This is a genomic window from Thermodesulfobium narugense DSM 14796, from assembly GCF_000212395.1.
Taxonomy (GTDB): domain Bacteria; phylum Thermodesulfobiota; class Thermodesulfobiia; order Thermodesulfobiales; family Thermodesulfobiaceae; genus Thermodesulfobium; species Thermodesulfobium narugense.
This window is the reverse complement of sequence record NC_015499.1, coordinates 856168-913838: the sequence shown is the minus strand read 5'-3', so window position 1 is coordinate 913838 and position 57671 is coordinate 856168. Positions and strand designations below refer to the sequence as shown.

Annotated in this window: 56 protein-coding genes, 1 tRNA gene and 1 riboswitch (2 of these 58 only partly in view); of the genes, 12 read left to right on the top strand and 45 right to left on the bottom strand. The window is 32.2% G+C overall.

The features are described 5' to 3' along the window. The 6 genes from THENA_RS04650 to THENA_RS04625 form a co-directional block, all read right to left on the bottom strand. Positions 1-111, bottom strand: the 5' portion of a protein-coding gene (locus THENA_RS04650; RefSeq protein ID WP_013756266.1) for an SIMPL domain-containing protein. 633 nt of this gene lie to the left of the window's left edge; only the first 111 of its 744 coding nucleotides appear in the window; the start codon lies at positions 109-111; its stop codon lies off the left edge, out of view. After that, positions 104-583 carry a BCAM0308 family protein gene (locus THENA_RS04645; protein ID WP_013756265.1) on the bottom strand — a complete coding sequence of 160 codons (480 nt, stop codon included), beginning with the start codon at positions 581-583 and terminating at the stop codon, positions 104-106. Before THENA_RS04645 ends, THENA_RS04650 begins: the two co-directional genes overlap by 8 nt. 31 nt (positions 584-614) lie before the next feature. Beyond that, on the bottom strand, positions 615-2084 hold the full coding sequence (locus THENA_RS04640) for a sodium:solute symporter family protein (RefSeq protein WP_013756264.1): 1470 nt from the start codon (positions 2082-2084) through the stop codon (positions 615-617). 11 nt (positions 2085-2095) lie between these two features. After that, on the bottom strand, positions 2096-2290 hold the full coding sequence (locus THENA_RS04635) for a DUF3311 domain-containing protein (RefSeq protein WP_013756263.1): 195 nt from the start codon (positions 2288-2290) through the stop codon (positions 2096-2098). A gap of 26 nt (positions 2291-2316) precedes the next feature. After that, positions 2317-3483, bottom strand: a complete 1167-nt coding sequence (locus tag THENA_RS04630) for a M20 metallopeptidase family protein (RefSeq protein WP_013756262.1) — start codon at positions 3481-3483, stop codon at positions 2317-2319. 84 nt (positions 3484-3567) lie between these two features. After that, complete coding sequence (locus tag THENA_RS04625; protein ID WP_013756261.1) at positions 3568-4548, bottom strand: asparaginase; 981 nt, start codon at positions 4546-4548, stop codon at positions 3568-3570. Positions 4549-4673: 125 nt separating this feature from the next. Between THENA_RS04625 and THENA_RS09640 the strand changes: the two genes are divergently transcribed. Then, positions 4674-7367: a sensor domain-containing diguanylate cyclase gene (locus tag THENA_RS09640; RefSeq protein WP_013756260.1), complete on the top strand. Its 2694-nt coding sequence runs from the start codon at positions 4674-4676 to the stop codon at positions 7365-7367. A 15-nt stretch (positions 7368-7382) separates the two neighbouring features. Here THENA_RS09640 and THENA_RS04615 read toward each other — a convergent pair. The 11 genes from THENA_RS04615 to trxB form a co-directional block, all read right to left on the bottom strand. Further along, positions 7383-7458, bottom strand: a tRNA-Thr gene (locus tag THENA_RS04615). 25 nt (positions 7459-7483) lie between these two features. Beyond that, a complete protein-coding gene (gene thrC / locus THENA_RS04610) occupies positions 7484-8980 on the bottom strand; it encodes a threonine synthase (RefSeq protein ID WP_013756259.1) in 1497 nt (498 codons plus the stop codon). A gap of 14 nt (positions 8981-8994) precedes the next feature. Next, entirely contained in the window at positions 8995-9714 is a 720-nt protein-coding gene (locus THENA_RS04605; RefSeq protein WP_013756258.1) for a biotin--[acetyl-CoA-carboxylase] ligase, read from the bottom strand. Further along, positions 9711-10283 (bottom strand): 5-formyltetrahydrofolate cyclo-ligase, encoded by a 573-nt coding sequence (locus tag THENA_RS04600; protein ID WP_013756257.1) that lies wholly within the window; start codon positions 10281-10283, stop codon positions 9711-9713. The genes THENA_RS04605 and THENA_RS04600 overlap by 4 nt, the downstream gene beginning before the upstream one ends. 16 nt (positions 10284-10299) lie before the next feature. Next, positions 10300-11607, bottom strand: a complete 1308-nt coding sequence (locus THENA_RS04595) for an adenylosuccinate synthase (protein WP_013756256.1) — start codon at positions 11605-11607, stop codon at positions 10300-10302. A gap of 21 nt (positions 11608-11628) precedes the next feature. Continuing rightward, positions 11629-12954, bottom strand: a complete 1326-nt coding sequence (gene dnaB, locus THENA_RS04590; RefSeq protein ID WP_013756255.1) for a replicative DNA helicase — start codon at positions 12952-12954, stop codon at positions 11629-11631. Between the two features lie 69 nt (positions 12955-13023). Continuing rightward, a complete protein-coding gene (locus tag THENA_RS04585) occupies positions 13024-13758 on the bottom strand; it encodes a GltB/FmdC/FwdC-like GXGXG domain-containing protein (protein ID WP_013756254.1) in 735 nt (244 codons plus the stop codon). 2 nt (positions 13759-13760) lie between these two features. Then, entirely contained in the window at positions 13761-15275 is a 1515-nt protein-coding gene (locus THENA_RS04580) for a glutamate synthase-related protein (RefSeq protein ID WP_013756253.1), read from the bottom strand. Next, positions 15262-16353: a class II glutamine amidotransferase gene (locus tag THENA_RS04575; protein WP_013756252.1), complete on the bottom strand. Its 1092-nt coding sequence runs from the start codon at positions 16351-16353 to the stop codon at positions 15262-15264. The genes THENA_RS04580 and THENA_RS04575 overlap by 14 nt, the downstream gene beginning before the upstream one ends. 144 nt (positions 16354-16497) lie before the next feature. After that, entirely contained in the window at positions 16498-17391 is an 894-nt protein-coding gene (locus THENA_RS09635) for a GGDEF domain-containing protein (protein WP_013756251.1), read from the bottom strand. A gap of 106 nt (positions 17392-17497) precedes the next feature. Beyond that, entirely contained in the window at positions 17498-19087 is a 1590-nt protein-coding gene (gene trxB / locus THENA_RS04565) for a thioredoxin-disulfide reductase (RefSeq protein WP_013756250.1), read from the bottom strand. Between the two features lie 100 nt (positions 19088-19187). Between trxB and THENA_RS09910 the strand changes: the two genes are divergently transcribed. Next, positions 19188-19352 carry a hypothetical protein gene (locus THENA_RS09910; protein WP_013756249.1) on the top strand — a complete coding sequence of 55 codons (165 nt, stop codon included), beginning with the start codon at positions 19188-19190 and terminating at the stop codon, positions 19350-19352. Position 19353: 1 nt separating this feature from the next. On the opposite strand, the gene THENA_RS04560 is transcribed toward THENA_RS09910, so the two are convergent. The 11 genes from THENA_RS04560 to tyrS all read right to left on the bottom strand — a co-directional run bounded on the left by THENA_RS04560 (position 19354) and on the right by tyrS (position 29564). Further along, entirely contained in the window at positions 19354-20415 is a 1062-nt protein-coding gene (locus THENA_RS04560; protein ID WP_013756248.1) for a radical SAM protein, read from the bottom strand. A 123-nt stretch (positions 20416-20538) separates the two neighbouring features. Then, complete coding sequence (locus THENA_RS04555) at positions 20539-21573, bottom strand: radical SAM/SPASM domain-containing protein (RefSeq protein WP_013756246.1); 1035 nt, start codon at positions 21571-21573, stop codon at positions 20539-20541. Beyond that, entirely contained in the window at positions 21567-22409 is an 843-nt protein-coding gene (locus THENA_RS04550) for a 2-oxoacid:ferredoxin oxidoreductase subunit beta (protein WP_013756245.1), read from the bottom strand. Before THENA_RS04550 ends, THENA_RS04555 begins: the two co-directional genes overlap by 7 nt. After that, entirely contained in the window at positions 22396-24108 is a 1713-nt protein-coding gene (locus tag THENA_RS04545) for a 2-oxoacid:acceptor oxidoreductase subunit alpha (protein WP_013756244.1), read from the bottom strand. The genes THENA_RS04550 and THENA_RS04545 overlap by 14 nt, the downstream gene beginning before the upstream one ends. A 114-nt stretch (positions 24109-24222) precedes the next feature. Continuing rightward, positions 24223-25113 carry a 5'-3' exonuclease gene (locus THENA_RS04540; protein WP_013756243.1) on the bottom strand — a complete coding sequence of 297 codons (891 nt, stop codon included), beginning with the start codon at positions 25111-25113 and terminating at the stop codon, positions 24223-24225. Continuing rightward, the gene (gene ruvB / locus THENA_RS04535; protein ID WP_013756242.1) at positions 25097-26056 is read right to left on the bottom strand and encodes a Holliday junction branch migration DNA helicase RuvB; all 960 of its coding nucleotides are present in this window, start codon (positions 26054-26056) and stop codon (positions 25097-25099) included. Before ruvB ends, THENA_RS04540 begins: the two co-directional genes overlap by 17 nt. Continuing rightward, a complete protein-coding gene (gene ruvA / locus THENA_RS04530) occupies positions 26053-26637 on the bottom strand; it encodes a Holliday junction branch migration protein RuvA (RefSeq protein WP_013756241.1) in 585 nt (194 codons plus the stop codon). Before ruvA ends, ruvB begins: the two co-directional genes overlap by 4 nt. Next, positions 26615-27091: a crossover junction endodeoxyribonuclease RuvC gene (gene ruvC / locus THENA_RS04525; protein ID WP_013756240.1), complete on the bottom strand. Its 477-nt coding sequence runs from the start codon at positions 27089-27091 to the stop codon at positions 26615-26617. The genes ruvA and ruvC overlap by 23 nt, the downstream gene beginning before the upstream one ends. Before the next feature lie 24 nt (positions 27092-27115). Continuing rightward, positions 27116-27877, bottom strand: a complete 762-nt coding sequence (locus THENA_RS04520) for a YebC/PmpR family DNA-binding transcriptional regulator (protein ID WP_013756239.1) — start codon at positions 27875-27877, stop codon at positions 27116-27118. Positions 27878-27954: 77 nt separating this feature from the next. Further along, positions 27955-28380, bottom strand: coding sequence for a dUTP diphosphatase (gene dut / locus THENA_RS04515; protein WP_407635123.1), 426 nt, complete (start codon positions 28378-28380; stop codon positions 27955-27957). 2 nt (positions 28381-28382) lie between these two features. Then, positions 28383-29564: a tyrosine--tRNA ligase gene (gene tyrS / locus THENA_RS04510; RefSeq protein ID WP_013756237.1), complete on the bottom strand. Its 1182-nt coding sequence runs from the start codon at positions 29562-29564 to the stop codon at positions 28383-28385. Between the two features lie 120 nt (positions 29565-29684). Between tyrS and rpsT the strand changes: the two genes are divergently transcribed. Next, positions 29685-29978 (top strand): 30S ribosomal protein S20, encoded by a 294-nt coding sequence (rpsT, locus tag THENA_RS04505; RefSeq protein ID WP_013756236.1) that lies wholly within the window; start codon positions 29685-29687, stop codon positions 29976-29978. Here the strand turns inward: rpsT and THENA_RS04500 are convergent. The 4 genes from THENA_RS04500 to leuS form a co-directional block, all read right to left on the bottom strand. After that, the gene (locus THENA_RS04500) at positions 29944-30810 is read right to left on the bottom strand and encodes a hypothetical protein (RefSeq protein ID WP_013756235.1); all 867 of its coding nucleotides are present in this window, start codon (positions 30808-30810) and stop codon (positions 29944-29946) included. The genes rpsT and THENA_RS04500 overlap by 35 nt on opposite strands. Positions 30811-30812: 2 nt before the next feature. Beyond that, positions 30813-32285 (bottom strand): ComEC/Rec2 family competence protein, encoded by a 1473-nt coding sequence (locus tag THENA_RS04495; RefSeq protein ID WP_154645314.1) that lies wholly within the window; start codon positions 32283-32285, stop codon positions 30813-30815. Between the two features lie 155 nt (positions 32286-32440). Then, positions 32441-33022, bottom strand: coding sequence for a ComEA family DNA-binding protein (locus tag THENA_RS09630; protein WP_013756233.1), 582 nt, complete (start codon positions 33020-33022; stop codon positions 32441-32443). A gap of 7 nt (positions 33023-33029) precedes the next feature. Next, positions 33030-35510 carry a leucine--tRNA ligase gene (leuS, locus tag THENA_RS04485; protein ID WP_013756232.1) on the bottom strand — a complete coding sequence of 827 codons (2481 nt, stop codon included), beginning with the start codon at positions 35508-35510 and terminating at the stop codon, positions 33030-33032. 229 nt (positions 35511-35739) lie between these two features. Between leuS and THENA_RS04480 the strand changes: the two genes are divergently transcribed. Further along, complete coding sequence (locus THENA_RS04480; protein WP_013756231.1) at positions 35740-36201, top strand: universal stress protein; 462 nt, start codon at positions 35740-35742, stop codon at positions 36199-36201. A gap of 106 nt (positions 36202-36307) precedes the next feature. Here the strand turns inward: THENA_RS04480 and THENA_RS09625 are convergent, their stop codons facing one another. Continuing rightward, a complete protein-coding gene (locus THENA_RS09625; protein WP_013756230.1) occupies positions 36308-38992 on the bottom strand; it encodes a sensor domain-containing phosphodiesterase in 2685 nt (894 codons plus the stop codon). 657 nt (positions 38993-39649) lie between these two features. After that, a riboswitch (molybdenum cofactor riboswitch) is annotated at positions 39650-39768 on the top strand. Between the two features lie 117 nt (positions 39769-39885). On the opposite strand from THENA_RS09625, the gene THENA_RS04470 reads away from it, so the two are divergent. From THENA_RS04470 to THENA_RS04460, 3 genes are all read left to right on the top strand, one after another. Further along, complete coding sequence (locus THENA_RS04470) at positions 39886-41367, top strand: aldehyde dehydrogenase family protein (RefSeq protein ID WP_013756229.1); 1482 nt, start codon at positions 39886-39888, stop codon at positions 41365-41367. Between the two features lie 24 nt (positions 41368-41391). After that, complete coding sequence (locus tag THENA_RS04465; protein WP_013756228.1) at positions 41392-41607, top strand: hypothetical protein; 216 nt, start codon at positions 41392-41394, stop codon at positions 41605-41607. A 68-nt stretch (positions 41608-41675) separates the two neighbouring features. After that, on the top strand, positions 41676-43316 hold the full coding sequence (locus tag THENA_RS04460) for an NADP-dependent glyceraldehyde-3-phosphate dehydrogenase (protein WP_013756227.1): 1641 nt from the start codon (positions 41676-41678) through the stop codon (positions 43314-43316). Positions 43317-43435: 119 nt separating this feature from the next. On the opposite strand, the gene THENA_RS04455 is transcribed toward THENA_RS04460, so the two are convergent. The 3 genes from THENA_RS04455 to THENA_RS04445 form a co-directional block, all read right to left on the bottom strand. Next, a complete protein-coding gene (locus THENA_RS04455; protein WP_013756226.1) occupies positions 43436-43831 on the bottom strand; it encodes a MerR family transcriptional regulator in 396 nt (131 codons plus the stop codon). A 161-nt stretch (positions 43832-43992) separates the two neighbouring features. Beyond that, positions 43993-44976 carry an aldo/keto reductase gene (locus THENA_RS04450; RefSeq protein WP_013756225.1) on the bottom strand — a complete coding sequence of 328 codons (984 nt, stop codon included), beginning with the start codon at positions 44974-44976 and terminating at the stop codon, positions 43993-43995. 121 nt (positions 44977-45097) lie between these two features. Further along, a complete protein-coding gene (locus THENA_RS04445; protein WP_281054587.1) occupies positions 45098-45352 on the bottom strand; it encodes a cupin domain-containing protein in 255 nt (84 codons plus the stop codon). A gap of 85 nt (positions 45353-45437) precedes the next feature. On the opposite strand from THENA_RS04445, the gene THENA_RS04440 reads away from it, so the two are divergent. Then, positions 45438-45902 (top strand): hypothetical protein, encoded by a 465-nt coding sequence (locus tag THENA_RS04440; protein WP_154645313.1) that lies wholly within the window; start codon positions 45438-45440, stop codon positions 45900-45902. Between the two features lie 54 nt (positions 45903-45956). Here THENA_RS04440 and THENA_RS04435 read toward each other — a convergent pair whose 3' ends face one another. The 7 genes from THENA_RS04435 to THENA_RS04405 form a co-directional block, all read right to left on the bottom strand. Beyond that, positions 45957-46262, bottom strand: a complete 306-nt coding sequence (locus THENA_RS04435) for a hypothetical protein (RefSeq protein ID WP_013756223.1) — start codon at positions 46260-46262, stop codon at positions 45957-45959. Positions 46263-46342: 80 nt separating this feature from the next. Then, complete coding sequence (locus THENA_RS04430) at positions 46343-47062, bottom strand: 3'-5' exonuclease family protein (protein ID WP_013756222.1); 720 nt, start codon at positions 47060-47062, stop codon at positions 46343-46345. Between the two features lie 45 nt (positions 47063-47107). Further along, the gene (locus THENA_RS04425) at positions 47108-48004 is read right to left on the bottom strand and encodes a dihydrodipicolinate synthase family protein (protein WP_013756221.1); all 897 of its coding nucleotides are present in this window, start codon (positions 48002-48004) and stop codon (positions 47108-47110) included. 44 nt (positions 48005-48048) lie between these two features. Further along, complete coding sequence (locus THENA_RS04420; RefSeq protein ID WP_013756220.1) at positions 48049-48510, bottom strand: hypothetical protein; 462 nt, start codon at positions 48508-48510, stop codon at positions 48049-48051. 46 nt (positions 48511-48556) lie between these two features. Then, complete coding sequence (locus THENA_RS04415; RefSeq protein ID WP_013756219.1) at positions 48557-49462, bottom strand: class I SAM-dependent methyltransferase; 906 nt, start codon at positions 49460-49462, stop codon at positions 48557-48559. A gap of 24 nt (positions 49463-49486) precedes the next feature. Continuing rightward, entirely contained in the window at positions 49487-50500 is a 1014-nt protein-coding gene (locus tag THENA_RS04410) for a zinc-dependent alcohol dehydrogenase family protein (RefSeq protein ID WP_013756218.1), read from the bottom strand. A 24-nt stretch (positions 50501-50524) separates the two neighbouring features. After that, positions 50525-51052, bottom strand: coding sequence for a hypothetical protein (locus tag THENA_RS04405; protein WP_013756217.1), 528 nt, complete (start codon positions 51050-51052; stop codon positions 50525-50527). Positions 51053-51149: 97 nt separating this feature from the next. Between THENA_RS04405 and THENA_RS04400 the strand changes: the two genes are divergently transcribed. Next, positions 51150-51434 carry a hypothetical protein gene (locus tag THENA_RS04400; protein ID WP_013756216.1) on the top strand — a complete coding sequence of 95 codons (285 nt, stop codon included), beginning with the start codon at positions 51150-51152 and terminating at the stop codon, positions 51432-51434. A 47-nt stretch (positions 51435-51481) separates the two neighbouring features. Here the strand turns inward: THENA_RS04400 and THENA_RS04395 are convergent, their stop codons facing one another. Both THENA_RS04395 and THENA_RS04390 read right to left on the bottom strand, forming a co-directional pair. Continuing rightward, complete coding sequence (locus tag THENA_RS04395; RefSeq protein ID WP_013756215.1) at positions 51482-54229, bottom strand: bifunctional YncE family protein/alkaline phosphatase family protein; 2748 nt, start codon at positions 54227-54229, stop codon at positions 51482-51484. Positions 54230-54619: 390 nt separating this feature from the next. Beyond that, on the bottom strand, positions 54620-55912 hold the full coding sequence (locus tag THENA_RS04390) for an acetamidase/formamidase family protein (protein ID WP_013756214.1): 1293 nt from the start codon (positions 55910-55912) through the stop codon (positions 54620-54622). Positions 55913-56146: 234 nt separating this feature from the next. On the opposite strand from THENA_RS04390, the gene THENA_RS04385 reads away from it, so the two are divergent. From THENA_RS04385 to THENA_RS04375, 3 genes are all read left to right on the top strand, one after another. Next, the gene (locus THENA_RS04385; RefSeq protein WP_013756213.1) at positions 56147-57178 is read left to right on the top strand and encodes an aldo/keto reductase; all 1032 of its coding nucleotides are present in this window, start codon (positions 56147-56149) and stop codon (positions 57176-57178) included. A 194-nt stretch (positions 57179-57372) separates the two neighbouring features. Beyond that, a complete protein-coding gene (locus tag THENA_RS04380; RefSeq protein ID WP_013756212.1) occupies positions 57373-57558 on the top strand; it encodes a type II toxin-antitoxin system Phd/YefM family antitoxin in 186 nt (61 codons plus the stop codon). A gap of 25 nt (positions 57559-57583) precedes the next feature. Beyond that, a protein-coding gene (locus THENA_RS04375) for a PIN domain-containing protein (protein ID WP_013756211.1) crosses the window boundary here: on the top strand, positions 57584-57671 show its start. 98 nt of this gene lie beyond the right edge of the window; 88 of the gene's 186 nt are visible here — the first part of the coding sequence; its start codon is at positions 57584-57586; the stop codon falls past the right edge of the window.

Genomic DNA, 57671 nt, shown 5'->3' with positions numbered 1-57671 from the left:
GTTAATTTTTAAATCATATGTGTTTTCTGAACCGAAAGATGGAATAGTTGAAATTATTAGGAAACAAACTGCAGAAACAAATACTAAAAATGAATAATAAATTTTATTCATCTCTAAACCACTTCACTCTAACATATTTTTCACCTTCAGGATAGGTTATTTTAAGCTCGCCTTTAAAAGCGTTGTTTATTGCTTCTCCAATTCTTCTAGCAAGATGTTCGTATGTTGTTTTTATCTCTATACCATTTTCATCTTCAATAATAGACATTATTCTTTCAAGTGGTCTTTTCTCAATTTTATAAGTTTCAACATTTTTTACTATGTTAATAATTTCTTCTTTATGATTTTTTAAAAATTTCCCAGTAAGTAAAACTATACCACCCTCACATTTATCTTCTAGCCTTCTACAAGCAGGACAAATCATTTTTGGAAATTCTTTTGGTACAGGCTTTACCCAGCTAAATATTCCTTCATTAAACACTACTCCACATCTTTCACAAACTGATGGTTCGGGATATTTTTCTTTAACGAAATAAGGATCGTGAAGATAATCTTTCAAAAGTCTATCCTTTCTACCATTCATCTAGACCGCCTCCCAAATTTTTCAGATTGCTTTATGTGATTAATCTTTGCTCCTTTCTAGCTATATTTTCTTTACTAGAGGTCAAAAAGCTTACTACTACAAATATTATCATATTCACAGTTAAAGCAAAAAAACCTGCATTTAAATGAAATCCTAATATCGATATTGGATCTAGTTTGTTAAATATTAAATAAACTACTAAAATTTCCCCAACAATTAATCCACAAAAAGATGCAACTTTAGTAGCTTTTTTCCAAAAAAGTCCAAGTACAATCATAGGAAAAAATTGAGTAACTCCAGAATACCCAACTAAAAGAAGGTTAACCAAAAGGTTTGGAGCAAAAATTGCCAAACAAAGAGCTGTAGCAGTAATTATAAAAACTACTATTCTTGCAACAAATTTCTGATGTGCGTGATCGGCCTTGGGATTAAAGCCTCTACAATAAATATTTCTGGTAAAGATCATCGATGTATTTAATATCAAATCAGAGGCAGGAATCATACAAGCCAGTGCACCTGCTCCTCCAACAAGACCTAGAGCCCAGCCTGGAAACACCTTTTGAACCATTAACATAAAAGACATATCAGGGTTGCTTAAGCCAGGTATGATCAATAATGCTGTAAAACCAATAAGCATTGGAAAGAGCAAACAAATTTGATATAGAGGAAGAAAAACTGCATTGTGTCTTAACACTTCAGGACCCTTCGCACTAAAACTATTAGCTGAAAAGTGTGGCCACATATAAAAGCCGAGGCTTGTAAGAACAAGAGTAGACATTACCCAGCTTGAATCAAGAACCTTGGTCGGACCAGGAAGTGTCAAAAATCCTGGTTTTGCAGCATCTAATGCCTCAAACATATTTCCAACATTACCAAAAAAATGAAAAGGCAAATATAAACCAAAAAAAACTACAGCAACTATCATTACTACATCTTTTATAACTGCAGTCGAAGCAACACCTTTAAGCCCACTAAGATATACAAAAATAGCTACAAGAGTAAATGCTATTAACATAGCCGGCACTTTAGTAAATAAACCATAAGAACACGTTTGAATTATTATGCCAAGACCTGTTAGTTGAAGTTGAAGATATGGCAAAAGAAAGAGCACACCAATTATAGCTGTCAAAATTCCTAATAGTTTACTATCATAAATATGTTGAACTAAATCGGGTTGAGTCATTAGGCCAAATTTTTTGCCAATAGGCGAAATTTTTGGAAGCAGATAATATCCTACCACATAAGCTAGAGCGCCATATCCTAATATGTAAAAAGTAGGTCCACCTCTTGCATATGCCCATCCACTTGCGCCAAGAAAGGCAAAAGCAGTATAAATCTCGCCAGCCAAGATAAACCAGCTAAGCCATCTACCAAATCCTCTACCTCCAATAGCCCAACCTTCTAAGTTAAGTTTTTCTCTCATTCCTGGAAGCATACCAACTATAGTAGTTATAAAAATAAACGCAAAAATAATTCCTAACGCTAAGAATTCATTTGACATAGTTCAACCCCCTATTGATTAGGATTTTTCGTATCTATTTTGTAAATTATGCTTAGACATATAAATGCTACAAATATTCCAGCTACCAACCAAAAGGCTAAAAATGGAAGTCCCAGAACAATTGGTTTGACTCTATTAACAAATGGAATCATTAAAATTGTCCAACAAAACGGTATTAAAGTTAAAACTAGTTTTAAAGTCTTCATAGAATATACCCCCAAATTTTTTAAATTTATTTTAAAATCTTAATAGTTGAATTAATAAAAACTTTAAGCCCTATCTTAAGAGCATTTTCATCAATATCGAAATGAGGGTGATGATGGGGATAGATTATGCCCTTTGAAACATTACCTGCTCCTATGAAAAAGAAGGCACCTTTTATTTTCTGTAAGTAATAAGAAAAATCTTCAGCTCCCATAACTGGTTTTATGTGCTGAACATTTTCTTCTCCTAAAACTTCAATAGCAGAACTTTCAATTATTTTGGCAATATCCTTATGATTTATTAGAGAAGGATAACCAAAAATTGGTTCCAAATCAAATTTTGCACCATTCGATGCACAAATTCCTTCACAAACTTCTCTGATACGCCTAAACATTGTTTCTCTAACTTCTTGAGAAAACGTTCTTACTGTCCCCTTTATAACTGAACTATCAGGAATTATGTTAAAAGCAGAACCTGCATTAAAAAGACCTATTGATAAAACTGCATTTTCAAGTGGATCTATATTGGTTGATGTAATCATTTTAAGCGCAAGAATTATTTGAGAACCTGTAATTATTGGGTCAATAGTTTGATGTGGCATTGACCCATGTCCACCTCGACCGCTAATTTTGATAACAAATTCATCAGCACAAGCCATCATCCTATCATAACTAATACCTATTTTCCCACATTCTATTGGTTGCCATAAATGTGCACCAATAATAATATCTACATCGTTTAACACACCTTCTTCAATTAATCTTTTAGCACCGCCAATAGGGACTTTTTCTTCATTGGGCTGAAATATTAGTCTCAACTTGCCAGAAAGTAAAATAATGTTTTCTGAAAAAAATCTTGCCAACCCTAAGAGCATTGCGATATGACCGTCGTGTCCACATGCATGACATACATTAGGAACTCTTGATCTATAAGGTTTATCAATTTGATCATCTATTGGAAGAGCATCAATATCCGCTCTTATGGCAAGTCTTTTTGAACCATTCCCCTCAATATCACAAACTACCCCAGTTTTACCTATTTTTTGAGGGTTTAGTCCCAAATTTTCTAATTCTGATATTATTTTTTTCTGAGTGTTAAACTCTTCTAATCCTAGTTCTGGATTCATATGAAAATATCTTCTCATCTCGATTACATAATCAAAAATGCTTTGTAAAGAGTTTAATTCGTTGAACATAAGTACCCCCAATCAGTCGTGTATCTAAATATTATACGTTAAATCTTAAAATATATGAATAAATAAGTCTTATTCTAAAATAAACTAACATAAAATATTAGTAAAAATATCCTGTATTTCAGAACTATCATCTGTTTGAGTAAGTGCAAGACCTAAAAGTAGTCTTGATTTTGCAGTAGAAAGACCCTCAGAAAATATACATCCAAAGTCTTTAAGTCTACTTGAACCGCCTTTATATGAATATACTGGCAATACTCTGCCATTATAACATCTTGACGTGATTACTACAGGAATTTTTTTCTCACGAGCAAACAATATTCCATCCTCTAATTCTGGCGGCACATTTCCCCGACCAAATGCTTCTATTACTATTCCTCTTGCACCACTTCTTACACAAAACTCTATCAAGTTTGAATCCATTCCTGTAAAGGCCATGATTGGAATTACAACCGGAAAGTTTTCAGGAATTTTGAATTTTATTTTAGATTTTTGGAAATTATAAAAGCAGATTTTGTCTATATCAACATAGCCAATCATACCCATCTCACCAGAACTAAATGTTTTAATGTTGCTTGTGTGGGTTTTTTGAACATATAAAGCCCCAAAAATTTCTTCGTTTAAAGAAACCATTACACCTCTATTTTTCGCACGCTCATCAGTAGCTATTCTTGCTGCATTTTTAATATTTCTTGGACCATCTGAATCAATTTCTGAAGCATCTCTTTGAGCAGCAGTAAAAATTATAGGTCTCTCGTCATCAATGGTTAGTTCCAAAAAAAAGGCGCTCTCTTCAACAGTATCAGTACCATGAGTAATAACTATCCCATTTATATCTTTATTTTTTAATATATCTTCAACTTTTTTAGCTAATCTTATCAAATTTTCTGGACTCATATTGCAACTTGCAAAATTACTAAAGTTTACAATTTCAAAATCTGCAATTTCTCTAATACAAGGAACACTTTCAATAAGTTTTTCGCCAAAAATAGCTGGAGATGACTTACCTGAATTGTTTTTTTTCATTGCAATTGTACCACCAGTTGCTATAATTACTACTTTTTTCATTGAATTCCTCCTAAAATTTTTTTATATCGTTAATATTGCTTAAAGAAATATTTTAAATTATTTTTGAATTACAATTTAAGCTATAATTAACTATATTAAAATATTTTGGAGCTAAATTTTTTTAAATGATTTTAAATATTTTAAAAAGAATAAGACAATACAAAATACTTACAGTTTTTTTACTATTTCTACCTACAATATTTGTTATTTTTTGGATAGTTAATAGTGAGGTTCTTGATTTTTTTAATGCTCAACTAATAGTCGAAAATGATGCAAGAAATTTAGCTTCTTTGTACGCAGCTGAAATATCAAAAAAACTTGATTCAAAGTTTGAAACTCTTAAATTCATTGGAAGTTTGTTGTTGAGCAACCAGTCATCTGATAATGTAGTTGATAAAGAAACTGCTAATTTTATAAGATATCTAACTAAATTTTATTCTGACACACCTGCTTTTAGCATATATTCTAAAGAAGATAAAATTATTTTTACCACTCTTCCAAAAATCAATGACGTACCTAAAATAAAATTTTTTCCAGTAAGTAAAAATCCAGACTATCAGCTTGGTTTAGTTCACATAGGTTTGTTTCATACTGAAGTGTTAAATGAAAGATATATATTAAGAGATTCCCTTGGCAAACCACTTTATTACATTCGTACAGCATATTTTTTAGATAATTTACTTTCTAGTGATATAAAGAGTAAAAAATTCAATTTGATAGTAAAAGATTTAAGAAACAATGAACTATTAGGAAGATTATCGGATGGGATTTTTATAAAAAACGCATCAATTATTAGTGGAAATGAAATAATAGTTATAGTCCCTGGATACCCTTTTGAAATAAAAGCGGTTTATCCCAAAAAACTAATTTGGGAAACCTATATAAACACATCTTTAAAAAGACTATTTGTTGAAGGATTTGTTTTATTTTTAATGATTCTTGTAAATGTTTTTATATTTTTTTACATAAATAAGAAAGAAAGAGAAAAGAAAAATCTTCAAAGAATCGTCGATTTTGGAACTGTTTTAACGCAAATAAATCAATTGATCTCAAATGTACAAGATGAACTAACTTTGTATCAATCAATATGTGATATAGCTGTGAATTATGGTCATCTAAAACTTGCATTCGTTGCCAAACCAGATAAAGATGGTGTATTTAGAATCTTGGCTGCAACTGGTGAAACCGATTACGCTTATTCTGCTTTTATCTCTATTAAACCTGAAATACCTGAAGGCCAGGGATCATCTGGAAAAACGTGGAGAAATAAAATCCCTAATTATGTCCAATCATTCGAAAAGGAAAATTTTACAGCCCCATGGAGAAATTTAGCTAAAAAATATGGTATAAAGTCAAGCGCTACTATTCCAATATTTAAAAAGGATGATATATGGGCTACTTTATCAGTCTATCACTCTGAAGAAAACGTTTTTACAGGTGATTTAAAAAAATTGTTAGAAGAACTCTCAAAAGATATTTCAATTGGCTTAGATAGATTAGACTTTAGAAAAAGAGAAAATGAGATATCAAAAATTAGAAAGAGTATTATTGAAAATGCTCTAATTGGTATAGCACTTGTAAAAAATAGGATTTTTTTACAGGTTAATCCCAAATTTGCTCAAATATTCGGCTACTCTGATCTAGAAGAACTTATCGGAAAACCAACGAAAATATTGTTTTTTGATGAAGAAGAATATAAGAGAGTTGATATGATATATAACAATTTATTTGCTAATAAAAAAGTTGAACTTATAGAGCTCCATCAAAAAAGGAAGGATAATCAGTTAATTATTTGTGAAGCTACAGTAAATGTTATCGACGAGGATGAAAAAGTTACTATCTGGACCGTCCAAGATATCACTGAAAGAAAAAAGGCTCAACTTGAATTAGAAAGAGCATATTTTCTTTTAAATAATATTATAGAAAACTTACCTGATGCCACCTTTGTTATAAATTATGAAGGGAAAATCATATCATGGAATAAAGCTTTGGAAGCTTTGACAGGCAAAACAAAAGAAAAGATGATAGGAAAAAACTATATAGATTATTCTGTATTGTTTTATGATGAGCCAAGACCATTATTAGCTAACTTAATCTTAAACAAAAATGAAAAGTTTTTAAAAGAAAACTACAAAGTGATTTATAAATCAGAAAATATAATTTATGCAGAAACTTTTACTCCAAAAATATACAACAACACAGGAGCATATGTATTTGTTGCGGTATCTAAGTTGACGGATAGAGAAGGAAACGTAATTGGAGCAATAGAATCGATAAGAGACATTACAGAAAACAAAAAAATGGAGGAAGAATTGTATGAACTATCTGTCAAAGATTCGCTAACTGACTCTTACAACAGAAGATATTTTGAAAAAAGATTAGAAGAAGAGATTGAGAGAACAAAACGAAGCAACATACCTTTTTCGCTTATAATGCTTGATATTGATGATTTTAAAGTTGTTAATGATAACTACGGACACGAAATCGGCGATAAAGTGCTTATAAATATAGTAAAGTTAGTAAAGAATAGAATCAGAAAAACTGATTTTATAGCTAGATGGGGCGGAGAAGAGTTTATGATACTTCTTACCAATACCAATTTACACTTTGCAAAAAAGTTAGCTTTAGAGCTAAAAGGTGGAATGTATAAGTTAGATATTCCAGAAATTGAATTTGTTACTGCAAGCTTTGGAGTCACAACATATCACGAATCTGATACTGTTAATTCAATAGTTAAAAGAGTTGATAAGCTGATGTATGCAGCAAAAGCAGCTGGTAAAGATTGTGTAATGTGTGATTTTGACGTTCAAAATTTATAATATTTGACTTTTAAGTGGAGCCAACGGGCGGATTCGAACCGCCGACCTACTGATTACGAATCAGTTGCTCTGCCAGCTGAGCTACGTTGGCCTAGATTTAATATTATATCAAAAAATTATGACTTTATACCTAAGATTTTCAGTATTTCATCTACCATATGTTCTTTATTTATTATACTTTTATGAATTATGTCTTTCTCTTTTAGAGACCTTAGTGGTGCTGGAATTAGAACCTTTGTTTTTTCTTCTATTTCAAACATTAAATCAAATTCACTTTTATCATATTCTGGCTTACCAAATAGGGCTTCGTAGATACTTATAGAAAATTTATAAGGGTTTGCGGTAGACAATATAAATGTCGGTGTAAAGTCTTTCGTTTGACTGATATATTTTAGGTAAACTGTTCTTCCTACTGCAGTATGCGTATCTAAAAGATAATTATTTTCTTTAAAATCTTTATAAATTTGCTCCTTTGTCTCCACGTCATCAGCCCAATCAGCCCAAAACAGATCTTTTATCTTGGAGTGTAAATCATTATTTATCTTGTATTCACCTTTTTCTTTTAGTTGGTTCATTAGCTTTGAAATATAGCCTGCATCTGAATCAGACAAATCATATAATAATCTTTCTAAATTGCTAGAAATCAAAATGTCCATTGAAGGCGAAATAGTTTTATAAAATTTCCTTTTTCTATTGTATATTCCTGTATTTATAAAGTCTGTAAGGACGTTGTTGCTGTTTGAAGCACAAATAAGTTTTTTAACCGGTAGACCCATCTTCTTCGCATAGTAGCCAGCCAATATATTACCAAAGTTGCCAGTAGGAACAACAAAATTTATTTCTGAATTTATATCAAACAAATTATTTTTCAAACCTTGGATATAAGAATAAAAATAATACACTATTTGGGGAACTAGTCTCCCCCAATTTATCGAATTTGCAGAAGAAAGTTCAAAACCGTTTTGCAAGAGCTTTTTGTTTAAAATTATGTCGTTAAAAATTGATTTTACGCTGTTTTGAACATCATCAAAATTTCCTTTCACTGCGAAAGAAAATGTGTTTGTTCCTTCCTGAGTAACCATTTGCAATCTTTGAATTTCACTCACTCCGTTGTGAGGGAAAAAAACAATAATTTTAGTACCCTTTACATCCCTATACCCTTCAAGAGCTGCCTTGCCTGTATCACCAGATGTTGCCACCAAAATAACAATTTCATTTTTTACATTATTTTTATCCTTCGCAATAGATAATAAAAGCGGCATAATTTGAAGAGCAATATCCTTAAACGCTTGTGTTGGACCATGCCATAATTCAGTTATTGAACAGTTTTTATTAAGAATAAAAATAGGAGCAACAAATTTACTATCAAATTTATCAAAATTATAGGCTCTTTCTATACAATAGCTTATCTCATCGTCAGTATAATCCGTTAAAAAATTTTTTAGTATTAAAAAAGCAACATCTTGATACCTTTCCAATTTCGAAACTTCTTTTATATTAATCGTTGGTATTTGTTCAGGAACAAAAAGTCCTCCATCTTCTGATAAGCCTTCTAGAATAGTCTCAGAAGCTAAGAGTTTTTTATCACTTCCTCTAGTGCTTTTATAAAACATTCCCTCACCTCATATTAAAAAGTAATTCTTCCAGAATACAAAGAATGATACTCGCCGTTCAAAATGTAAATTAATTCTCCTTGAGATCCAATAGAATCTAAAATTGCATTATAAACAATTTCATTTTGTTTCTCAATTTTTACAAATTCATTTTTTAAAAAAAGCTTATTATTAATATCTTTTAATATCATATCAAAAAAATTGTCAGAAAAATTCTCTAAAACTTTTTCAAAAGTTTCTAAAATACTAAATAAAAGTATATTAATATTTATTTCTTTTTTAATGATCGACTTCAAATTAATTGCAGGATATCTAATATCTGCAATATTTATCTCATTATTAACGTTTATTCCAAATCCACAAATATAATATATTGAACCATTAAAACTAAATTTTTCTACAAGTATACCTGCAACCTTTTTGTGCAATAAAACTACGTCGTTTGGCCACTTGATCATTGGCTGTAAAACTAAATTTTCAATAGCTTTTAATACTGCGTAAGAACACATTAAAGGTAAAAGTGTATCTTTAAATGTAGAAAAATTTTTTAACGAAAGAGAAAACCACAAACCACCCTTGTTGGATTGCCAATAAGAATTTCGTTGTCCCCTTCCTTTAGTTTGTTCAGATGCAACTATAACAGGTGAAAAATCATATTTTCTTATCCAATCTCTTGATACATCCTGTGTACTCTCAACCCTTTTTAAGAATAATATTTTTTCAAATTCTTTCAAGATTCCTCTCTACAAAGAAAGCCCTTTTCAGTAACAAGTAAGTCCATTTTAATGTCCCAAGGATCTGAGTTAATGTTTTCAACTATTTGAATATCAAACGCTACGCCAATTTTCAAAGTCGTTTTTGGTAATTTTTTCAAAAATTTATCGTAAAAACCCTTACCAAAGCCTATTCTATTAAAGTTGCGATCAAAAGCAACTCCTGGAACAAAAACAAGATCAAAATCCTTTTGCTTTATTTTGTTAGGTTTACATAAAGGTTCAAAAATGCCATACGGTCCTTTTTCCCATATAGTATCTACAAAACATTGAATTGGGTTAATCTTAATGCTTTTTAGAGAAACAGTTGGCAAAAACACTTTTTTATGTCTTTTTAAAGCATCGGTGTACAAAGCTTTAAGATCAACCTCGCCTCTTATGGAAGAATATAACATCAAGCTATTAGACTCCAAATAAAAAAAACTTTTTATAATCAGGGAACAAATAACCTGACTCATAGATTTTTGGAAATCTAAACCAAGACTTTCTCTTTTTCTGAGGATTTTTTCTCTTATTAATATTTTCTCCATAAAAATTTAAAGTATATTAAATTCCCAGCTTCTTAAGAACTGAATCATCTGCTATAAGCGTTTGAGATCGCTTGGCGCCAATACTTACAAATAAAACAGGTGTTTTTGATAATTCTTCAATCTTTTTTATGTACTTTATGGCATTCTCAGGTAAATCCTCAAATTTTCTAACATTTGTGGTATCAGTTTTCCAACCAGGCATTTCTTCATAAAGCAATTCGACGTTATAAAGATCAGACATGCATGAAGGCATTCTATCTACAACCTTACCAGATCTTAATTTATAAGCATATGCAATTTTTAAGGTATCTAAATCATCCAACACATCTAGTTTTGTTAATGCAAAACCGTCAAGAGAGTTTACAATTGAACTGTAGTGTAAAACTACTGCATCAAGCCAGCCAGTTCTTCTGGGTCTACCTGTAGTAGTGCCGAATTCATGTCCTTTTTGTCTAATCCTTTCGCCTATATCATCAAATAATTCTGTAGGGAATGGTCCCTCACCAACTCTTGTAGTATATGCCTTTGCTATACCTATTATACCGTTTATAAATTTTGGGCCCACACCTGAACCCATACAAGCACCTCCAGCAGTTGGATGTGAAGAGGTTACAAACGGATATGTTCCGTGGTCTAGATCAAGCAATGTTCCCTGTGCTCCCTCGAATAGAACCTTTTGTCCATTTTTTAATGCATCGTTAATTTCGTAAACTGAATCAATAACGTGATCTGCAAAGTATTCCTTGAATCTAAGCAACTCTTTAAAAATCGAATCAACGTTTATAGAACTTAAATCTACAAAATTACTATAAAGCTTTACCTTTTCTTCATAAGATTTATACAACAAATCCTTTAAATCAGACTCAGAACAATACAGATCACCCATTCTTATGCCGACTCTACCGTACTTATCCATATATGTCGGACCAATACCTCTGCCCGTAGTACCTATTACCTTTCCATTAGGAGTTTGATCTTTCCACTTATCTATAATTGGATGAAACGGTAAAATTAAGTGAGTCCTTGTGCTTATAAAAAGATTTTTACATTGATGTCCTCTTTCCCTTAAACTTTCAACTTCTTTGTGTAACATCCAAAGATTTAAAACTGCACCGTTGCCAATTATGCATTTTTTATCAGAATATAAAATTCCTGATGGTATGTTATGAAACTTATATTCTTTATCGTCAACTACTACTGTATGACCAGCATTATCTCCACCTTGATATCTTACAATCAGATTCATCCTTTGCGCAAGCCAATCAGTTATTTTGCCTTTTCCTTCATCTCCCCACTGTGCTCCTACAATAACAACTCCTGGCATTAAACTACACCTCCAAAATTTTTACTCATTGCTATAAAAATCCTCTTTATTAACAAACTTTGCTTGCTCTTTTAAAAAGACTAATTCTACTTTGCCCAAAGGACCATTTCTTTGTTTTGCAATAATAATTTCAGCAATTCTTTTCTTGTCTGACTTTGGATTATAGTACTCATCTCTATATATGAATGCTACAACATCAGCTATTTGTTCAATTTCACCTGACTCTCTAAGATCAGAAAGTACTGGCCTTTTTTCGTTTCTAGTTTCAACTGCTCTCGATAGTTGTGAAAGAGCAATTATTGGAACTTCTATTTCTCTAGCCAATGCCTTGAGTGATCTTGCAATTTCAGCCACTTCTTGTACTCTGTTTTCACTTTTTCTGCCCTGCATAAGCTGCAAATAATCGACTATTATTAAAGATAATGGAGTCTCACTTTTCAATTTTCTTGATTTCGCTCTCATTTCCAAAGCAGATATGTTTGGAGTATCATCAATATAAAGGTTGCATTCAGAAAGCTTAGATATTGCCCTACTTAATCTAGGCCATTCATGTTCCTGAATATTTCCCGTTCTAAGATTATGAATATCTATCATACTCTCAGCACATATTAGTCTTTGGGATAGTTGTTCCTTAGACATTTCAAGTGAAAAAATTCCTACAGCCTTTCCAGGTTGCCCAGATAAGTACCTTGCAAGATTCAAACAGAATGCAGTTTTACCCATTGATGGCCTTGCTGCAATAATAATGAGATCTGAAGGTTGAAATCCTGCTGTCAAAAAATCAAAATCTTTAAAGCCACTAGGCTCTCCCGTTATACCTGTTTTGTTTTGAAATGATTTATCAATCATTTCAAAAGTAGAGGTGAGAGCATCTGATATATGAACGAAACCTTTTCTAGATCTTTTTTGTGTAATTTCAAAAACTAGTTTTTCTGCTCTATCAAGAGCATCTTCAATATTTTCTCTGGAAAAACCTATTTCTACAATTTCTGTCCCAACTTCTATTAACTTTCTAAATAATGCTGCCTCCTCAACTAATTTTGCATAGTATTGAACATTAGCTGGGGTTAATAAATTTGAAACGAGGTCAGCTAAATAGCTTGGTCCACCTATTTCGTCCAATAGATTTTTTGTAGACAATTTTTCAGACAAAGTAACTATATCTACAGGATCTCCCTTGTCAAATAGCTCTACAATAGATGAGTATATATGTCTATGAGCAGTTTTATAGAAATATTCTGGTTTAACAGTTTCAATACACATTGCAATTGCTTCTCTACTAAGCAACATAGAACCCAAAAGGGCTTGTTCTGCTTCTAAATTATATGGGGGAGTTCTATCTAACATAGTATCTATTCATAAAAAATTTAATTATATCAAACATAGTAAAATTGAAAGTTTTCTAAAAAAATAATACTAATATGCATAGAGATTTCCATATGGCCTGTGAGATATTGCTTTAAGCTTAATAAACCTATCTTTTAAAAGTTCTACAGCATTAAAATTAAATTTATTGCCATAATCACTCAAAATATTTTTTAATATTTCATAATCATTATCATCTATATCAAGTATCACAACCTCTTTGCCTATATTGTTTACATTTACGTCACCACGTATATATATTTTCCCACCGTGCATTCCTGTGCCAATTGCATCTGCTTTCATTATTTTAGGTGAATCAATATTCAAAACTACTAAAATGCCTCCTGCCATGTATTCTCCCAAAAAACTTCCTGCGCTACCTCCAACTACAATAATAGGCACGTTCTCTTCGTACTCTTTCATGTGAATACCTACTCTATACCCTACATTTTTTTCGATAAATATCTTACCGCCTCTAGCAGCATATCCTACTACGTCACCAGCATTTCCATGAACACATATTGTGCCACTGTTTAAAGTATTTCCTACGCCGTCTTGTGCATTGCCAAAAAGCTCTATATCCACGCCATCCATAAACATGCCAAGATCATTTCCTGCAGTGCCGTGTATGGTAATTTTTAAACCACCATTTTGTATTCCATTACCAATAAACCTTTGTCCAAGTACATTTATAATGTTAATTTCTTTGTGACCTTGTCGAATAGACTCCTTAATTTTTTCATTTAATTGTCTTGAATCCATATTTGTAGCATCTATTGTAATCATACTTACCTCCCGGCAGGCTTCACGCCAAGAACATCTAGAGTTTCTCTTGAAAGTTCCAGCGCTCTCAATCTTTCTCTGTTTCCAACCAAGCTTTCTATCGCATTAATTCCTAACGCACCCATTATCTCCTTTAATTCTAGACTCCAACCTCTAATTAAGTTTACAAGTTTTTTGGATGCTTCATCAGGATTAAGCCTTTCAACTAGATCTGGCCTTTGAGTGGCAATTCCCCACGAACAATTTCCTGTATAACATTTTTGACATAATGTACAACCCATAGCTATTAATGCAACAGTTCCAATAGTAACAAAATCTGCACCAAGAGCCAGAGCTTTTGCCATATCAGCAGCATGCCTGATACCACCAGCAGCTACAATAGAAACTTTATTTCTAATTTTCTCTTTTCTTAACCTGTCATCAACTGCAGCAATAGCAAGTTCAATAGGTATTCCAATATGATCTCTTATCATAGTTGGTGCTGCGCCTGTACCGCCTCTAAAGCCATCAATTACAATATAATCTGCATCAGCTCTTGCTACTCCAGAAGCTATTGCTGCAATATTGTGAACTGCTGCAATTTTCACTCCAACAGGTTTAGAATAATCTGTAGCCTCTTTCAAAGAGGCAATTAGTTGGGCTAAGTCTTCAATTGAATATATATCATGATGTGGGGCAGGCGAGAGTGCATCAGTTCCCTTTGGAATCATTCTGGTAGACGAAACTTCATCATCAACCTTATATCCTGGCAAATGCCCTCCTATTCCTGGTTTTGCTCCTTGTCCAACTTTAATCTCAATTGCAGCAGATCTTTTAAGATACTCTGGACTTACACCAAATCTACCGGAAGCCACTTGAACTATTATATTATCTGAATACTCGTAGAGGTCTCTGTGTAATCCACCTTCACCAGTATTCATCAGAATACCACATTCCCTTGCAGCTTTTGCAAGCGCTTTATGCGCATTTAGCGATATTGCTCCATATGACATTGCTGCAAATATAATGGGAGAATTTAGTTTTATATTGGGTTTAAGTTTATCTTTTAAAACATATTTGTTATCCCTAAATTCTATAGATATGTCAATTGGCTTTTCTCCTAAATAACTTATTATTTCCATTGGCTCTCTTAATGGATCAATTGATGGATTTGTAACCTGACATGCATCTAACAAAAGTCTATCAAAAATTACAGGATATGGTTTGTCATTACCTGCAGCTGTTAACAATATTCCACCACTATTGGCCTGTTTTTTTATATTCTTAATATATTCAGGTTTCCAATATTCATTGTTCTTTTGTGTGCCTGGAAAATTAATTACCTGAATAGCTTTTGTAGGACAAACGTACATACATCTTTGACAGGCAACACATTTCTCATGAATTGGCTTTACATTCTTATCTTTATCCTGCATAAGAGCTGAAAAGCCACAATTCTTAACACATTGCCCACACTTTATACAAAGTTCTCTATCAACTTTTATAAAAAATTCAGGAAGAAGCTTATCAAGCACAGACATCTTTATTTACCTCAACTTTCAAGGGTTTACCAGCAACAAGTGAATGTACTTCTTCAAGATTGTTTTCTATTTTTCTAATTGAAGATTCTTCGCTTGCTATATAAGAAAAGTCACCCTTTTTACCATAAACAAGAGGCCTTAACTTTATTCTATCATTTAACCCCATCATATAATTATTTGTAGCAACAATTATTGCAAATGGACCATTTAAAAGCAAATTTCCATAAGTCATCCTTAAAGCGGTATGAAGTTTTCTCTCTTCTTCAGACATAAGTTCTATGTCCTTCCAAAACTTTGAAGCAACTACGTTACAAGCAATTTCAAGAGGCAAACCATGTTTTCTAACAAGAAGGTCAAAAGTATATGCAATTACTTCTGTATCAGTCAAAAGCACACACTCATAACCGTAGGTTTCTAAAAATCTTTTATTAATACCATATGAAGAAATTTCTCCGTTATGAACTACAGTCCAATCAAGAATAGAAAATGGATGAGCGCCTGCCCACCAACCAGGAGTATTTGTGGGAAATCTTCCGTGAGCAGTCCAAATATATGCACTATATTTTTCTATCATAAAAAAACGACCAATATCCTCAGGATAACCTACACCTTTAAAAACTCCCATGTTTTTCCCTGAAGAATTTACATAGCATCCAGGAATTCTAGTATTTATAAGCATTACCAACCTTACCACAAAGTCGTTGGCATCCATATTTTTAGCTACCAACTTATCAGGCTTGGGCAATACAAAATATCTCCACAAAAGGGGTGGATCTTTAATCTCTTTAATATTTCTAGTTGGAATCTTTTCTTGACGTTCTGTTATAAAGTTTTCTTCAATTAGGGAATCCACTTCTCTTTTTGCCGAGTCATTATCAAACATAATGTGTAGACAATAATAATCTGGAATTTCTGGATAAATACCATAGGCAGCAAAACCACCACCTAAACCATTAGATCTAGAATGCATAACAGACATCATGTCCATAATTGCATCACCAGATATGCAAACACCAGATTTGTTCATGATTCCCGCTGCTGCACATCCAGATGGTATATGTTCCAATGCAGGTATCATGAAAACCTCCTAAAATGTAATTATTGAACTATTTATTTTACAATAGATATTGTATAGTTAGCAAATTAATTTATTTTGTGAAATATAAAAAATTATGAAAGCAGTATAAAGGTATACATTTTAGTAGTTAAATAAAGTTATATCTTATTCGCACCATATAAATGTATCTTTTCCTAAGCTTTTCGCTTTTAACATAGCGTTATCAACTTTTTCAACTAATAAATCTAAATCTATATTGTTATTATCAAAAGTACCAATACCCATAGACAATGTAATTACTTCACTAATACCAAAATCTATTTCAGAAACTTTATTTCTAATTTTTTTTGCTATCTTTAAGAGATCCTCTTTTGAAACGCCCATCAGGATTAATAAGAACTCGTCGCCACCCCATCTTACAAAGATATCTGTTTCCCTAAGAGAAGACTTTATCTTTTCAGCAATTTTTTTAAGTATTTCATCTCCCTTGCTATGCCCATAAGTATCATTAAAAAACTTAAAATTATCTATATCAAACATTATTAATCCAAAAGAATTGCTTGATTGTGAAAGTCTAGTTAATTTTTCTTCCATCGAAAACCTATTGTATATCCCTGTAAGGAAATCTGTCTGAGCCTTGTTGTCAAGATTTTTTATTTTTTTAACAAGACTTGTAACATTTGAAGCACTAATTAACAAAAAAGGCTTATTGTTTTGTTCAAATTTGAGTATTCTAAATTTTGTATGCACAATAGTAGAGTTTTTTAATCTTCTAAGTTTCACATATTTTTTAGTGTAATTACTTTCATCTAAATCATTTATTTTAATATTCATATATTCTTTAACATAAGCAACTTTGTTTTCTGGAAATAGAATAAAGGGATTATCTAAACTCAAAATATCATCCAATTCTAAATTAACTAACTTCATGAAATATTTATTGGCATATACTATTTTATTTAAACCGACATCATAAACACAAAACCCTACTTCAACGTTTTCTAAAATAAATTTAAGAGTGTTTAAACTCAAATCAAGGCTATTTTCTGTCTTACACACCAAACTCCCCTAATTAAATTAATTTAAGTATTAAAAAAAACAATTGTTGACATTATATCACAATATGGGCACTTTATTCTTTCAATATCATTGTCTTAAATAATTTTTATTTTTTAACCCAATAAGGCGACAATATATCCTCAAATGCAGATGTAGCAGCTATAGCTCCCCTTGAGACTGCTACTACAATTTGCTTTTCACCTCCTACTATATCGCCAGCTGCATATACTCTGTGAACGTTGGTTCTCATGTTCTTATCAACTTTTATATATCCCTCTTCATCAAGCTCAACCCCTAAGTCTTTTGCAAGCGAATTGTTTGGTAGGTATCCAATTGCTATAAAGAGCCCATCAAGAGCTTGAGTTTGTTCTTCTCCTGTAAGGTTATTAACAATTTTAATAAACTCAACTGACTCTTTCCCTAAAATTTCTTTTACTTCACTATTCCACATTACCTCAATTCCAAGTTTGAAAAATGAATCTTGAAGGTATTTTTCAGCTCTTAGAGCATCTCTCCTGTGAATAAGCGTTACATCAGCACCAACGTTTTTAAGATATATTGCATCAGTTAAAGCCGTGTTTCCACCACCTACGATAAATACCTCCTTGCCTTTATAAAAATATCCATCACATAGCGCGCAGTAACTTACTCCTTTGCCATAAAAAGAGGCTTCACCAGGAACTTTTAACTTTCTCTTAGAAGCCCCAGTTGCCAAAAGAACAGCTTTAGATCTATACGAATCATCAGATGTGATTACCTTAAAATAATCTTCAACTCTATTTATCTTTTTTACTTCTTCTCCAATACTTATACTTACATAATTGAGTACATGCTGGGTTAAAATATCAACCAAAGATTTTCCCGAAATACTAATAAAGCCAGGATAGTTTTCAACCTGAGGAGTAGTAAGTACCTGCCCTCCAACCATTTCAGCCTCAAAAATACCCACTGAAAGTCCTGATCTTCTCGCGTATATTGCAGCTGATAATCCTGCAGGACCAGCTCCTACTATTGTTAGGTCAAACTCTTTTAACTTATCTTTTTCATTATGGAGCAATTTCTGCACTTCTTTACCAATTAGTGACAATACAAATTCTTCATTTGATTGAAGACCTACTGCTACCTGCTCATTATCTACATAAGTAACAGGAACTGACCTAATAGATTTTTTTTGAGCAATCTCTTTATTTTCAAAAATTTCAATAATTTTTGTCTTGATGTTTCTATTAATCATACTAGCATTTATAGCCATAATAGCCTGTTGAGGACAATAGGGACACGTAGGGCTCACATAAACTTCTACAACTGTTTCTTTTTTCACGTCGCTAATTATAGATAAATCTTTATCATTTAGAAATTGTTTTGCTCCAGAAATAAGTAAAATAGCGTTTACCAATGTGTGGGCCTCTTCACCAATAGGCGTTCCAACGAATATTGCATCAAGCTTTTCGTCGTCAAATATAACTATTGGGCACTTTATCTCTTCATCAATAAGCTTTGAGAGTACGTCACTTTTTGATATAAATTGAACCGAAATCTTATCTGAAACTTCTGGCAAAACCTCAAATATTTCTTTAGTGTATTCGTAGAATTGATCTTTTTCTTCGGGAAGTACAACCTTTATATTTACTTTATCTTTAAGTATCAAAAAATTCTCTTTTAAAGAACTTTTAATTTTTTCATCAATAATACTCATATTCTCCCTCCTAAACAATATTGTTAATTAACTTTTTTCAATTTTGCCCTCTTAATGTTAAAATTTAAATAATAAAAATTATTCTCAAAGGAGTAAAATTTTGCCAAAATTAATAAGATTCATAATGTTAGCTGCAGTAACAATCTTATTATTAGTAGTTTTTGTATTTCCTTTCAATTTACATGTCAGAATCATAAGCACTATGTTCTCAATTTTCTTTATTTATGTAGCACTTTTTAAACCAAATATTTTTGAAAAATTCTAAATCAAAAAATACACTGAGGGTCTTCATCTAGATATTTATACTCTTCTCTGGAAGATAGAGCAAAACAAATTGCTCTACAACCTCTACACCTCATAAATTTAGAACACTTCCTGCACTTTCCAAAATAATTTTCTTGAATTCTGAGATTGTTTAATACTTCAGAATTTGACCATATTTCTCTAAAAGAATCTCTTCTCAAATTGCCTAAAGAAATTTTTAGCCTCCTACAGGGAACCAAAGTTGCATTGCTTAAAATAGTTATTCCAGCAAATCCCGCAGCACATCCACCAAAACCGTAAGAAGTATTGCAATCAATATACAAAGAAGCAATTGGATCGCCAGTGTTTATCTTAAAATCTGAATTTTCGTTATTCTCTTTAACAAGATCATAAAGCGATTTTAACTCATATTTTGTAAGTATCAACTCTTTAATGTTTTGTGAATGCCCAGTAGGGACTAGTCTTGAAAATACCAGTCCATGTACATGTAAATCTTTTGCAACCTGAATAAGATCTTGAAAAAATTCATAATTAATTTTTGATATTGTAGCATTTAGAGTGACGTGAATATCATTTTTTATAAGATTTTGAATACCGGCAACAGCTTTTTTAAATGAATCCTGACCCCTAATGTAATCATGAATTTTTTCAGGACCATCCAGACTAACCTGTACTCCAGATACCTGAAAATTTTTAAGTTTTTTTGCAACAAACTCGTCTATCAGAGTTGCATTGGTTAATATATAGTACTCTATATTTTCTCTGGATAAAAAATTTAATATCTCTTCCCAATCATTTCTTAAAAAAACTTCTCCCCCCAATAAATTTATATTGGGCAGAAAAGCAATTTCCGACTTCTCTGCCCAATCGTAAACTACTTCAAGTATTTCTTGTATATAGTCTTTAATTTCTTCAAGACTCATTTCTTCTGTTATTTCATTTTCCTGATAACAGTGTCTGCAGTTCAAATTGCATCTTTCAGTAATGTGGATTTGAACTGTAAAAGGTACACTCTTATTAGTTGTCAAACTGACAACTGAAGGATCTTCTATCAGCTCTTTCACTTGCGACAAACTTTTCCGGAACCTTTTTTAAGACTGTCTTTGATCTTGTTCCAGAAGTCTGTCTCTTTTTCAAGAGTCTTTTTGTCAAGTTCTTTTTTCATTCTTTTCACCTCCTTTGAATTTTCATTTTATCAAAGACTCAGTTAAAAAGCACTGAGGATCTTTGTTTAGCCAACTTTGTTTTTCTTTTGACAAAGAATAAGCAATAGCCCTACAGCCTCTACATACATTCCAATAAAGACAACTACTACATCCATTTTTATATTTGTTTTTATCTCTTAAAGAGAGCAATACCTCGTTTTCAGACCAAATCTTTCTCAAATCATCTTTTAATATATTACCCAAAGAAATTGGCATCCTCCTACAGGGAACTATCTCACCATCGGACAAAACTGTTATGCTTGAGAATCCTGCCGAACAACCGCCAATAGAATTAATTTTGTCTTTTAATTCGTCATCTAGAACACAAACTCCAAGGGGATCTTCTATCAATAATTCAAATGATGTTATATTTTTTGCTTTCAGGTTCAAATAGAAATCTTTCAACTCTGAACTTGAAAGCATGTAATCGTGCAGCTTTGAGCCATTGCCAATGGGAACCAATCTTGAAAACCCTAGGCCATCCACCCCCCACTTATTTGAAATATCTATCAAATCATTTAAATCCTTATAATTAAGTCTAGATAAGGTAGTTTTCAAAAACACCCTAAAATTCTCTTCTTTCAAAAGTTTTATTGCATCTTTAACTTTATAAAATGTGCCTTGTCCTCTAATATTATCATGAGTATCTTTGCTACCTTCTATACTTATCTGAAATCCATTAAATCTAAATTTTTTTAAATCAGACAACATTTTTTTGTCAATGAGAGTGCCATTTGTTAAAATATAAGGTTCAATATCAATTTCATTTAAAAACTTTACAATTTCAAAAAAGTCTTCTCTTAAAAAAGGTTCACCACCAGTTAGTTTTATTAAAAATGGAATTTCAATATCATATTTTATCTCCCACTCCCTTATTAAATCTTTACTATAGGAGAAAAAATTCTCCCAATCGTCAAACTTTAATTCAGTCTTTTGATTTTCTTGATAACAATGTCTGCACCTAAGATTACATCTCTCTGTTAAATGAACCTGAATAAAAAAGTCAAACTTTAACATATTAGAGAAGTTATATCAGGAAAATTTTGCATTGAAACAAGGGTTTTATCCTTTATTACAGGTATATTTTTTTCAAAGGTTGGTCTTGAGTTGGAATAAAACACTCCTAAAGGGATTCTTTCGTCAAATTCTTGAGATTTTTCAAAAGCTTTTAATTTGTCAGAAAGATCGTAATCAGCATTGAATTCATAAATTCTCTTTTTGTACCATTCAAAATTGTTGACTTTATTAAAGCTTACACATATTTGAAGAATATCTACCAGTGCAAAGCCTTCGTGATTTATGGCCATTTTCATAATATTCTTAAGGTGTTCAGGACTACCAGAAAAACTTCGTGCCACAAATGAACAATTCATTGCAATAGCAAACGCTATAGGGTTTAAAGGCTCAGAAAGAGAACCAAAAGGTTGAGCCTTTGTTCGTCTTCCAAATTCTGTAGTAGGAGAAGCCTGCCCTTTTGTTAGCCCATAAACAGCATTGTTATGAACAAAAAGCTTTATATTTGGATTTCTCCTAAATGCATGTAAGAGATGATTTCCACCTTCACCGTAAGTATCACCGTCTCCCCCAAAAATAATTACTTTTTGTTTATGATTGGCTACACTAATACCGGTAGCCACAGGCAAAGACCTGCCGTGAAGACCGTTAAAGCCATTACATTTTAAGTAGTGTGGCAATTTGCTTGATTGACCTATTCCCGAAACTAGCGTAATTTCATATGGCTCAATTCCCAACTCAAGTAATGCCTTTTTAAAAGCATCTAGAATAGCAAAATTCCCACAACCAGGACACCAAGCAGGAACAGTGCCGTTGTCAAAATCTTTATAAGATAGCATAAATATCCTCCAGAACTTCATCGTAATTAAAAGGCCTACCATCATATTTTCTTAAATTATGTGAAAATTTGAAACCATATTCTGACTCAACAAGTTTTTGAAACTGTCCAGAAGCGTTATTTTCGATACAAATAGTTAAATTAGACCTTGATATTATCTTTAGAAACTCATTAGAATTTTCTTTTAGTGGAAGCGGAAACAACTCGCTAAAGTGAATTGCACATACTGATATTTCCTTATTATTTGCAATTTCTTTAAGTACCCCAAGATTTGACCCAAATCCAATTAATACAATTTTCGAGTCACTATTGCCATAAATTTTTGGCAAAGATATCTCATTTCTAATATTTTCAATTTTCCAAAAATATCTTCTCTCAACCATCCTTTTTCTTACTTCGCCATCTTCAGTTATATGACCATATTCATCATGTTCATCACTATCTGTAAATACCAACTGCCTACTATTTCCCGGAACAGCTAAAGGGATAAGAGGGATTTTTTTAGTAAAATCCAAAAATTTATGTCTTTTATAATCTTGATAGTTTTCAAAATCTGCTGATCTTAGTCTATAATCTTTGTTTTTTAACTTTAATTTGAGATCTTTTTTATAAGAGTATAAAGAGTCCACAAGATGCTGATCTGTTAAAACAATGGCTGGAATTTGATATTTTTCTGCTATGTCGAAAGCTTTGTTTGTAAGATATACACATTCAAGGGGATCACCAGGAGCAAAAACAACTCTTGGAAAATCTCCATGCCCAGCATGAATAGCATAAAGCAACTCTCCTTGTTCAGTCCTGGTAGGAAATCCTGTTGCTGGACCAGGACGTTGAGATAGCAAAATCACTATTGGAGTTTCTGTCATTCCAGAAAGAGATAAAGCTTCATTCATAAGAGCAAAACCTCCACCCGAAGTTCCAGTCATAGCCCTAACTCCCGCGAAGGATGCCCCAATTGCCATATTAATAGCGCTTAATTCATCTTCTGCTTGTTCTACTACAATATTGAACTTTTCAGCGTGCGTTCCAATATATTGAAATACACCAGTAGAAGGTGTCATAGGATATGCTGAATAAAATTTACAACCTGATCCTATAGCACCTATGCCAACTCCTTTTACGCCATCTAATAAGATTTTTTCTTCACTGTCTGAAGCTGGTAAATTTACTTTTCTTTTAACATCAAAGTCATATCCGATATCAACTGCTTTAATATTTTGTTCTATTATGTCCTCTGGTTTACCAGCAAAAATGTCATAAATAACTTTATAAACGTATTTTCTATCAATAGAAAGTATATTTGCAACCAATGCAAAAGAAACGACGTTTTCAAATATACTTTTTAGTCTAGCGTTATTCAACAATTGTCTAAAAGGACAGTTTATAAATTTTTCGTCATGTTCACTTTTTTTGAGGTAATCAGCGTCATAAATAGCAATACCATCATCTCGAAGTAAGTTCTTATATTCTAAACCCTTTTTGTCAAAGGTAAGAAGTAAATCTAAAAATTTTTTAGGCGCATAAATTTCATCTGTTCCAAAAGTTATCTGATAAAAGTTATGACCACCTCTTATTCTGGACTCATAATCTTGAAATGAAAATACATTATAACCAAGTAGGCTAAATAACCTTGAAAAGCCCTCACCAGTGGTTTGAATTCCTTGCCCTGCTTCACCGCATATTCTTATAGTATAATTCACATAAACCCTCCCAAAAAGTCTATATTACTAATAATAATCCTTTACAAACAAATAATCAAGTTAGTTACTAAATAATTTTGACTAAATAAGCCGTTACTTTGAAAAAAAAGAGATTTAACTGAAGAGTTTTTTTTGTATACTTTTCAAATCTAGTGATTCAAGAAATCTTTTTAGAGATTCTCTTTGTTCATAAGACAAATTTTCCCAGGGTTTTTCTTCAATTTCAATTTCCAAAGAAACATCTGTATCGAGTAAAGTTATTGATTTATAAAAAAGAATTTTTTCTTTGTTTTCGTAAATTAATTCTCTGTACCGTTTATTCTTAAATCTATCAATATTTTTCAATAACTCTTCTACAGTATTAAACTGCCTTAATATTTCTATAGCAGTTTTCTTTCCTATTCCTTTTACACCAGGTATCTCATCGGAAGAATCGCCCGATAACGCCTTCATGTCAGCTATTTGATTTGGCCTAATTCCAAACTTTGTTAAAAATTTGTCCAAATCATATTTCTCAACATCGCTGATACCCTTTTTCATAATTAAAACTTTTACTCTTTCACTTACAAGCTGCAATAAGTCAAAGTCACCAGTAAGTATCAAAACATCATAATCTTTCTTTTCAATTTGCTTAGCCATACTAGCAACCAGATCATCGCTCTCATAGCCAGGAACTTCATAAAATCTAATATTCATAAGCTTTAAAAACTCTTTTATCAACAGAACTTGAGAAATTAGAGATTCTGGCATCTTTGGTCTTGATGCCTTATATTCTTTAAAACTCTCATGTCTAAAGGTCTTTTCTGGAGAATCAAAGGCTACAAAAATTGTATAAGGATCTTCTTCTTTTATTAGTTTCAAAAGTATATTTATAAAACCATAAAGAGCATTTGTAGGTATCCCTGCTGAAGAAGTCAACTCAGGAAGTGCATAGTAAGCCCTATAAATAACAGAATGTGCGTCAATTAAACAAATTGTTTTTTCTAAATCAAAGAGATTTTTCATAATTTTTGCTTTCTAAATAATTTAACGCGTTTTCAGTTAATATTCTTCCTCTTGGAGTTCTTTGGATAAAATCAATCTTTAAAAGATATGGTTCGCAAAGATCTTCAATTGTCTCAGGACTCTCTCCTAAAAATTGAGAAATATTGTCAATTCCTACAGGCCCACCTTTAAAAATATCTTTTAATGCTCTTAAATATTTTCTATCAAGGTCATTCAAGCCCAAATCATCAATATTTATAATTTCTAAGGATTTTCTTGCAGCCTCAACGTCAATTAACTTGATTTTATTTACTTGAACGTAGTCTCTTACTCTTCTTAGAAGTTTGTTTGCTACCCTTGGGGTAAATCTAGATCTTTTAGCCAAAAATTCAGATGCCTCTTCTTCAATATCCAACTCAAGAAACTGAGCAGATCTTTTAATAATAGCAGTTAATTCTTCTACCTGATAAAATTCAAAATATCCATGAATTCCAAACCTATCAATTAAGGGTGAAGAAAGTAAACCAGGTTTTGTAGTAGCACAAATTAAAGTAAACGGAGGAAGATTTAATCTAATGCTTTGTGCTCCCACTCCTTTTGACACGCTTATATCTACAATATAATCTTCCATAGAAATATATAAAATTTCTTCTAAATTTTTCGGTAATCTATGAATTTCGTCAATAAATAAAACAGATCCTTCTTTATCTATTGACGTTAAGAGCCCCACAAGATCTATTGGTTTTTGCAACGCAGACGCTATAGCGAATTTAAAGTTTTTTCCCATTTCATATGCAAGTATAGAAGCAAGCGTTGTCTTACCAAGACCTGGAGGGCCAGACAATAAAATGTGATCTAGCATTTCATTTCTTTTCTTTGCAGCATCTACAGAAATTTTCAATAGTCTTTTTATGGTTTCCTGCCCTATATACTCATCAAAAGATTTTGGTCTTAATATGTTCATCTTATCCTTTGAATTGCCATAGTAATAATATCCTCACTCTTAATAATATTTAAATCCTGAACATCTTTAAGTGTGTCAATTACAACTTCTTTAGCCTTTTGAAAGGAAACACCTAGTGAAACCAAAGCATCTACAGCCAATTTTGCCCTATCATCAAACTTTACTTCAGAAAACTCTGGAAAACATCCTTTTAGCTCTTCAAATATTCTTTTGGCAGTTTTTTCTCCAACTCCAGGAATTGATTTAAGAGAACTTATGTGATCATTTTTCAAATCTAAAATTAAAGTTGGGTTTGTTTTAAATGAAGATATAATTTGCAATGCTAGTTTAACTCCAACTCCATGTATTTTTAAAAGTTTTTGAAAGCTTTCAAGGTCTGAAATTGACTCAAAACCAAATAGTTGTTGAGATTCACCAATAAATTGGTGGCTTATATAAAGCTCAATAATATCGCCCTTTTTGTTCTTGTTCTTTTCTAAAAGATAAGGAGGCAACTTTATTAAATATCCTAAACCATTATTTTCAACAATTATGCTATTTTCTATAAACCCGATCAAATTACCTACTATATATGCTATCATCGTCTGAGTATATAAGAGCCAACGCTATAGCGTCAGTCACGTCATCTTGTAAATTATTGAAATTTGAACCTAAAATATATTCTACTGACCTTCTAACCTGATCTTTATTTGCAAGGCCATTTCCTGATATCAAACGCTTTACTTCTTTAGGAGTATATTCTCTATACTGAATATTTTTTCTACTTAAAACTAATTTTATTACTCCTCTACCTTCTGATACGTCCATAACTGTTTTTTGATTTTTAAAATAAAAGATTTTCTCGATTGAACATGCATCTGGATTATATTTGTCAATAATAAAACTTAACTCTTCAAATATCCTACAAAGCCTTTGATTCTGACTGCAACCATGAACCTGTATTAAGCCACAACTTTCTAATTTAATTTTATTATCCTTTTTTACAATAGCATAACCGATATCAGCTACTCCCGGGTCAATACCTAGAATAATCATAATTAATCTAATTCTCTCGAAGTGCTAATTTTCTTTCTCAACCTCTTTCATAATTTCATCAGGAATATCAAAATTGGAATACACATTTTGAATATCGTCGTGATCTTCCAGTTGTTCAAGAAAACTCAAAACCTTTTTTGCATCTGAAACGTTGTTAATCTGGACGTAAGTTGATGGAACCATTACTAACTCACAGCTAATAATATTGAAATTATGTTCTTTAAGTTTACTTTGAACTTGGTAAAGGTTTTCTGGTTCTGTTGTTATTTTTGTCTCTCCCTCATCTTGTTCTACGTCATCAACAAAAAGATCTTCTTCAAGGGCTAGCTCCATAATTTTCTCTTCATTTTCACCATCAATAATAATTTCACCTTTTCTGGAAAACATCCAGGCAACTGCTCCAGCTTCAGCCATACTACCACCATATTTAGAAAAAATCTTTCTAATTTCAGGAGCAGTTCTATTTTTGTTATCAGTAGTCACCTGCATCAATACTGCAATGCCAAACGGCCCATATCCTTCATACATAAGTTCTTCATAGTTCGTACCATCATTAAGCTCACCAGTACCTTTTTGGATAGCTCTTTTGATGTTATCAGAAGGCATATTAACGCTCTTTGCCTTTTCAATTGCTATTCTTAGCCTTGGGTTAGCTTCAGGATTTCCGCCGCCAGTTCTTGCGGCAACTGTTAATTCTCTTGCAAGTTTTGTAAAGATCCTTCCCCTTATAGCATCTTCTTTTGACTTCTTATGCTTAATATTCGCCCATTTAGAATGACCAGAAATGTTTACACCTCCAAAAAACTAAAAATTTTTTATAAAATACAAAGAAAGAGAAATTCTAATAAATTATAACAAAAATTTCAAAGTCCTGTATGACCAAACCCCCCGCTGTTTCTTTTTGTTTTGTCTAATTTAGAAAAAACAAATTGAGCATCGTAAACTCTCTGAAAGACCATCTGTGCAATTCTATCAAAAGGATTAATAGTTAAAGTTTTTTCTCCTAGATTAATCAAAATAACCTTTATCTCTCCTCTATAATCAGAATCTATTGTACCTGGACTATTTAGGACAAACACTCCTTTTAATGCAAGGCCGCTTCTTGACCTTATTTGAGCTTCATATCCTGATGGTATTTGAACTCTTATTCCAGTAGGAATTAATTTTATCTCTCCTTTTAAAAGTTCTACAGGACTATCAATATATGCTTTTATGTCATATCCACTGCTGCCCTCAGTTTTTCTTTCTGGCATGCAATTTTCGTTCCTTACTTCTATGCTTACCTTTATCATTAATAAATCCTTAAAAACATTTTTCTTCCAACTTTTAATCTGTGATCTCCCTTTTTGACAACAAATTTTTCATCAGTTACAGTTTCTTCATCAACTTCTATTGCGCCCTGAGAAATAAGTCTTTTGCCCTCGCTTGAACTCTTTAATAGTCCTAAATCTACCAAAAGTTTTGGCAACCAAACTTCGTTTTCATTTTCATATGGCCATTTATAAACTGGAGCATCCTTAGGAAAAGTTCTTTTTTCAAAAGCAGTCTCAAAGCTCTCTTTAGCTTTTAGAGCTTCTTCTTCGGAAGAATACATTTTAGTTATCTCAAAAGCAAGAATTTTTTTAATATCTTTTGGATTTTTATATCTTTCAAAAAAACCAGAAATTTCATCTTCCTTAAAATCTGTTAGTAAGATAAAGTATTGCCTTAGAAGTTCATCTGGTATAGACATCAACTTGCCAAATATATCTTTAGGATCTTCAGCAATACCTACATAATTTCCAAGACTCTTACTCATTTTTTGTTTCCCATCAAGACCAGCAATAATTGGCATAGTCAAACACACTTGAGGTTCCATACCCATTTTCTCCATCAAATCTCTGCCTATCAATAGATTAAAGGTTTGATCCGTTCCTCCAAGTTCAACATCAGCTTTGATCGCTACAGAATCATATGCCTGTAAAAGTGGGTATAAAATCTCGTGCAAACTTATTGCTTCGTTTGTTTTCAATCTTTGCGAAAACGTCTCTCTTTCAAGAATCCTAGCCACAGTAAACTTTGCACTAATTTTAATTAGCTCTTCCAGACTAATTTTAGACAACCATTCAGAATTATATTTTATAATTGTCTTTTTTTCATCTAAAATTTTAAAAGCTTGTGTTTTATAAGTTTGGGCATTCTTTTTTATCTCATCGGCACTTAGAGCCGGTCTAGTTTTTGACTTGCCAGTAGGGTCTCCTATCAAAGTAGTAAAATCACCAATGATCAAGATAACGTTATGACCAAGATCCTGAAAATTTTTCAGCTTTCTAAGTACAACTGTATGGCCCAGGTGTAAATCTGGCGCTGTGGGATCTATCCCCAATTTAATGTTTAACTTCCTACCTGACTTAATCTTTTTTTCAAGATCCTCAAGAGGTATTATTTCTTCTGTTCCTCTTGTAATTAACTTAATCGATTCTTCAAAGTTCAAAAAAAACCCTCCTTTCAAAGTTACATAAGGAATGATATCATATACAAGACAGACTTTGAATATCATGTTATAATTTACTTTCGTTTAAAATTTATAGAAAACAGAAAATGGAGGAATTATATGCCTGTTACAAGAACTGCAACTAGAGCATTGAGAAAAAGTTTAAGAAAAAAACAACATAATCAATCATTAAAATCCGCTACTAAAACTATTATTAAAAATTTTGAAAAATTTATCTCAAGCGAAGCAGCACCAGAACAGAGAGAAAAAGCAATAGAACTATTTAAAAAAGCAGTTAGTTCGGTTGATAAAATTGCAAAAAAAGGGATTTTTGCTAAAAATAAAGCTGCAAGAAAAAAATCTCAACTTCAAATTAAACTCAACAAATTTCTGAATCAGAAAACAGAATCTTAAGTATAAGTTGCAAAGAATCATCATTCGACAGAAGGCCAGATTTAAGCTGACCTTCTGTTTTTATTACTCTTATAAGAACCTTAGCAATCCTTTCCAAAGTAAGTTTAGTATTAAGAACGTGTTTCAATTGCCAGATTTTGCCTGGGTCCGGCTTCAAGAGATTATGATATTTTAAGTTAAAATACGCAAAAATTAGATCCCTTTTTAATACCTCAATCAAAACAAAGACTTCATCTGATTTAACGTTGAATATAGAGAGATCTTTAATCTTCTCTCCTTCAAAAAATAATTTAGAAATATCCCAAATCTTCTTTGATTCTAAAATAGGAGAACTAGAACCTAAAAATAACTTTATTAGTTCATTTTTGGTCCACTCATAATCCTTTTCGTATCCAGCATACATTTCTCTTGCTAGTTTTTTGTCAAGTTTAAAGTTATATTTGCTAAAAAAATTCTCAAGTGCGTTTGTTACAAAATTAAAATCTTCTTTAAAAACTTTTATGCCCTTATTTTCAAGACCTTTTAGTGTCATTGCATTAACTTTCTCACAGACAGCAAATAGCTTTTTATCTTCAGAAACTTTTATTTCAAGAAGCAATTTCGCAAGTTCCTTCGTAATTTCAAAAACCTTAAAATATACATATTCTCCAGCAAAAAGAGATATGGAAGTAAAATTATTTTTAAGTTCCTCAGGAGTGCTTACCTCAACAACGCTTATATTTTGTTCTTTAAAAAAGTCATCAAGAAAGTCATGCCATAGAGAAAGATTCCCAACGAATAAATTTTTTAAGCCAAATTCTATTTTATATTTCGCTTCAGTTTTCTTTACCATTTTTACCTCTCTTCATAATTATATATGTTCGGATAAATTAATTTATAATCACGATAAATTTTAATTGTGTCTTTATCACAAAGAACAATTATGTCTTTTAAAGGCTTGAAAAAATGATTTCTGGGTATAAGAAAATTGCTGGTAGATGTTTTGACAGTACAATTTTCAGCTTGTTTAATAAATTCAAATTTTCCTTCGTCAGACTCTATAACTACACCTTTTTTATCATTGTAAACCTTTATATCAGTAGTTCTCATAAATATTAGCGAAAGGAACAAAAGTGTTAAAAAAATATAAAAAACAGCAGAATTATATTTATTAAAAATTATTAAAGCTAAAAGTAAATAATAGAGATATACGCTAAAGAGAGGTATTTTAGCGAATAAAACTGAAGACAAGGGAAAATTTGACCAGCCTTTAACAATATAAATTACTAAATCAGTTATATAGGTGATGAAATGGCCAATATATTGCGTAAAAATACCCGAAACTGCCATAAAAAAACTTAATACAAAGCCTATAAGTAAAAATATCTCTAGAAAGGGTGTAATAAAAACATTAGTAAATAAAGAAAGAACAGAAACGTTATTAAAATAATTTACTATAACTGGAAAAAGAAATATAAACACTGAAAACGAGAGCAAAAACAATTCAAATAAATAGTTGTTAAAGTTGAATTTTTTTCTTATCTCTCCAGTAAAAAACATTGCAAATATACATAAAAATGTCAGCTGAAAGCTAATATCAAACAGTGAATATGGATCAAATATTAAAAACAAAATCATCACCAATAAAGTTAAATTAAACGAGGAATAATTAATCCTAAAAAGTTCAGCTAATGCAATAAACAAAATTAAGCCTCCAGCTCTTATAACAGGTGGGTCAAGTCCAACATTCAAACAAAACAAGGAGGTAAAAAATGATATAACAAAAAATGATATAAGAGGATTTATCGACATTCTTTTCAAGAAGTAAAAAAATAGTGAAAAAATCATTGATACCTGGGCTCCTGAAACAACTAAAATGTGCAAAAGACCTGTTCGATTAAAAGCATCATACACTTCTTTGGGAGGTTGAAAAAGATCGTCTCCATACAACATAGCCCCAAATACTTTACCAGTTTGTTCTGACATATTTTTTTTAATAGCATCTTCAACATACTTTTTGAAGAAAAGGGTGCTATTTTCACCTGTTTTTTCAATTTTATTTGCAACGATTAAAGAGTTGCTTATAAGCTCTCCATCAAAGAAGATATTATCTCCCTGCTGAAAGTTAGTTTTTCCTCTATATATCACTCTTTCAATTTTAGATGAAAAGGGTTTAGGACTCTGTAGAAAAACCTTTAGTAAATTATTTTTTTGATTAATTACATAAGCTGAAAAGAAAAAGCTTTTATAATTGAATTTCGATAAATCCTTATAGTATGAAATTACTAAACCACCAAACAACAATACTAGAGAAATTAAAGATATCAATATATAAAATTTGATTTTTTCTATCTCAAAAGAAATTAAAAAAAGTAGCAATGAAGTAAAAAAACATATGATCAAAGCAACAATTGAATAATTGTAATATAAAAATATACCGCTACAAAATGATAATGAAGGTAATAATAAAGGATATTTCCAAATCAAAAAGTAATTAACCCTTTTAATCTATCAATTTTTGCGCTTGAAAGGTTAAGCCTTTGTTTAAAATCTTCAATATCTTTAAATTTTGCCCTATTTCTTTCATCTATTATCCTTTCTGCAATAACTTTACCAATCCCTGGCAAAGAATTAAGTTCTTCTAAGGATGCTATGTTGACATTCACTGTTAAGCTCTGGTTAGAATCAGAACTACTATTAAAAGGAACTTTTATTGTTTGATTTTGCCTAAGAATTTTATTCAAAGCTAAAGTTGAAGTATCGGCGTTATCCAAACAGCCACCTGCAACTACGATTAGATCTTGAACCTTTGAACCATATGGGACGTGATATTCACCAGGATTTTTAACAGCTCCTTTAATATAGACCACAATCTCTTTTTCAGCAGTAGAGGAACTAATCTTTACACTGTTTGTTTTGTTTTTATTGCTATATTGATTGCCATCTTTAGTCTGTGTGTCACCAAAGGAACTGGAATTGTTATTTGTTCCTTGACTAAAGCCCCAATACGCAACGAAAAAAGCTACAAAAATTAGGGAAAATATTATAGACAGCTTTTCCTTCATGTAATTTTTATTTAACTACTATGTTAAAAATTTTGTTTTTCACATAAATCTTTTTCAAAATCTGTTTCCCCTCTATAAATTTTTTTACCCTAAGACTTGACAATACCTTATCCTCTATAGCTTCTTCCTCCAGATCCTTTTCAACCATAATCTTATCCCTTAGTTTCCCATTAACCTGTATAGCAATTGTACATATATCATCTTCGAGATAATCTGGATCTACTTCTGGCCAGTTTTGAAAACAAACTAGATCTGTATGTCCCATTCTTGACCATATTTCTTCGGATATGTGTGGCGCAAAAACCGAAAGGATTATAGTAAACGTTTCAAATATTTTCTTTATTAACTTAGGTCTTATCTTTTCATTTCTAAGGGAATATGAGAACTCGTTGGTAAATTCCATCAACGCCGCTATGGAAGTATTGAAATGAAACTTATTTTCTATATCGTTACTAGCTTTTAACAAAGTTTTATTTAACTTTTTATAAATATTGACTTCATCTTCAGTTAGATCCTCTTCCACTGAGGCTTCTACATTCTTTATTCTCTCTAAGTTTTCATTAAAAAGTTTCCATATTCTTGCCAAAAAGCGATGAGCACCTTCTACTCCCTGATCGCTCCATTCAAGATCTTTTTCGGGAGGCGCTGCAAAAAGAATAAATAACCTGGCCGTATCTGCCCCATATGTTGAAATTATCTCTTCAGGGTCAACAATATTGCCTTTAGACTTAGACATCTTTTCGCCGTCTTTCAAAACCATACCTTGAGTTAAAAGATTTGAAAACGGTTCATCAATATTCAAAAAGCCTAAGTCTCTTAAAACTTTTACAAAAAATCTGGAATAAAGAAGGTGCAATACTGCGTGTTCTACGCCACCAATATATTGATCTACACTCATCCAAAATTTAGCTTTCTCTACAGAAAAAGGTTCATCATTGTTCTTCGGATCACAAAATCTAAGGTAATACCATGAAGAATCAACGAAAGTATCCATTGTATCGGTTTCCCTTCTAGCATCTGAACCACAAATTGGACACTTTGTTTTTACAAATTCATCAATATTGGCTAAAGGAGATCCGCCAGTACCTGTGAACTCTACATTGGTTGGCAAAATAACAGGCAAGTCTTCTTCTCCTAAGGGGACTATTCCGCACTTTTCACAATAAACTACAGGTATGGGCGTTCCCCAATATCTTTGTCTTGATATAAGCCAATCCCTCAATCTTATTTGTTTAGAAAAACTTGCCATTTGATCCTTTTGGAACATTTCAACAATCTTCTTTTTAGCATCTGAACTCTTTAAACCTGATATGTGTGGTGAGTTTATTACAATTCCTTCTTCCTCGTAAGCCTTGTCTTCTTCATAAAATCCATTACCTTCAGGTCTAATTACATATCTTATGGGCAGATTTTTTTCTTTAGCAAATTCAAAGTCTCTCGAATCATGGGCAGGAACCCCCATTACAGCCCCAGTACCATAACCCATAAGAACATAATTAGAAGCATAAACCTGTATTTTTTCATTTGTAAGAGGATTTATTACCTGAATTCCAAGCGCCACACCTTTTTTTTCAGTTACCCCAACTGTAAATCTATTTTGTATTCTTTCCCTCTCATACTCCTTAATGAATTCTTTTAGTTCATCGTTATTTTTGTTTTCTAAAATACTTTTAACAATTGGGTGCTCAGCTGAAACTACAAGAAATGTAGCACCACCCAAAGTATCTGCTCTAGTTGTAAAAACTTCTATAAAATCATCTTTGTATCCATCAACTTTTTCAGATAACTTAAATTTTATCATTACACCTTCTGATAAACCTATCCAGTTCCTCTGCATTACCTTTACTTTCTGAGGCCAACCATCCAATATATCAAGGTCTTTAGAAAGTTCTTCAGCATAATTTGTAATCCTAAAAAACCACTGTTCTAATTCTTTTAATTCAACTTCACTCTTACATCTCCAGCATCTTCCTTCTTCAGCCTGTTCATTTGCTAGCACAGTCTTACACTGCGGACACCAATTTACCTTTGATTTTTTCTTATAAACTAATCCCTTTTTATAAAATTGAAGAAATAACCATTGATTCCATTTATAATAATCGGGAAAGCAGGTAGCAACTTCTCTATCCCAGTCATAGCTTATACCCAAAGAATTGAGCTGTCTTTTCATGTTTTCAATGTTTTTTATAGTCCACTCATATGGATGAACTCCATATTTTATAGCTGCATTTTCTGCAGGCATCCCAAACGCATCCCAACCCATAGGATGAAGTACATTATAAGATTTCATTCTATAATAGCGAGCAACCACATCTCCTATTGTATAGTTTCTAACATGTCCCATATGCAAATTCCCAGATGGGTAGGGAAACATCTCTAAGATGTACATTTTTTTATTCCCTTTTTCATCATCTGTTTTAAAAGCCCTCTTTTCTCTCCAAACGTTTTGCCATTTTTTTTCTATTGTTTCAAAAGGATATAAACCCAACTATATTGCCTCCCCAATTCTTAGTATAGTATCTGGAATATTATAAACCTAAATCACAATTTTATAAATTTTAAAATAATTTAAATATAATCAAACATTTCAATTAAAATAGTTATCAATATATAAAAAGTTATTATAAAAAAATTTTACTAATAGTGTTATTATTTAATTAAAGGATTAATTTTGTAAGTTTTTTTATTACAAAAATAAATTTTCAAAGGAGGGTAGTATGAAAATCCTGGTAGGAGTTAATGATTCAAAGGACTCCCAAGACGTTGCCAGATGGGCAATTAAATTTGCTAGCCAGGATAAAGAAGCGGAAGTTATATTAGTCTTCGTAGAAAAAAGAATGCCATTTATTTCTTATGAAGATATTACAGATGAACAATTGATGGCACTCGCGCAGTTGGACGGAGAAATAATTTTCGAAAAGTGTTTAAAAGGTTTAGACACTAAAGGTGTTACAATCAATGAAAAAATTGTTTTGGGGGATCCAGGTACTGAAATTTTGAAAATTGCCAAAGATGAAAAAGTAGATTTTATTGCTTTAGGCACAAGAGCACTTTCACCTGTGTGTAAATTGTTTATGTGCTCTGTATCCGAAAAAGTCATTAAAAAGTCTCCAATACCAGTAATAGTTAATAGATTCCCATTTGAATCAGAAAAGATTTTGCAAACAGCTAATACATAAAGGAGGAAGCAAATCTAAAAATATGCACCTTTTTGTTAAAGTCGTCCCTCTTCAACACATGGGTTACACATACCCAGCTTTAAGATAGACAAAGCTGGGTATGTTATTAATTTTCTTTTAACTCTCGTCTACTTTTTCGATATTCCTTTATTATAGCTTTTTCAAGGTTATTTTCAATTTCTTTTATTTTATTCCAATTTTCTGCGTTTGGGTTTTTATTCATAACATTTACGGCATTATAATATTCTTCGTAGTATTTAAATACTAAGCTGTTCTCAGGTAAGCCCATATTTTTCATGTCAATGTAAAGCTGACTATTCCTAAAATTCGTAAAACATAAAATATCTTCTATGTGGGAACCAAAGTAAATTGATCTTTCCAAAATACCATGTTGAACCAATTGTCTAGCATATATTCCTAATAAACTTTTTAAAGAACGAAATCTATAAGACCCAGAAATCAAAAAATCTCTTAATAGAGCTTTTGGCATTGGTTTTGCAATTGCATAACCTTGAAGCAAAGGAACTCCCATTGAAATCAAGGCATCAAATATATCGGGGGTTTCTACGCCTTCTACTACAAAATATATTCCCTTTGCCCTGGCAAGACCAAAAATAGATTCTACGAAATGAAGGTCCTGAGGATTCTTTTCTAAACCGCGGATAAAACCTTGATCTAATTTTATCTTATCGACTGATAAATTTTTTATTCTTAACAACGAAGAATAAGCACTACCCACATCATCAAGTGCAAGTTGAACTCCAATGTCTTTTAATTTCGTAAGATGCTCTATTGCCTTCTCTATTTGGGCAAATTCAGTTCTTTCAAGTATTTCAAAAAATATTTTTGAAGGTTCTAATCTGCTCTTTTGTATAATATCTTTTGCAATTTCAACAAATCTTTCCGAAACAAAACCTGGCTCAACGTTCACTGAAACAGCTAAAGAAAAACCATCATCTTTTAATTCTTCAACATCTCTAAGCGCAATTGTTAACACTTGACGAGTTAGCTCTAGAAGATTTTCATTTGTGAATTTCGAAAGGAATTTCTCAGGGGAAAGAATATCCCCAGAATCATCTAAAAGTCTTGCAAGAGCTTCAACTCCAACTATGCTAGAAGTTTGGTTATCATAAATTGGTTGGTAATAAACTATTACCCTACCATTTTCCAAGAGCATCTGATAATGATTCTGCTTTTTAACTATTGCATCACCGTATATAGTCCAAAAATTAGCTCTGTCTTGTTTGTGTTTCTTGCTGTCATATAGGGCCTGCAATGCATTTCTTATCAACTCATTCTGGTTTTCAACCTTTACATAGGGATAAAGAGATACGCCCATGCTCAATCCTATTATATTAACTTCAGAATTATCTTTTAAATGAATTGGTTCAAGGATGCTTTTTTCAATTTTCTTAAATATCACAGAAAGCTTATCTTTATCTTGACAGTTTTCAAATATAATTGCAAATTCATCACCAACGACGCTAAACCTACATATAAAATCAGTTTTCCTAAGCGATGTTTTCAATCTTTGTGCTACTATTTTTAGTACTTCATTACCAACTGTATAACCGAATTTTTCATTAACCATCCTAAAAGAATCAATGTTTATTATTGCAAGTGCCATAGGCCAATTAAATCTCTTAGCTCTTAAAAAAGCTCTTTCAAGCTCGCGCTCAAGCATAGCTCTGTTTGGAAGCCCCGTCAAAGGATCATAGCTTTCTTGATATTTTAACTCTTCACTTAGTTTATCTCTTTCTGTTACGTCTATAACTGTCCAGATCACATATTTTACGTTGTCTTCAACCTTTACTAAAACTCCAGAAATATCCGAATACATACTTGTTTTGTTTTTTCTCATAAAACGAACGTTTCTTAGCACTGTACTCTTGTTTTGAAAAACTGTCTCTTCGGTAAATTGTCCAACTTTTTCATAGGTTTCATCATCAGGATAAAATTCTCTTATTTTTAACCCGATTATCTCTTTTTCATCTTCAAAACCCATCATAACTGCAAAAGTTTTATTAGAACTAATTATTTCTCTTTGAGGATATTTAAGCATTATAATTCCAACTCCTGCATTGTTTAACAAAGCATCTCTTAATTGAGCCAATTCTTTTTCTTTATTAACTAAATCAATACGCTCTAAACCTAAACCTATATTGTATGAAATCTTTTCCAATATCACCCTAATTAAATCATCTTCAAAAAAGTCCTCTTTAGAATGGTAAAAAGAGATTACCCCCCAAATATTATTATCCTTAAAAATTGGAAATGCAGCGCCAGATGATAAATTGTATTTTTTTGCTTTTTCTTGCCAAATTTTGGATACGGGTTCCTTTAAAAGATATAAATATGAAGGTTTTTTCTCTCTAAAAGTTTTTCCTACCATTCCTTGGCCTTCAGGAATATCTGAACGAACAGATATCTTTACGTCATCTAAAATCTCTGAGATGCCCGAAATGCTTTTAAATTCTATCTCTTCGTTCTCATTTACAGTTCCAATAAAAACAAGTTTTATGTCAGTATGCATAAATATTAGTTCACATATAGTTTTAAGAAAAAGATTTTCGTCCTTTATTTGAGAAGCTATTTGATTTATTTGAGTCAATAATACGTTTAACTCTAGTAAATTTGACAAAAACTCTCTGTCTTTACTTATGTCTCTTATCTTAGTTTCTTCAATACTTTGTAAAAAAAAGTGTAAATCTCTTGTTTTTTCGATTGAAATTTTTTTAAAAGTGGGTTTTTTAGATTTAGAATCTTTTGAGCGCTTGTTAAAATTTTCCATAACAAATATTAACCTCTTTAAAAAATGAGTTCAACAAAAAGCTAGCGAATTTGGTATTTTTGAAATAGATAAAAATTTTTTTAAAAAATTTTTTTGTCGAGCTTTGGGGGGGGGGGGGGCTGAAAAGCTTATGAGTTTAATTTCAAATTCAACTAAAGATACTGATAAGTCAACATTACAAAAAACAAAAAGGGGTAAAGTTACTTTCTTATAACAAGCTAAGTTGTTTTTTATAGAATTAAACAACATATGTTATTTATTTTTATTAAATTAAATAAATTTAAATTAAATTGTCCCCACATTGAATACACTCTACACCATCCATTAGTCAACTATTTTCTATAAAAACAACCATAATTAAATCCAATGAAAAAAATTATATCATAAAAATATATAACACAAAGCTAGTGAAATTTGAGATGAAAGCTATTATTGGCATTTTCAACTTAACTATGTTGAACTAAATTTTTTTCGTTGTTCTGAAAAACTATTTTACAAATTTTTAATATAATAATCTTCCTTTTTATACTTTAAATTTTCGTTTAATCCTCTGAAGATTTTATTATTAAAACCTTTCCTTACTTAGGGGCTAAGTACTGTAAGCTTAAGAAAAATAAATTAATTTAAAATGTTAATTGTAAAATACATGTTATACTATAAATATAGTTTCTCCGAGTTTGCATTTCTAAAGCTTAAATGCTATGAGTGCAAACCGATACGGTAGTTTTGGAAACGAAACTGCCCCCTATTTGGAAAGGAGGAAATTGTATGAGGTTTGTTTATTCTGATTACTGTGTTTTTTTTCTCACCTTCCTCATCATCTTTTTCTACCCTTAGAAAAGTTTTGCTTTTTTTGATTTAAAAATTTAAACATTAAGGGAGATGGGGTTTTCATGAAAAAGAACGATTATGTTGACAAAAGTTATAAGCTTTATATTGATGGTAAATGGGTGGATGCCGTTGATGGGAAAACTTTTGAAGTATTTTGTCCGGCAGATGGAGAAAAAATTTCTATCTGTGCCGACGCTGGAAAAGAGGATGTCGACCTTGCAGTAAAAGCAGCGCATAAAGCTTTTTGCTCATGGAAAAATGTTAGCGCACAAGAAAGAGCTTCTATACTTCTAAAAATCGCCGATTTAATTGACAAAAATGCTGATAGACTTGCAATGGCAGAAACAATTGACAATGGCAAACCAATAAGAGAAACATCTGCTATAGATGTACCACTTAGCTCAGATCATTTTCGCTATTTTGCAAGCGCAATCAGGACTGAAGAAGGAAAAGCTGTAATGATAGATAAAAACACCATGAGTATTATTTTGAATGAACCTTTGGGAGTTGTTGGCCAGATTACGCCATGGAATTTCCCATTGTTAATGGCGGCATGGAAATTAGCACCTGCTCTTGCAGCTGGAAATTGTGTTGTGCTCAAACCTTCTTCACTAACTCCAATAAGCACTTTAGAGCTGGCTAAATTACTCGATCAGGTTTTACCTCCCGGTGTCGTAAACGTATTATCCGGTAAAGGTTCATATACTGGAAAGTGTATATTAGAGCATCAAGGATTTAACAAGCTAGCTTTTACTGGCTCTACAGAAGTGGGTTATTCTATAGCCGAAGCAGCAGCAAAAAAATTGATTCCTTCTACATTGGAACTAGGAGGAAAATCAGCAAATATATTTTTTGATGATTGTTCATGGGATAAAGCTATTGAAGGCTTGCTTATTGGAATCTTATTCAATCAAGGTCAGGTTTGCTGTGCTGGTTCACGAGTATTTGTTCAGGAAAAGATATATGATAAATTCCTTGCTGAGGCAATAAAATCATTCGAAAAAGTTAAAGTAGGTATCCCGTGGGAAAAAGACACTCAGATGGGAACATTAATCAGCTCAGTCCAATTAGAAAAGGTTTTGGCATATATTAATATTGGTCATAAAGAAGGCGCAAAAATAGCATGTGGTGGACAAAGAATTACTGATAATGGACTAGATAAAGGCTTCTTCATCAAACCAACAATCCTTGCAGATGTTAGCAATAAGGCACGAGTAGCGCAAGAAGAAATTTTCGGACCCGTTGCGTGTTTTATAAAATTTAATAGCGAAGAAGAAGTCATTCAAATGGCTAATGATAGCGAATATGGATTGGGGGGAGCTGTTTGGACGAAAGATATTAATAGAGCCTTAAGGGTTGCCAGAGCCGTTGAAACCGGACGTATGTGGATTAACAATTACAACAACCTCCCAGCACATGCCCCATTTGGAGGATACAAAAAATCAGGAATAGGGAGAGAGACACACAAACTGGTGCTTGAACATTATACGCAAAAGAAAAACATATTTATAAGCCTTTCAGATGACAAAGTTGGACTATATTAACATTTAAAATCTCGAGGTGATAGAATGTACACTAAAGATACCCCCGTAGAGGATGTATTATGTTCTCCGGGCGCAGCAACTTTTTTTGTTGAAAGAGGAATCTCCCCATTTTCATGCTCTGGTGCTTTTCCTGGCACACTTGGTAGCTTCTTAGAACAAAAACAAGTCAAAGACATTGATGCTTTTATTCAAGAATTGAATTCAGCTTTATCAGATATACCAAAGGCTGAAAGCATCTAAATATTTTTGGGGCGCTACCCTGAAATGTAGTGCCCCAAATTTAAAATCTGAAATAATTGGAGGTTGATGTGAATCAAAATAAAGATGATATTAACTTTAACTTCAAATTCCCCATTATAAATAAAATCCCAGCTAAATTTGTTCTGAAAGATCGCATTGATCAAACAGAATATCTTTGTAATGGAGAATTACAATCTTGGACAAAAGACAAAATAACCGTTCTTTCTCCCATTTTTTGTTGTAAAAATGAAGATTCAATACCTGAACAGATAATACTTGGAAGCTATCCATCATTAGATGAAGAAGAAGCACTAAAAATTCTTGATAGCTCAATAAATGCATATAATAACGGAAATGGGGCCTGGCCTTCAATGAAGGTTGAAGACAGAATAAAATGTGTTGAAAAATTTGTATATTTAATGCAAGACAATAAAGATGAAATCGTAAATCTTTTAATGTGGGAGATTGCAAAATCACATATAGATTCAGAAAAAGAATTCGACAGAACTGTTAAATATATAATTGATACTATTGATGCACTAAAAACTCTTGATAGAAATTCATCAAAATTTTTAAAAGAAGAATCAATAATTGCACAAATAAGAAGGTCTCCACTTGGTATAGTGCTCTGTATGGGTCCATTCAACTATCCTTTGAATGAAACTTTCACAACCCTTATACCAGCTCTAATCATGGGAAATGTAGTTATTTTTAAACCACCAAAACATGGCATTCTTTTATTTAGACCTTTGCTGAAAGCATTTAAAGAAGCCTTTCCACCTGGCGTTATAAATACTCTTTATGGAAGAGGAAGGACAGTTGCATCGGCTTTGATGGCAACAGGTAAGATAAATTGTCTCGCTTTTATCGGCACAAGTAAAGCTGCCGACTCGCTCCAAAAAACACATCCAATGCCTCACAGGCTAAGAATGATACTTGGACTTGAAGCAAAAAATCCTGCAATTGTTTTGTCTCACGCAGACATTACCGTCGCCGTAAAAGAATGCTTGCTCGGAGCACTTTCTTTTAATGGACAAAGATGCACAGCGCTTAAAATACTATTTGTTCATTCTGAAATTGTAAATGATTTTCTCAAAAAATTATCCGATGAGATTGAAAAATTAAAAATTAATTCTCCATTTGAAGATGATGTATTTATAACCCCAATGCCAACAGAAGATAGGGTAAAATATTTTCTAGAGCTAATTGAAGATGCAAAAATGTTTGGAGCAAAAGTAATAAATAAATTTGGCGGTTCATATAATAAAACCTACTTTTATCCAACAATTTTATATCCAGTTAATAAAAAAGCCAGAATTTATCACGAAGAACAATTTGGACCGATTATTCCGGTTGTTCCATTCTCTGATATTGATGAACCATTAAAATACATAACTGAATCTAACTATGGTCAGCAAGCAAGCATTTTTGGGTCTGATCCAGATGAAATGGCTAAAATTATAGATGCACTTGTAAATCAGGTATGTAGGGTAAATTTAAATTCTCAGTGTCAAAGAGGTCCAGATATATTTCCTTTTACTGGCAGAAAAGACTCAGCGGTCGGCACACTTTCAGTGTCTGATGCCTTAAGATCATTTTCTATCAGAACACTTGTAGCCGCAAAATCTTCAGACCTAAATAAACATTTGATAACAAAAATAGTCAAAGAAAATAAATCACAATTTTTATCAAGGGATTTCATATTGTAATAAATCTAAAACCCAAATTTAATCCTTATTACTAAAGACAAAACTTTTATATTTACAATCGCTTAATGCACAAAAATTGTTTATATATATGCTTTATTAAATGTAAGATTTCACATCGATTATTTTATATATAAACTATCTCTTCTCAAAGACCTCTCCTTTTCAACTACAATTTTTTCGTAAACTGAAATCTTATAATCCAAACGTTCCAAGGTCTTTTTCATAACCTCTATTCTTTCAATCAAATACTTACGTTGCTCAATTAAAAGGTTTTTCCTCGCTTCAATAGTGTCATCTCCTTGCATAAAAAGCCTTACATAGTCTATTAAAACGTCTATAGGCAATCCTGCGTTTCGCATACATTTTATAAATTCAATCCAGTTGCAGTCTTCTTCTCTATAATCCCTAATTTTACTCTTGTTGCGACCAACATGAGGTATGAGTCCAATACGTTCATAATAGCGAAGAGTATCCTTCGAAATATTAAATTTCTTGCTTACTTCAGAAATTGTCATAAATTCTCCTCTAAATTTTAATCAGACTAAAAAATATTTAGGAGTAAGAACCAAGCCATACTCCTAAATATAATATTTATTTTACTCTAAGTTCCAGCATTTATCACACTTCAATGACTGATATGACATTACTATCTTTAAAATTAATTTTTTAAAATCTGCTATTGGTTAGTAGCTTTTTCCAAATCCTCTGGATAGCGATTTCCTACAATTTTGATCTTAGAGCTTGCAAGGTTCAATTCATTGATCTCATCTTTGCTAAACTCAATATCAATAGCTCCTAGATTTTCAGTCAGACGTTCTAATTTCCTTGTACCAGGGATAGGAACGATCCACGGTTTTTGGGCCAATAACCATGCAAGCGCAATCTGCGCCAACGTTGCACCCTTCCTTTCTGCGAATTTTTTGATTAAATAAATTAAAGCTTGATTTGCGTCTAAATTTTCTGGGGTAAAACGAGGTAGTCTGCTTCGAAAGTCTGAGCTATCAAAAGTAGAATTCTTATCAAATCTTCCTGCTAAAAATCCCCTGCCCAATGGGCTAAATGGAACGAAGCCAATTCCCAATTCATCAAGAACGCTTAGCAATTCATCCTCAGGGCGTCTCCACCACATTGAATATTCGCTTTGAATTGCAGCAAGGGGGTGGACAGAGTGTGCACGTCGAATGGTACTTATACCAGCCTCAGAGAGTCCCCAATACTTTACCTTTCCCTCTCGAATCAAATCTTTTATCTTCCCAGCCACATCTTCAATTGGCACATTTGGATCTACGCGATGTTGATACAAAAGATCTATAGTATCAGTTTTCAATCTTTTCAAAGATCCTTCTACAGCCTCTTGTATACGTTCGGGACGGCTATCAAATCCAGACTGCTTTCCATCCTGAATCTTGAATCCAAATTTGGTAGCAATAACTACCCTATCTCTAAATGGCTTAAGCGCTTCGCCTACAAGTTCCTCGTTTGTAAATGGACCGTAAATTTCAGCAGTGTCGAAAAAGGTTACGCCCAGATCAATTGCAGAATGAATTAATGAAATCATTTCATGTTTATCTGCTGCTGGCCCATAACCATGGCTCATTCCCATACAACCTAAACCAATAGCTGAAACCTCAAGTTCAGATCCCAATTTACGTTTTTTCATTTTAAAGCCTCCTAAATCTCTAATTTAAAATGAAGACATTTTTATTAATTAGCTTTACTTAGGTTAACTTTACTACTTAGAGTTAACTCAATGTCAATTATAAAAATTGGCTTGATCATATCTAACATCTTGTTAATCTCTCAACTAAGTTTTTGTGATCTGGAAACTCATTTAGCAAATTATTACGCTTCCCCATCTCAAAGTCTTCAAAGTCAAATCCAGGTGAAACGCTGCAGCCAACCAAGGAATAACTACTTTTATCATCTATATCAGCGCCAAACCAATGCCCAGCCTTTACTATTTGCTGAAAAGACTGATTTCTGCCAATATCTGGACCCAAAAATCTTTTTTCCAGAGACTCTGTTGGAGAAAATATATACCGAATTAAAAAATACTAAGCTTGCGATACATTTAATCAGAAAAAATATATAATAATTGTTAACAAATTTAAAAAGGGGGAAATGATGTTAGTCAGGTTTTTGATAACAATTTTATTATTTTTTGCTCTAACAGATGTTTATCAAACCTCTACAGCTTATGCCTTTACTTTTATAAATTTTTATACAGATTCATTTGAGGATACATTTTCATACCCAAAGGAAGGTATAGTAGTTATTCCAAACGGCAAAATAAAAATTTCGGTTGTAGAAGAATACTCATATAATGGAAAAATAAATTTAATAGAATTAAGAGCTAAATATGGGTTATCTTTAGATGGATATGAAAATCTTTCATTTACAATATTTATTTTTGAATTAGATATGGATAATTACAAATACACTATTTTAGGGTATGGAGATTTTGATTCGAACGGTAATATTTTATTCTCATACGTCTACAAAGACAAAAAGTGGTATTTTGCAGAAAAAGATTCTCCTGCTAGAAATTTAATTGACTCAATAAAAAATTTTTACAAAAGTACATAATAGAAAAAAAATGGCAGAGAAAACTTTGTTATTTTAGATAACAAAAATTAAAATTTAATGATTATCTGCAAAATTAATTCCTTCTCTTACCTCTTTAATCGCTTTATCGGTGTATTCAATTGCTTTAACTCTATGTCCATTAAAGTCATGAGCTGCCTTCTCAAGATGTTCTCTAGCTTTTATCAAAAGATTTAAAGCAGCATCCATCTCTGGATGATTTCCCCAAGCTACCTGTTGATAGTATCCCGGTATAAATGGTTGAGCCTGAGCCGAACTTTGATTGGAGACCAAATTAAAAGAAAAAGCTGTAACTAACATAAGAGCAGCACCCAAAAATAAACCAAACAAAAAGTTTTTCATAGAAACCTCCCTCACTATTTATTTAAGTTTTTTATATTACAAATTTTTTATTAAAATTTTATTAATTATTAAAATTTTTTCTATTCTAAAACTCTTATCTCACACTGATTTAAACTTTCTGGTAATATCAAAGCTTCATTACCACGGGCAACATTAATCTTATTAAACAGTTTTGCAAGTGAGAGAACATCTTCAGCACAATAAAAGGCAATATCTTCTAATTTATTTTTTCTAAAATATTCGCCAACCAGTTTCCCATTCATTTGAGTCTTACATTCAATACCGTTAAGCATACATAAAGCTTTCAAAGAGGAATAAGAGTTAGTAAGTAGATAAGTATCTATGTGATAAATAGTATTTCTACTTGTATAATTTGGCCTACTATTTTCCCATTTATCATTTGCATCAAGATACTCCTTTAAACCATTTTTTGCCTCCTGAGACAACAAATCGTAGTATTTAATAGCCTGAAGCGTTAAAATTGGCATATCAAAACTTTGACCGTTATGGGTAACAATTATAGGATATGTTGAATCTCTTTGTTTCGATTTTTCTATTAGTAAATAAAATCCTGAAAAAAACTTATCAACTATTAAAGATGCATTTTTGCTGACAAAAGACTTAAAATAGAAATCCTGGGCTCCAATATTTCCAATAACCGAAAAGCAAATGGGAATATGAAATACATTTTGTCTTATAAATTCATTATTGTTGAACTGAATTATATTCTTCTCTGAGCCCGCCTTCATAAGAAGTTCGTCATCAATAATTGTTTCAACATCTAAAAATAAATAATTCATTTTTGAAATATCCCTAAAGTTTCTTAAATTATCAAAAACTAATTCTTATACAATAGCTCTTACCTCATCAACAATTTTTTTAACGATGTCAAATTGCCCCTCAGTAATTTTAACTCCTGGTGGATTAGTAAATGTAGAAATATCTAACCCATTAATCTTTACAGCAGCCTTTATGCCAGTAACAAAAAGATCTGTGCACTCATATAAATTCATAAGAACAGAAATCTTTTTTGCACATTTCTCTATTGTAACAGAATCTTTGTTTTCATAAGCTTTATGTAAACTGACAAACAGTTTCGGATCTACGTTAGCCAGAGCGCATAAAACTCCATCTCCTCCTGAAAGTCTATTTAAAACATAATATTCATCAAAACCTGATAAAACAGTAAAATCTGACCTAATTGATTTTACCTTTTGTATTACCTTTCTCGTGTGGCTGATGTTGTCTACCGTGTCTTTTAAAGAAACTATATTGTGGTATTTTTTTGCAAGATTTAACACTACTTCAGCAGATAGCTCAGTACCTGTCCTTGCAGGGAAATTGTATAACATAATAGGGATGTCTACTGACTGGGCAATTTTTCCAAAGTATTGTTCTGCAGCACTCTCAGATGGTCCAAAATAATATGGTGATACAATAGTTACTCCATCAGCTCCTATCTCTTTGGAATACTTTGACATTTCAATAACCTCATTTATATTTGTAGAGCCTGTTCCAATAAGAACTTTTACCCTTTTATTTACTGCATTCACGGCAAAAGATGCAAATTTCTTTTTTTGTTCAATCGAGAAAGAATAAAATTCTCCAGTGCTCCCAAGAAATAATATGCCATCTACTCCATTATTTATAAGATTATCTATGTGAGCAGCCATTTTCATAAGATCGAAATCACCATTCTCATCTAAAATTGTAATAGATGCAACATAAACTCCTCTAAACATATTCTCCTCCTTAAGTAAACTTTATATAAAAAATTTTTTATAGATTATTTGTTTTTATTGCTTTTTATAGCTTCAATAAGAAGTCTTCCTATAGTTCCTTCTTGCACATAATCCCAATTAGGATTTTCTATGTTGTCAAAATATAGAATATCACCATTTTTGTTATAATCTGTAAAGGACAATATCATTATTAAATTATTTTTAAGATCAACTTTTAAATAAACGATAGTATATGAAAGCAAATCGTATCCATAAGTTGAAATATTGTGCGATTTTAAAATTGAAATATAAGCGTTTTTACCTGCTTCAGAATATAACTCTTTATAATTAACTTCTATTATATTTTGTGTCAAATAATTAACACTATCTGCATCATAAAAGAATTGATTTCCGTATACGTTATCAGTTGCAAAATAAACCCAATTTACTGCCCATGCCTCTTTACAGCCTACATTTAAAGTTAAAAAAACAATCATTATTACTGTATATAGTTTAAAGCTATTCAAAATTTCTCCCAACATAAATTCATATAATTCATATAATACATAAATTCTATACCTTTTCTCCTGTCAAGACTACAAAAGCACCCCGCCCATAACCCGGTTCTGGCTTTTGAACATAATTCAAATCTTTAATATTTACTTCAAACAGCACCTGTACAGCTCCTAAGAACCTAATTCCAATCTTATTAAAAAGTTCAATAACTTCTTCTGACGAAAAGAATCTTGCATTCTTGTAAAAAACGCTCTTTGATTGTCTTTCCAGATACAATTTGCCAAGCTCACTTTCTTTGTCAACTATAGCAACTATTAATTTTGAACCCTTTTTTAGAACTCTTTTTGCTTCCAATAGACTTCTTTCTGGATCGTTTACAAAACAAATAGTTACAGCCAGAAGTACAAAATCAAATTCACTATCGCGAAAGGGCAGATCTTCAGCTAATCCTTTATATACCTTTATACCTCTATCTCTTGCGATTTGAGCCATTTTATCTGAAGGTTCTACTCCATATAAAATTCCAAGAGGTTTTGCAAACCTTCCACTCCCCACCCCAACTTCAAGACCTTTCCCTTCAGAAGGGACTACCATTTTCAATGCCTCTATCTCTGATAGGTAAACAAATTTGTTCTCCTCAAACCAAAATTCATATTCAGACGAATACTTTTCAAAAACCTCAACTTTTTCAAGAAAGTCTAAATAAAATGCTCTAGCACTATTTAGGTTTTTGAAATCCAAGACTATTGAGTCTACACCTGATTTAACTAATTCTTCTCTGTATTTATCACTAACTTTAGTACCCATCAGTATATATTGGCTTAGATCGATACCAGACAAATTTTTATTTGAAATTCTTTTTAAAAAGTTGTCGCGATTATAAACTGAGTAAAATGGAGCTTCATCAAAATTTCCTTTAAAAATCTCTCCTGTACAGTCTGTAGCAATTAAAGCATTTTTCATAAATTATATTGAACAAGTTTCAATCTATTTAACAATTAAAACACCCGCTCCTTTATATTCTCCATGTTTTAACATTACTAACGCTTTGTTTGCGTCTTCAAAATCAAATTCGTTCACTTTTGACACTATTGGAATAGAAGATGCTATATCCAAAAATTCTTTTACGTCATCTCTTGTAATATTGGCCACACTTTTTAGCTCTTTCTCATTCCACAGATGTTCTTGATAGTTAAGTTCTGGTATTAGAGATTCTTTTCTGATAAGATTAGTCACCAACCTACCGCCTTTTTCAAGAATGCTTAGAGCTTCTCTTATTACATAACCAGCAGGTGTAGTATCAATAGCGCGATTCAATCTTTTAGGGGGCTTGTCTCCTGTAGCTCCTACCCAATCAGCACCCATATCTTGTGCCATTTTGCTTGCTGTATCATCTTTTCGCCTAGTAAACACAAATACTTTTGAATTTGGATAAAGCTTTCTTATTATTTGAATTACTATATGAGCCGATGCACCAAAACCAAAAAGACCAATGCACTCGTAGTCATTCATATTAGTTAGCTTAAGCGATCTATATCCTACTGCTCCAGCACATAGAAGCGGCGCGGCCTGAACGTCAGAAAAGTTATCTGGAATTTTATAACAAAAATTTTCAGATATCAAGCAGTACTGAGCATAACCACCATCTACATCACAGCCTGTAGCCTTAAAATCATTGCAAAGGTTTTCTTCGCCCCTTTTACAAAAGTAACATTTTCCGCATGCTGAATTTATCCACGCAATGCCAACTCTATCACCTAGTCTAAACTTTGTAACTTTTTTCCCAATTTCTTTAACTCTACCAACTATCTGATGACCTAGAATTATAGGTAGTTTTGGTATTACTCTCCCCTCTATCTCATCTAATTCAGTATGGCATATTCCACAGCAAGATATTTCTACCAATATCTCGCTTTCACCTGGACTTTGTACTTCTACCTCCATAATTTTAAGAGGTCTATCTTCAACTTTTGAAATTTTATCTAACACTAAGGCTTTCATTTTAACCCTTTACATTTTAACCCTTTATTTTAAAAATTGTTTAAAAAAATAATATTCCTTTTGCTGCACAGAACCATCTTTGATATCTTCAACTTTTGATGCTTCATCGCTTGATTTCCTTGTAAGATTGTTATTAGCATCATAGTAATAATTAGGAGAAATTCTTTGATATGTAGCCCTAAGATAGTCGAATTTATACAAGGCTTCCATATGATCTACAAAACACGACTTGGAAAACCAGCCGGAAGTATTTGCACAATTAAGAGATATAACATTATTTGAAGGAGCTTCCAATATCCACACAGTAACGGTTCTGTTCTCCTTATCAACTGTAATAGTTTCGGGATAATAATAATAAAATACAGGATAATAAAATCCATCTGATGTACTAGATAAATTTTTATTTAACGAATCCTTTATAGGCAACCAGTTTGAAGAAATGTTTTTTGTATCGGGATGAGGAATTAACATCTCTGATTGTTCAGCATATGAAATGGAAAACAAAAAAATAAATGGCAAAATAAAAGTTATTACTTTTAATATTTTTTTCAAGCCTTGACCCCCTATAAAGAAATTATTTATTAGTGTACATTATAATACAAAAGTTTCATATCGCAATATAATTTCTAAAGCTTTAAGGAGGTAATATATGCCCTTGTTCTATAGTGTTGATGAACTTTATAAATTTCTGGACAATAATTCTAAGAATTATAAATTAAGATCAATTCGACCTGGTCAATTTTTATGTCACATGACTGTTCAGGGAAACGATATCAATGTGTATACTTTTTCAGAAAAAATTGCACATGAGCTGTCAAAAAAGTTTAACAAAGAGATATTGTATGAAGAATATTTATTTATGTGCGAAAAATATGAACATCCAATGGCATTAATCAAATACTTCTCCACTTTAAATGAAAAATTAAATATTTAGTTTGAGCCCTATGAAATAGGAACTTTTATTTCACAGGGCTCAAAAGTTTAATTATTGTAACTATTATTCATTAAGGACTTTATTTTTGCTTCGTTTGGCGAAAACACTTTATTGTCGCCTGGGTAGGGTGAATCAAAGCCCTTTACACTGTACCATATATCTCTATTTAATAGGTTAACGCTTTGTTTATCCTCGTCATCAATTGTAGAACCAGAAAACATATCTTTAGAAGCTAATGCCCATAAGTATTGCACCTTGCTGCTTGACACGTTCAAAGATTTTAGATCTGGATTCATTTCATCTAGAGGAACCTTGTTTGGCAAAACGTCATAGGGAGTAAAATCAGGTTTATCAGTAAAAGCATCATACATAGGTGTTGCAGCAGAATCCATCTGGTTCATTGGTGGCAAACCTAAAATCTGCTCTATCGTCCTCAACATATCTATCTGAGTATATTTTGTATGGTCAACGTAATTTCTTTTTACATAGGGGCCAATAATAAGGGCAATTGTCCTATGTCCATCAACATGATCTACACCATTTTGGGCGTCATCTTCAACTACAAATATAATAGAGTCTTTCCAGTATTTGCTGTGGCTTATCGCATCAACAATTCTACCTAGTGCAAGGTCATTATCAGCTACCATAGCTTCTGGCGTTGGAAGTCCCGGTTTTGTCCCACCAGTATGATCGTTAGGTAAAGACATAATAATTAAATTTGGTAGATCGTTGTTTTTCAAGTATAAGTCGAATTGTCTCAAGAATATATCTACTCTATACTGATCCGGTATGTTTAAACAAAATGGTGGATAATCGCGTACCAAGAGCTTATCATTTGAAACTACATCGGATACAGATTGGAATCTTCCAATGGGAATGTGGAGTTGCCCTGAAATTTTTCCTTCAAGAATCTGTGAATCTTTGTACCACTCTTGCCAACTTCCTAATGGCTCTACGCCAGCCCCCGTAGGAGTGCGGAAGTATTTTACATATTCTCCAAAGTTAGCTACCGACTTACCATGATTAACTGCATCCTCCCAAATAAAACCCGATGAAAGATAGGCTAGACTATCCCCTCCTTCATTAGGATAACTGCGTGGAAAATCCCCAAACTGTCTTTCTACATAATCAGGATCTAACCCTTGATCTGTAAACTGGTGTCCATCAGCAGATACTGAACCGCTACAATAGAAGTTATCAAACAATACAAAGTCCTTTGCTAATGCGTGTTGATTCGGAGTAACCTTTTCTCCAAATAACACTAACTTTGGATCTCCATTACCTTCTTTGATGTCGCCAAACACCTGATCATAGGGTCTATTCTCTTTGATAATATAAAAGACATGTTTTATAGCAGAGAGCTCTCCTGAATGTAGGGGAATAGAGACTGATATGCCAAATTGATAATTACTAATTTTGTTTTGAGGTTCAGTAATTTGTAAAGGAACTTTAAATATGCCAGAATTATTATTAGCTTGCGCGTTTTCACTCAATAAATTGTTCCAATTGTTATTCTCATATACCTGTTTAGTATAATCAGACAAAACTTTTTCATCAGGGTATTTTACGATTGATATACTTCCAAGCCAAGCATAAACAGAATGCCCAAAAAATTCTTTAGAACGATCAAATGGCACTTCTTTACCTAAGGATCCTACACCCTTTATATTCGCTACCACAACGATATTTAACGCTTTATCAAAAGCTATATCACCAGGATACCATCCTGTAGGAATTAGACCGTCAAACTTTACTGCTTCGTTTTCGCCATTCCAATCATAAACAGCTATAGCATTATTAGAGCCAAGACTAACATATAATTTATTTTTATAAATTGCAATTGCATTAGGTTGACTGCCAAATATAGAATTTGGATATGGATGGACACTAATAGTCTTTACTACATTTAAAGACTTCTTGTTTATAACAGAAATTGTATCGTTATTGACATTAGTTACAAATAAATCTTCTGTATTTTGACACATTGCAGTAGGCTGCAAACCTACAGGAATATTCTTTATCACCGACTTTGTGTTTAGATCTACCACAGAAACCGTACCAGTACTAGCTGCGCCCGTACTAGGATTTGAAATTATTGACGTACCACTCGAATAATTAGTATAATCACCAATTGTGGCAACTCTTCCACCCTGATTCGTAACAAAAGCTAAATTTGAGTCAATTAATATTGTATATGGCGCATTTCCAACTGGAATTTCACCTTCAAATTTATCATTCGAAAGATTTATTATGCCTATTGAATTATTCCTACTCAATGCTACATATAATTTAGAGTTGTCAGGTGAGATAGATAAGCCTCCCGGATCAGAAGTTTTTCCATCAACGCTTTCGGGTAATTTAATTACTTTAGATAAAGTTAATAACCCATTACTATCCACATCAAAGTCAAGAATTTTCCCATCGCTGAAAGACGCATATAATTTTGATCCATCCTTTGAATAAACTATTCCTGTATACGATCCACCCCGTTCACCTTTAGATAAACTAATATTTTGTATTATTTTACCTTCCTTTAAATTAACTAATACAATTGGATAATAATTTGGAGTAAGATTGTTTGGATACCCCCCAACATTCAGAGCAACCATATTCCCATCTGGACTTATAGCAATAGCATTTGGTCTTCCAGGAATGAGTATTTGCTTTCCTGCAGGCGTTAAATTTTGATCTGTAGGAATCCACAATGATTCTTTAGCGAGAGAAAAAGATTCAAAAAATATAAACTGCGAAAACAAAGAAACTACCACAAAATATAAGAAAGATTTTCTCAACATCCCAACCTCCCTTTATTTTTTAACTATATGATAAATAGAAATTGTTAATAAAGCGTAAACGTAAAGTTAATAAAGTGTAAATGTATTTAAACGAAATTGTTGTTGACCCTTGAGAGTATTCAAAACAGCTTTAAATGCTCTAAGATTAAACTAATATTCTGCAATTTTATATAAATTTCATTTTTTACTTTAATATTCTAAAAAAGTTTTACTAATTTTATCTTTCAACATAGAATAAAAACAATAATTAAGCACCTACAAATAACAACTCTTTATGCAGTTTTAGCAATATTTTTAGATGTTTTCCACTAATTATTGTTTTTCATTTTTTTAAAGATTCACTGAAATAGTTTTAGTAATAAAACTTCTCGTACTAAATAAAAAAGGCTCTTAAATTTTATATTTTTTCGCTACAATATCGTATAAATTCACCTTTTTTAGCAAATTAACAGGTACTAAGAAAGTTGCTGTAACTGTTCCTGGAAGTCTACCTATTTCAATAGCACCTGTTATTGTTGCTCTATTTTTTACTTCTGGTATAGAGATACCTAAAAGTTTGGAAGCTCTTTGCAAAGCATTATTTGTAGCATCATTAATGTTGGCTCCGCTTCCAACAAACGAAACTGGCAAAGACTCTTCGACTTCAGTTACTTCCCAAATATCAGCTAATTTTTTCGCAATCTCCTTTTCTTCGCATGAAAAAGGCCTTGCTAGATATGGCAAATCTTCAGCATTTGGCAAGATAATAGGACCCTCAAGCTCTAAATTTTTCAATACTTCAACCTGCACAATAACTATTCCTGCTACATCAGTAGTATGGCCAGCTATCTCACCATCACCCTGCATAGCGTGCATATCGCCCAAATAAACTCCTGCACCATCAACCTTTACTGGAGCTATAACAATTGCGCCTTCTCTTACTTTATTTACATCCATATGTCCATCAGTTCTTAAAGACAATTGTTCTTTCCTTATAGCATATTCATGAGGAGCATCTATCAAAAACTGCCCAAAATCTCCAGCATTATGAGAATCGGGCATTACAATGCCGGGAAGCGTTCCAAGCTGTCCCATAAAGGGTCTAAGGCGTGCGGTTAATCCTACAATGTCAGCTTGAGCAAAAATTGCTATTGGATTCTGAATAGAATTATCTGGTATTTTCATATACTTTTTTGCATTCTTTGCTACGTTTTCAGCCATTGATTTGTTTAATGTAATTCCCATTTTATAATTTTCATCAAACACTATTGTGTATCCATTTGTAAATTCAAATGGCGCTACGCTTTCATTACAGATTTTACACTTAATAGCATCTTTTCCTATTCCATCAATAATAGTTTCAGGATACAAAGTACCGCATTTTGGACACCTTCCTGCTACAAATGGATCACCCAAGAATCTTCCATCAATAACTCTCTCGTTACCTGAAGAAGTAATAATCGATGTAACTTTAATTGAATGAATCCTTATTATGATACTATCACCAACCTTTGCTCCCTCTACGTAAACTGGCTTTGTAACTTCATGACCACCGCGAATAGCAGGAGTAATCATAGGACCCCAGCAACCAGGAGCAGTATTTGCAATTATATATCCGCCATTTTGTACAGGACCCAACATCGAATCTTTAGGATCTAATATGCCATTTGTAAATTCATTTACAAAAACAATTTGACTTGCCATTTTTACTCCTCCTGAATAAATTTTTATTTGTTATTTTTTAAGTATAACAATTTTTTTGTCATTAAGGATAATTCTAAGACTATTATTAGTTTTTACATTATTTGGAGTTTTTGATTAAGTCCTACATATAAACAATATCATATTAAATTAATCAAGTATTTTTATAATAACAATTTATAGTTTAGTGATAAAATAAACTTAATAAAAAATATGTTTCAAATTGGAGGATTACTTATGGAATACAGAATTTTTGGGAAAACAGGACTAAAAGTTTCATCCCTATGTCTTGGAACAATGACTTTTGGATCAAACTTCTATAATATCGGCGCAGTAGATCAAAATTTAGCAGACCAGATGGTTGCAAAAGCTCTTGAAGCGGGAATAAATTTTATAGATACTGCTGATGTGTATTCGTATGGTGAATCTGAAATTATCCTTGGCAAGTCCTTGAAAAACCTCTCGGTAAATAGAGAAAAGGTAATAATCGCAACCAAAGTTAAGGGCGCTATGAGCAAGGAAGCATTACATGGAACAGGCGACTTAAACAATGTAGGTCTATCAAAAAAGCACATAATAGAGGCATGCAACAATAGTTTAAAAAGGCTGGGAACTGATTATATTGACTTATATCAGATTCACGGTGTAGATCTAATTACCTCACTATTGGAAACGCTTGAAGCATTGGATATCTTAGTAAAACAAGGCAAGGTAATCTATATTGGCTGCTCTAATTTAGCTTCAAGACACATTATGAAGGCGCTGGCAATTTCACAATTAAAGAATCTTTCTTCATTTGTCAGCCTGCAAGCGTACTATTCGCTTCTGGGTAGAGACCTTGAACATGAGCTCTTGCCACTTTGTATAGAAGAGAGTCTTGCACTTATGACCTGGTCACCTCTATCAGGAGGATTTTTGTCAGGAAAATATACCAGGGACAATCCAAAACCACAGGGAGCAAGACGTAGCACATTTAACTTCCCGCCGATCAATGAAGAAAAAGCTTATGACACTATAGATGTTTTACTTGGAATCGCCAAAGAAAGAAGCGTATCCCCTGCACAAGTAGCTCTTGCGTGGCTCTTGCACCAAAGAGGAGTAACATCGGTTATTATAGGTGCAAATAAAATGAATCAGTTAGAAGATAACATAAAATCAGCGGATCTAAAACTTACTAAAAATGAAATTGATATGCTCTCAGAAGTAAGTGCAGTTAAGGAAATCTACCCAAACTGGATGATATCAAGACAAAACGTTAATAGATCATAAATTTTTTGCAACATTGCCTAACTTATATTCTTAAATAAATGGTGCATTAGTATACATTTCACTGATATTTTTAACAAATATATTTTGCGCTTGTAAAAAATAAAATTGTCCAATAATCTTAGACAATTTAATGCTATTTTTATCCAATAATAATGGATGGTTGAAAAAATATTTTTGTACAGGGATGTATCGCTATGCGAATAACGGCAACCGAACTTAAGAACAATATTGGCAAGTATTTGGAACTTGCCTCCAAAGAGGATATATACATTACAAAAAACGGTAAAGCCATTGCCAAACTTACAAATACAAAACATGATAAAGTTAAAGTAGCAAAATCATTGTTTGGTATAATGCCTGCTGACGCCTCTTTGGAGTAGACAAGAGTGGAGCGTTTGAGCCGTCATGAACGTATTAATTGATACCAACGTCATATTGGACGTTATGCTTTCCCGCTCTCCTTTCGCTGAAGATGCACAAAAAATATTTATTA

What these genes read in the sequence shown, in the direction of transcription:
- THENA_RS04645 (WP_013756265.1), bottom strand. Translation starts at nt 583, where the DNA reads ATGAATGGTAGAAAGGATAGACTTTTGAAAGATTATCTTCACGATCCT.
- THENA_RS04640 (WP_013756264.1), bottom strand. Translation starts at nt 2,084, where the DNA reads ATGTCAAATGAATTCTTAGCGTTAGGAATTATTTTTGCGTTTATTTTT.
- THENA_RS04635 (WP_013756263.1), bottom strand. Translation starts at nt 2,290, where the DNA reads ATGAAGACTTTAAAACTAGTTTTAACTTTAATACCGTTTTGTTGGACA.
- THENA_RS04630 (WP_013756262.1), bottom strand. Translation starts at nt 3,483, where the DNA reads ATGTTCAACGAATTAAACTCTTTACAAAGCATTTTTGATTATGTAATC.
- THENA_RS04625 (WP_013756261.1), bottom strand. Translation starts at nt 4,548, where the DNA reads ATGAAAAAAGTAGTAATTATAGCAACTGGTGGTACAATTGCAATGAAA.
- THENA_RS09640 (WP_013756260.1), top strand. Translation starts at nt 4,674, where the DNA reads ATGATTTTAAATATTTTAAAAAGAATAAGACAATACAAAATACTTACA.
- thrC (WP_013756259.1), bottom strand. Translation starts at nt 8,980, where the DNA reads ATGTTTTATAAAAGCACTAGAGGAAGTGATAAAAAACTCTTAGCTTCT.
- THENA_RS04600 (WP_013756257.1), bottom strand. Translation starts at nt 10,283, where the DNA reads ATGGAGAAAATATTAATAAGAGAAAAAATCCTCAGAAAAAGAGAAAGT.
- THENA_RS04595 (WP_013756256.1), bottom strand. Translation starts at nt 11,607, where the DNA reads ATGCCAGGAGTTGTTATTGTAGGAGCACAGTGGGGAGATGAAGGAAAA.
- dnaB (WP_013756255.1), bottom strand. Translation starts at nt 12,954, where the DNA reads ATGTTAGATAGAACTCCCCCATATAATTTAGAAGCAGAACAAGCCCTT.
- THENA_RS04585 (WP_013756254.1), bottom strand. Translation starts at nt 13,758, where the DNA reads ATGATTACAATAGATGCTACAAATATGGATTCAAGACAATTAAATGAA.
- THENA_RS04580 (WP_013756253.1), bottom strand. Translation starts at nt 15,275, where the DNA reads ATGTCTGTGCTTGATAAGCTTCTTCCTGAATTTTTTATAAAAGTTGAT.
- THENA_RS04575 (WP_013756252.1), bottom strand. Translation starts at nt 16,353, where the DNA reads ATGATACCTGCATTGGAACATATACCATCTGGATGTGCAGCAGCGGGA.
- trxB (WP_013756250.1), bottom strand. Translation starts at nt 19,087, where the DNA reads ATGAGTATTATTGATGAAAAAATTAAAAGTTCTTTAAAAGAGAATTTT.
- THENA_RS04555 (WP_013756246.1), bottom strand. Translation starts at nt 21,573, where the DNA reads ATGTTAAAGTTTGACTTTTTTATTCAGGTTCATTTAACAGAGAGATGT.
- THENA_RS04550 (WP_013756245.1), bottom strand. Translation starts at nt 22,409, where the DNA reads ATGCTATCTTATAAAGATTTTGACAACGGCACTGTTCCTGCTTGGTGT.
- THENA_RS04540 (WP_013756243.1), bottom strand. Translation starts at nt 25,113, where the DNA reads ATGAAAAATCTCTTTGATTTAGAAAAAACAATTTGTTTAATTGACGCA.
- ruvB (WP_013756242.1), bottom strand. Translation starts at nt 26,056, where the DNA reads ATGAACATATTAAGACCAAAATCTTTTGATGAGTATATAGGGCAGGAA.
- ruvA (WP_013756241.1), bottom strand. Translation starts at nt 26,637, where the DNA reads ATGATAGCATATATAGTAGGTAATTTGATCGGGTTTATAGAAAATAGC.
- ruvC (WP_013756240.1), bottom strand. Translation starts at nt 27,091, where the DNA reads ATGATTATTCTAGGTATTGACCCGGGAGTAGCTGATATCGGTTATGCT.
- rpsT (WP_013756236.1), top strand. Translation starts at nt 29,685, where the DNA reads ATGCCTGTTACAAGAACTGCAACTAGAGCATTGAGAAAAAGTTTAAGA.
- THENA_RS04500 (WP_013756235.1), bottom strand. Translation starts at nt 30,810, where the DNA reads ATGGTAAAGAAAACTGAAGCGAAATATAAAATAGAATTTGGCTTAAAA.
- THENA_RS09630 (WP_013756233.1), bottom strand. Translation starts at nt 33,022, where the DNA reads ATGAAGGAAAAGCTGTCTATAATATTTTCCCTAATTTTTGTAGCTTTT.
- THENA_RS04480 (WP_013756231.1), top strand. Translation starts at nt 35,740, where the DNA reads ATGAAAATCCTGGTAGGAGTTAATGATTCAAAGGACTCCCAAGACGTT.
- THENA_RS09625 (WP_013756230.1), bottom strand. Translation starts at nt 38,992, where the DNA reads ATGGAAAATTTTAACAAGCGCTCAAAAGATTCTAAATCTAAAAAACCC.
- THENA_RS04470 (WP_013756229.1), top strand. Translation starts at nt 39,886, where the DNA reads ATGAAAAAGAACGATTATGTTGACAAAAGTTATAAGCTTTATATTGAT.
- THENA_RS04465 (WP_013756228.1), top strand. Translation starts at nt 41,392, where the DNA reads ATGTACACTAAAGATACCCCCGTAGAGGATGTATTATGTTCTCCGGGC.
- THENA_RS04455 (WP_013756226.1), bottom strand. Translation starts at nt 43,831, where the DNA reads ATGACAATTTCTGAAGTAAGCAAGAAATTTAATATTTCGAAGGATACT.
- THENA_RS04450 (WP_013756225.1), bottom strand. Translation starts at nt 44,976, where the DNA reads ATGAAAAAACGTAAATTGGGATCTGAACTTGAGGTTTCAGCTATTGGT.
- THENA_RS04440 (WP_154645313.1), top strand. Translation starts at nt 45,438, where the DNA reads ATGATGTTAGTCAGGTTTTTGATAACAATTTTATTATTTTTTGCTCTA.
- THENA_RS04435 (WP_013756223.1), bottom strand. Translation starts at nt 46,262, where the DNA reads ATGAAAAACTTTTTGTTTGGTTTATTTTTGGGTGCTGCTCTTATGTTA.
- THENA_RS04430 (WP_013756222.1), bottom strand. Translation starts at nt 47,062, where the DNA reads ATGAATTATTTATTTTTAGATGTTGAAACAATTATTGATGACGAACTT.
- THENA_RS04425 (WP_013756221.1), bottom strand. Translation starts at nt 48,004, where the DNA reads ATGTTTAGAGGAGTTTATGTTGCATCTATTACAATTTTAGATGAGAAT.
- THENA_RS04415 (WP_013756219.1), bottom strand. Translation starts at nt 49,462, where the DNA reads ATGAAAAATGCTTTAATTGCTACAGACTGTACAGGAGAGATTTTTAAA.
- THENA_RS04410 (WP_013756218.1), bottom strand. Translation starts at nt 50,500, where the DNA reads ATGAAAGCCTTAGTGTTAGATAAAATTTCAAAAGTTGAAGATAGACCT.
- THENA_RS04400 (WP_013756216.1), top strand. Translation starts at nt 51,150, where the DNA reads ATGCCCTTGTTCTATAGTGTTGATGAACTTTATAAATTTCTGGACAAT.
- THENA_RS04395 (WP_013756215.1), bottom strand. Translation starts at nt 54,229, where the DNA reads ATGTTGAGAAAATCTTTCTTATATTTTGTGGTAGTTTCTTTGTTTTCG.
- THENA_RS04390 (WP_013756214.1), bottom strand. Translation starts at nt 55,912, where the DNA reads ATGGCAAGTCAAATTGTTTTTGTAAATGAATTTACAAATGGCATATTA.
- THENA_RS04385 (WP_013756213.1), top strand. Translation starts at nt 56,147, where the DNA reads ATGGAATACAGAATTTTTGGGAAAACAGGACTAAAAGTTTCATCCCTA.
- THENA_RS04380 (WP_013756212.1), top strand. Translation starts at nt 57,373, where the DNA reads ATGCGAATAACGGCAACCGAACTTAAGAACAATATTGGCAAGTATTTG.